At 49.6% G+C, this 57,671-nt stretch carries 47 protein-coding genes and 1 riboswitch; of the genes, 30 read left to right on the forward strand and 17 right to left on the reverse strand.

The window, feature by feature from the left end:
* The 4 genes from VEI96_04145 to VEI96_04160 form a co-directional block, all read left to right on the forward strand.
* A partial coding sequence (locus VEI96_04145; protein HXX57167.1) for a hypothetical protein occupies positions 1–371 on the forward strand: 371 nt, incomplete at its 5' end.
* Positions 372–411: 40 nt separating this feature from the next.
* Positions 412–1,182, forward strand: coding sequence for a sulfotransferase domain-containing protein (locus VEI96_04150; protein HXX57168.1), 771 nt, complete (start codon positions 412–414; stop codon positions 1,180–1,182).
* Positions 1,183–1,249: 67 nt separating this feature from the next.
* The gene (locus VEI96_04155; GenBank protein ID HXX57169.1) at positions 1,250–2,302 is read left to right on the forward strand and encodes an SPASM domain-containing protein; all 1,053 of its coding nucleotides are present in this window, start codon (positions 1,250–1,252) and stop codon (positions 2,300–2,302) included.
* Between the two features lie 49 nt (positions 2,303–2,351).
* Positions 2,352–3,206, forward strand: coding sequence for a sulfatase-like hydrolase/transferase (locus VEI96_04160; protein HXX57170.1), 855 nt, complete (start codon positions 2,352–2,354; stop codon positions 3,204–3,206).
* An 85-nt stretch (positions 3,207–3,291) separates the two neighbouring features.
* Here the strand turns inward: VEI96_04160 and VEI96_04165 are convergent, their stop codons facing one another.
* The 4 genes from VEI96_04165 to VEI96_04180 all read right to left on the reverse strand — a co-directional run bounded on the left by VEI96_04165 (position 3,292) and on the right by VEI96_04180 (position 7,402).
* Positions 3,292–4,248, reverse strand: a complete 957-nt coding sequence (locus VEI96_04165; GenBank protein HXX57171.1) for a hypothetical protein — start codon at positions 4,246–4,248, stop codon at positions 3,292–3,294.
* Positions 4,249–4,375: 127 nt separating this feature from the next.
* Complete coding sequence (locus VEI96_04170; protein ID HXX57172.1) at positions 4,376–4,816, reverse strand: hypothetical protein; 441 nt, start codon at positions 4,814–4,816, stop codon at positions 4,376–4,378.
* Between the two features lie 259 nt (positions 4,817–5,075).
* The gene (locus tag VEI96_04175; protein ID HXX57173.1) at positions 5,076–6,812 is read right to left on the reverse strand and encodes a hypothetical protein; all 1,737 of its coding nucleotides are present in this window, start codon (positions 6,810–6,812) and stop codon (positions 5,076–5,078) included.
* Complete coding sequence (locus tag VEI96_04180; GenBank protein ID HXX57174.1) at positions 6,809–7,402, reverse strand: SCO family protein; 594 nt, start codon at positions 7,400–7,402, stop codon at positions 6,809–6,811. Before VEI96_04180 ends, VEI96_04175 begins: the two co-directional genes overlap by 4 nt.
* A 340-nt stretch (positions 7,403–7,742) precedes the next feature.
* Here VEI96_04180 and VEI96_04185 point away from each other — a divergent pair, with 340 nt between their 5' ends.
* From VEI96_04185 to VEI96_04210, 6 genes are all read left to right on the forward strand, one after another.
* Complete coding sequence (locus tag VEI96_04185; protein ID HXX57175.1) at positions 7,743–8,528, forward strand: tail fiber domain-containing protein; 786 nt, start codon at positions 7,743–7,745, stop codon at positions 8,526–8,528.
* Positions 8,529–8,710: 182 nt separating this feature from the next.
* Positions 8,711–11,194: a glycosyltransferase gene (locus VEI96_04190; protein HXX57176.1), complete on the forward strand. Its 2,484-nt coding sequence runs from the start codon at positions 8,711–8,713 to the stop codon at positions 11,192–11,194.
* A gap of 111 nt (positions 11,195–11,305) precedes the next feature.
* Entirely contained in the window at positions 11,306–12,019 is a 714-nt protein-coding gene (locus tag VEI96_04195) for a hypothetical protein (GenBank protein HXX57177.1), read from the forward strand.
* Between the two features lie 63 nt (positions 12,020–12,082).
* Entirely contained in the window at positions 12,083–16,177 is a 4,095-nt protein-coding gene (locus VEI96_04200) for a glycosyltransferase family 4 protein (protein HXX57178.1), read from the forward strand.
* A complete protein-coding gene (locus VEI96_04205; protein HXX57179.1) occupies positions 16,170–16,985 on the forward strand; it encodes a class I SAM-dependent methyltransferase in 816 nt (271 codons plus the stop codon). The genes VEI96_04200 and VEI96_04205 overlap by 8 nt, the downstream gene beginning before the upstream one ends.
* An 876-nt stretch (positions 16,986–17,861) precedes the next feature.
* The gene (locus VEI96_04210; protein ID HXX57180.1) at positions 17,862–19,436 is read left to right on the forward strand and encodes a LamG-like jellyroll fold domain-containing protein; all 1,575 of its coding nucleotides are present in this window, start codon (positions 17,862–17,864) and stop codon (positions 19,434–19,436) included.
* A 208-nt stretch (positions 19,437–19,644) separates the two neighbouring features.
* Here VEI96_04210 and VEI96_04215 read toward each other — a convergent pair whose 3' ends face one another.
* On the reverse strand, positions 19,645–21,228 hold the full coding sequence (locus VEI96_04215; protein HXX57181.1) for a fibronectin type III domain-containing protein: 1,584 nt from the start codon (positions 21,226–21,228) through the stop codon (positions 19,645–19,647).
* A gap of 488 nt (positions 21,229–21,716) precedes the next feature.
* Here VEI96_04215 and gmd point away from each other — a divergent pair, with 488 nt between their 5' ends.
* From gmd to VEI96_04275, 12 genes are all read left to right on the forward strand, one after another.
* Positions 21,717–22,748 carry a GDP-mannose 4,6-dehydratase gene (gene gmd / locus VEI96_04220; protein HXX57182.1) on the forward strand — a complete coding sequence of 344 codons (1,032 nt, stop codon included), beginning with the start codon at positions 21,717–21,719 and terminating at the stop codon, positions 22,746–22,748.
* A 22-nt stretch (positions 22,749–22,770) separates the two neighbouring features.
* Positions 22,771–23,895, forward strand: coding sequence for a glycosyltransferase family 1 protein (locus tag VEI96_04225; GenBank protein ID HXX57183.1), 1,125 nt, complete (start codon positions 22,771–22,773; stop codon positions 23,893–23,895).
* Positions 23,896–23,992: 97 nt separating this feature from the next.
* Complete coding sequence (locus tag VEI96_04230) at positions 23,993–25,108, forward strand: glycosyltransferase family 4 protein (GenBank protein HXX57184.1); 1,116 nt, start codon at positions 23,993–23,995, stop codon at positions 25,106–25,108.
* Positions 25,109–25,285: 177 nt separating this feature from the next.
* On the forward strand, positions 25,286–26,668 hold the full coding sequence (locus tag VEI96_04235; GenBank protein HXX57185.1) for a mannose-1-phosphate guanylyltransferase/mannose-6-phosphate isomerase: 1,383 nt from the start codon (positions 25,286–25,288) through the stop codon (positions 26,666–26,668).
* A 194-nt stretch (positions 26,669–26,862) separates the two neighbouring features.
* Positions 26,863–27,405, forward strand: a complete 543-nt coding sequence (locus VEI96_04240; GenBank protein HXX57186.1) for a molecular chaperone TorD family protein — start codon at positions 26,863–26,865, stop codon at positions 27,403–27,405.
* Positions 27,406–27,645: an AtpZ/AtpI family protein gene (locus tag VEI96_04245; GenBank protein HXX57187.1), complete on the forward strand. Its 240-nt coding sequence runs from the start codon at positions 27,406–27,408 to the stop codon at positions 27,643–27,645.
* Entirely contained in the window at positions 27,620–28,012 is a 393-nt protein-coding gene (locus VEI96_04250; GenBank protein HXX57188.1) for a hypothetical protein, read from the forward strand. The genes VEI96_04245 and VEI96_04250 overlap by 26 nt, the downstream gene beginning before the upstream one ends.
* Positions 28,013–28,103: 91 nt before the next feature.
* Positions 28,104–32,276 carry a PEP/pyruvate-binding domain-containing protein gene (locus VEI96_04255; GenBank protein ID HXX57189.1) on the forward strand — a complete coding sequence of 1,391 codons (4,173 nt, stop codon included), beginning with the start codon at positions 28,104–28,106 and terminating at the stop codon, positions 32,274–32,276.
* A 35-nt stretch (positions 32,277–32,311) separates the two neighbouring features.
* The gene (locus tag VEI96_04260) at positions 32,312–33,577 is read left to right on the forward strand and encodes a glyceraldehyde 3-phosphate dehydrogenase NAD-binding domain-containing protein (protein HXX57190.1); all 1,266 of its coding nucleotides are present in this window, start codon (positions 32,312–32,314) and stop codon (positions 33,575–33,577) included.
* A 206-nt stretch (positions 33,578–33,783) separates the two neighbouring features.
* Positions 33,784–34,212, forward strand: coding sequence for an SRPBCC domain-containing protein (locus VEI96_04265; protein ID HXX57191.1), 429 nt, complete (start codon positions 33,784–33,786; stop codon positions 34,210–34,212).
* Positions 34,213–34,879: 667 nt separating this feature from the next.
* On the forward strand, positions 34,880–36,217 hold the full coding sequence (locus VEI96_04270; protein HXX57192.1) for an FAD-dependent oxidoreductase: 1,338 nt from the start codon (positions 34,880–34,882) through the stop codon (positions 36,215–36,217).
* Between the two features lie 214 nt (positions 36,218–36,431).
* Positions 36,432–37,946: a glycosyltransferase family 39 protein gene (locus VEI96_04275; GenBank protein ID HXX57193.1), complete on the forward strand. Its 1,515-nt coding sequence runs from the start codon at positions 36,432–36,434 to the stop codon at positions 37,944–37,946.
* Positions 37,947–38,353: 407 nt separating this feature from the next.
* Here the strand turns inward: VEI96_04275 and VEI96_04280 are convergent, their stop codons facing one another.
* The 5 genes from VEI96_04280 to VEI96_04300 form a co-directional block, all read right to left on the reverse strand.
* Positions 38,354–39,571, reverse strand: a complete 1,218-nt coding sequence (locus tag VEI96_04280; GenBank protein ID HXX57194.1) for a hypothetical protein — start codon at positions 39,569–39,571, stop codon at positions 38,354–38,356.
* 402 nt (positions 39,572–39,973) lie between these two features.
* Complete coding sequence (locus tag VEI96_04285; protein HXX57195.1) at positions 39,974–41,047, reverse strand: tRNA-dihydrouridine synthase family protein; 1,074 nt, start codon at positions 41,045–41,047, stop codon at positions 39,974–39,976.
* Positions 41,048–41,175: 128 nt separating this feature from the next.
* On the reverse strand, positions 41,176–41,463 hold the full coding sequence (locus tag VEI96_04290) for an SWIB/MDM2 domain-containing protein (protein ID HXX57196.1): 288 nt from the start codon (positions 41,461–41,463) through the stop codon (positions 41,176–41,178).
* Between the two features lie 199 nt (positions 41,464–41,662).
* Positions 41,663–41,944, reverse strand: a complete 282-nt coding sequence (locus tag VEI96_04295) for a BrnA antitoxin family protein (protein ID HXX57197.1) — start codon at positions 41,942–41,944, stop codon at positions 41,663–41,665.
* A gap of 821 nt (positions 41,945–42,765) precedes the next feature.
* A complete protein-coding gene (locus tag VEI96_04300; protein HXX57198.1) occupies positions 42,766–43,317 on the reverse strand; it encodes a DUF1566 domain-containing protein in 552 nt (183 codons plus the stop codon).
* 712 nt (positions 43,318–44,029) lie between these two features.
* Here VEI96_04300 and VEI96_04305 point away from each other — a divergent pair.
* Positions 44,030–44,275 carry a GlsB/YeaQ/YmgE family stress response membrane protein gene (locus tag VEI96_04305; protein HXX57199.1) on the forward strand — a complete coding sequence of 82 codons (246 nt, stop codon included), beginning with the start codon at positions 44,030–44,032 and terminating at the stop codon, positions 44,273–44,275.
* Between the two features lie 246 nt (positions 44,276–44,521).
* Here VEI96_04305 and VEI96_04310 read toward each other — a convergent pair whose 3' ends face one another.
* From VEI96_04310 to VEI96_04325, 4 genes are all read right to left on the reverse strand, one after another.
* Positions 44,522–44,926 carry a PilZ domain-containing protein gene (locus VEI96_04310; protein HXX57200.1) on the reverse strand — a complete coding sequence of 135 codons (405 nt, stop codon included), beginning with the start codon at positions 44,924–44,926 and terminating at the stop codon, positions 44,522–44,524.
* Between the two features lie 82 nt (positions 44,927–45,008).
* Complete coding sequence (locus VEI96_04315; GenBank protein HXX57201.1) at positions 45,009–45,347, reverse strand: PilZ domain-containing protein; 339 nt, start codon at positions 45,345–45,347, stop codon at positions 45,009–45,011.
* A gap of 7 nt (positions 45,348–45,354) precedes the next feature.
* The gene (locus VEI96_04320; protein ID HXX57202.1) at positions 45,355–45,714 is read right to left on the reverse strand and encodes a PilZ domain-containing protein; all 360 of its coding nucleotides are present in this window, start codon (positions 45,712–45,714) and stop codon (positions 45,355–45,357) included.
* A 54-nt stretch (positions 45,715–45,768) separates the two neighbouring features.
* Positions 45,769–46,197, reverse strand: coding sequence for a PilZ domain-containing protein (locus VEI96_04325; GenBank protein ID HXX57203.1), 429 nt, complete (start codon positions 46,195–46,197; stop codon positions 45,769–45,771).
* Positions 46,198–46,954: 757 nt separating this feature from the next.
* Positions 46,955–47,031, forward strand: a riboswitch (cyclic di-GMP riboswitch).
* 87 nt (positions 47,032–47,118) lie between these two features.
* On the opposite strand from VEI96_04325, the gene VEI96_04330 reads away from it, so the two are divergent.
* Entirely contained in the window at positions 47,119–49,428 is a 2,310-nt protein-coding gene (locus tag VEI96_04330; GenBank protein ID HXX57204.1) for a PPC domain-containing protein, read from the forward strand.
* Between the two features lie 233 nt (positions 49,429–49,661).
* The gene (locus VEI96_04335; protein HXX57205.1) at positions 49,662–50,024 is read left to right on the forward strand and encodes a hypothetical protein; all 363 of its coding nucleotides are present in this window, start codon (positions 49,662–49,664) and stop codon (positions 50,022–50,024) included.
* A gap of 257 nt (positions 50,025–50,281) precedes the next feature.
* Here VEI96_04335 and VEI96_04340 read toward each other — a convergent pair whose 3' ends face one another.
* Complete coding sequence (locus VEI96_04340; protein HXX57206.1) at positions 50,282–51,229, reverse strand: hypothetical protein; 948 nt, start codon at positions 51,227–51,229, stop codon at positions 50,282–50,284.
* A gap of 321 nt (positions 51,230–51,550) precedes the next feature.
* On the opposite strand from VEI96_04340, the gene VEI96_04345 reads away from it, so the two are divergent.
* From VEI96_04345 to VEI96_04360, 4 genes are read left to right on the forward strand one after another with little or no spacing between them, the layout of a single operon-like run.
* A complete protein-coding gene (locus tag VEI96_04345) occupies positions 51,551–51,844 on the forward strand; it encodes a hypothetical protein (GenBank protein ID HXX57207.1) in 294 nt (97 codons plus the stop codon).
* Positions 51,831–51,962, forward strand: coding sequence for a hypothetical protein (locus tag VEI96_04350; GenBank protein ID HXX57208.1), 132 nt, complete (start codon positions 51,831–51,833; stop codon positions 51,960–51,962). The genes VEI96_04345 and VEI96_04350 overlap by 14 nt, the downstream gene beginning before the upstream one ends.
* Positions 51,963–52,019: 57 nt before the next feature.
* Positions 52,020–52,481 carry a PilZ domain-containing protein gene (locus VEI96_04355; protein HXX57209.1) on the forward strand — a complete coding sequence of 154 codons (462 nt, stop codon included), beginning with the start codon at positions 52,020–52,022 and terminating at the stop codon, positions 52,479–52,481.
* A gap of 12 nt (positions 52,482–52,493) precedes the next feature.
* Entirely contained in the window at positions 52,494–52,910 is a 417-nt protein-coding gene (locus VEI96_04360; GenBank protein ID HXX57210.1) for a hypothetical protein, read from the forward strand.
* Between the two features lie 326 nt (positions 52,911–53,236).
* Here VEI96_04360 and VEI96_04365 read toward each other — a convergent pair whose 3' ends face one another.
* Both VEI96_04365 and VEI96_04370 read right to left on the reverse strand, forming a co-directional pair.
* On the reverse strand, positions 53,237–53,485 hold the full coding sequence (locus tag VEI96_04365) for a hypothetical protein (protein HXX57211.1): 249 nt from the start codon (positions 53,483–53,485) through the stop codon (positions 53,237–53,239).
* 25 nt (positions 53,486–53,510) lie between these two features.
* Entirely contained in the window at positions 53,511–54,368 is an 858-nt protein-coding gene (locus tag VEI96_04370) for a PhnD/SsuA/transferrin family substrate-binding protein (protein ID HXX57212.1), read from the reverse strand.
* 2,138 nt (positions 54,369–56,506) lie between these two features.
* Here VEI96_04370 and VEI96_04375 point away from each other — a divergent pair.
* Positions 56,507–57,475 carry a DUF2950 domain-containing protein gene (locus tag VEI96_04375; GenBank protein ID HXX57213.1) on the forward strand — a complete coding sequence of 323 codons (969 nt, stop codon included), beginning with the start codon at positions 56,507–56,509 and terminating at the stop codon, positions 57,473–57,475.
* Positions 57,476–57,671: the final 196 nt, after the last annotated feature.

A 57,671-nucleotide genomic window follows, 5' to 3' on the forward strand; every position in this document is an offset into this window, starting at 1 on the left:
CTCTGGGATCGCCGGTCCCGAATAACACCTACGGGTATGGTCGAATCGATGTCGCTGCAGCGTATCAATATGCCTTTCTCAATTTCGTCAATGGGGGCAACGATCCTGTTGTGCTGGTCCATGACGCCGCTATTGTTGCGACGTATCCTGACATCCAGACTGCCCTTGATAATTGCAGTAACCTTGACATCATAAAAGTGCAGGCAGCGACTCCTCTTGCCGCCCCGGACATTGACCTGCTGGGCATCGCCGTAAGTCTTCTTGGCGGCTATGACTCGGCCTTCTTATCTCAGACTGGTTCTACGACTCTCCAGGGAACGCTCACAATCACTGCGGGAACCGTTATCATCGCGAATGTGATAGTAGCCTAACATAATAGCCTCGCTGTTATGTATTCGGATATAATATCGTATGAAAGTTTTTCCGTCCGCCCGGGAAAGAAGGAAAATCGATTTTGTTATTTGCGGCACGCAAAAAGGGGGCACCTCGGCCCTGGATGCATATTTGAGGGATCACCCTCTGATATGCATGGCAAATCAGAAGGAAGTCCATTTCTTTGACGAAGAGAAACATTTCCGCGGCAGCAAGCCCGACTACCCGGCGTATCATGCATGCTTCAGTCCCGGCCCTTCCCACAGGCTCCTCGGAGAGGCCACGCCTGCGTATATGTACTGGTATGACGCGCCCAGGCGGATGTGGCAGTATAATCCGGGAATGAAACTCCTCGTGGTATTGAGGAACCCCATCGACCGGGCGTACTCCCACTGGAATATGCAGCGGAAACGGGGCATCGATAATCTTTCGTTTTGGGATGCCCTCCATAGCGAAAAAGAGCGATGCCGCGCAGCCCTGCCTTATCAGCATAAGCAATTCTCCTATGTCGACAGAGGGTTCTACCTGGAACAGCTGCGAAGGCTTTCGACCTACTTTGCCCGGGATCAGGCCCTCATTATGCGACACGAAGACCTGAGATCCAGGCCGAAGGAGACAATGGATGCGATATGTGATTTCCTCGGCGTTGACCCTGTTCAAGACCTACAGGTCAGGGAAGTGCATTCCCACGAGTATGACTCCCCGATGAGTAAAAGCGAGTGGGAGCATCTGCGCTTCGTCTTTGAGTATGAGATAAGGGGCCTTGAACGACTGTTGGGCTGGGACTGCAGCGATTGGCTGGCCGGCTGATGGAGAGTGCAGTGCCGGCCCGCACGATGGACACCGGCCTGATGGCCGGGTATCATAATACTGAAAAATGATGGGACCTTCTGCCAGCAATCCCGCGCCCTATCTGGGAATCCGGTATCAGATAAAGTATCATAAATGCAATCTCAATTGTCCCTACTGCATCATACACTGGAAAGAACAGGACAATCTCTTCGACCTCGAAAAATTCAGGCGGATTATCGGCAAGATAAAGGAATTGCCGTTTACGGTCTGCCTCAGGATCGGCGTTGGCGGCGAGATATTCACCTCGCCCGAGATACTCGGCGTGATCAGGGATATCTGTAATGAAGAGAACAACATAACCGGCATAAGCTTTTCTTCCAACCTCCAGGCAGACTGGGACACCGTCATCGGGCCGTTTGTCCGGTCGACCAACACCGGCAAGCTCGGCATAGGTTGTACGCTCCACGACACGGTAATAAAGGATGTCAACCCTTTCTTCGAGAAGGTGAAACGTCTGAAAGAGAGCGGTGTCCAGCTTTATGTGGGATGTGTGGCCATTCCCCAGAGGATACGGTTCATAAGACAATACCGGCAAAGATGCAGGGAGCTCGGCGTGCCCCTTATCCTGAACGCGGCGATCGGCACATTGAAAGGCGTCGAGGCCGCCGACCCTGAACTCGTCTACCCCCGCGATTATACGCCCGGTGAGATAAGAAAACTCAAAAAGCTCTGGCATACGCCTCATAGCTATAAAATGCTGCTGGAGGCATGCAGCCCTCACGGCATGAGATGTTCCGCCGGGAAGAATTATATTTATATCGATCACGACGGCAATGTCTACCCGTGCCAGTCGATAAAGTCGACCATGGGGAATATAGCGAAAGAGGGGATAACGTTTCAGGATGAGGATACGGTCTGTCCGGCTGACACCTGCTGGTGTGGGAATGAAAACCAGGCGCTCAGAATCGTCGACAGAAATTATGACAGGACGAGGACGTTAAGGATCTTTTATCCCAGGGAAGGCATCCCTGAAGAAGCCTTGTACGAAGGATACAATCCACCGATATACAGGAGAAAGGCCTTTGATGTCAGGAAACAGTTCAAGCGACTCAGATCCGCTCTTCCTTGCAGGAAATGACGCGGCGAGAATCTGCAGAAGCGAGATTCGGTGAGAGGCTGTCGTAATCATGCCGATACCGTTCATCTCTTCATTGCTTAAGAAAAGAGGGATCTTCCGCTTCGAGAAGGAGAAGTCCGTGCTGTTTATCACCCTGGACTCCTGCCGTTACGATACCTTCGAGAATGCAAAGATACCGAACCTGAGGGCTGTGGGAAAATTGTACCGTGCGATGGCGCCGGGGAATTTCACCTACGGTTCCCATGCTTCCATGTTTGTGGGCTTCACTCCGGGAATAGCGGGACAGAGGGAAGCCTTTGTTAATCCGAAATACGGAAAGATATTCAAGCTCGTCGGCGCCGGATATCCGGGCAAGGGGACCGAACATCTTGTGCTGGAAGGTCGAACTATCATCGATGGGTTTAAGAACAAGGGATATCTTACCATCGGCTCTGGCGCCGTGGGCTGGTTCAATCCCCAGAGCAGGACCGGCCAACTCCTGACCGAAGACTTCGACAAATTCTACTTCCCCGGCAACACGCATTCGCTCGCGAGACAGCTGGACTGGCTCGGGCATGAGCTGGTCGATCCGTCCAGGCCGGTGTTTGTATTCCTCAATATCGGTGAGACCCATGTCCCCTACTACTATGAAGGAGCACCGTGGAATTGTGAAGTTAATCCGTGCGTACCCTTTTCCGAGAGCAATGATGCTGCAGAATGCCGCAGCCGTCAGAAAGCGTGTCTGGAATATGTCGACGCTCTCCTGAAACCGCTCCTTGAGGCGTTCCGCGCTGCCACTACGGTAGTCTGCTCTGATCACGGCGACTGCTGGGGCGAAGACGGTCTGTGGGAGCACGGGATCCATCATGAGAAGGTACTGGAGGTCCCTTTGCTCTTCAGGCTCAACGGGGGTCAGCAGAGATAGACTCGCACTAGTGCGGTATCCTTAGTCGGGAGACATGGATGATTCTGCCGGTTTATCTCCTGCAGAATCATCCATGTTGAGGTGGTTACGGATTGTGGTAGTTTGTTACCGAAGGATCAGCCGGAGTCCCGCCTGTGAAAGGATTGGTGACGCCGACAGCAAAATTATTTTTGTAGATACCTGACGAGCCAGAAAAACTGAGCCCATACGTCATGTTGAAGACCGTATTATCTCTTGCAATCGCATTTGAACCGTTGACCGAAAGTCCAGTTGAGGTCCCCGGCCCGAGCGCAGGGTTTGTCATGATGTTGTTATCGACCATGTTATCGGCCGATAACGCATCAAGATAAATGGCATAGGACGTTTCACCTGCTTCTTCCCTGGTGGCGGAGACCGCGTTGGCGCCGATGACCGATGTTGCGCCGCTCGAGTAGATACCGAAGACCGCAGCGCCGGAGCTGCCATTAGTGCTGCCCACGATATTCTCTCTGATCACCGCCGCCCGGCCTGAGGAATAAATGCCGTAAACATCAGGCGTGCCGACAGTGGTGCCGCCGGTGTTTATCACCTGGTTGTAACGGATGCGGTTCCCGAAGCCGACAACCATGATACCGCGGGCTGTATTGGAATCGGCACGGATGCCTTCCACGACATTGCCCAGAGACGTGTTGCCCGAGGTATCGTCCAGCTGTATGCCGCAATAGAAGCCGCGCACGACACCGTTCCTGACGATGACATTCTTCCGCTGGTTAGCGTAAATGCCGACGGCCTGAGTCGCGAGTCCCGCGCCCTGCCCCCCGATCCTGTGGTCGTTGAGATCGAGCACGACATTGCTCGCGTTGATCGTAATAACATTGCCTGTCGGGGAAGAGGAGGTAAGGTCACTCGTAAGGCAATAATTACCAGGCACACTGATCGTGTAGGGCACTAACATCTGATTGATTGGCGTGCAGAGAGTTAATTCTGCTTGCGTCACGGTTGCGATCGCAAAAACAAACATACTGGTCAGGACAAAGAATACTGCACATCTTCCGATCTTCATTGCAGATCCTCCTTCATTTATTCTTTAAGAAGTCAAAAGGGTTTATGAATCCTTTCTGTGTAGTGAGAGAAAACGGCAACATAAATCCCTCAACGCAAAAAAAAATGTTTCTTATGAAAAGGGTTTGTTACGTGGAAGGGGGAGAAAGGCCTGAATGAAGAGGACAGAAACCTTTTTGAAATAGGGGCTTCTTTTCCTCAATTACGCCTGTGAGAGCTGGTGTTCTCGCCAAGACGAGTTCGTCGGCGATGAGTAGAGAAGACCTCGCAGGGGGCTTCAATCGTGAATGAACGGTTTCCTGTACTTCAGCTGCCTTTACTTTGAGGACCGTGCCCTGTGACGGGTCAGGGCCCGTGTCATTTCTCTCCTCCCCTGTCACGATCGAGAGCAGTAATTCGGCGATGAACAATTTCATGTCGAGTGGGGAGCGTGTTATTTGAACAACAGAGGCGTGTAACTCATTGTGGACCTCTGTGTGCAGATACACCAGAAAGGGAGATGTTGCGTATATGCAAAAATATATCAGGAAGAAAACCGTTACAGGATGAATCTTGAGTTTAGATGCCATGAGATCCTTCTTCCAGCCTACCGCCTCACCTCTCATTTGGGATACAGATTCAAAATGAATCAGGGTCGCCTTCATGAAAAGCAATTTCCATACCATAATTTCAGGTTCGTAAATTGATATAAAACTAGGACATTGCTCGGTCCAACCGATCAATCTTGGGTAAAGAACTACATAGCATGGGAAACAAATGACACAAAGAGCGACGACCGTAGGCGAAGAGGCGTGAAAATTGTTCCGGATTAGAGGAAGACCGAATCGCTCAGTGGATGACCCACTCGCTCCGTTTTACCAGTTCCGGATGGGGACCTTCGGTCAACTGAACAATGTAACATCCCTTCGATGCATAGCGCTGTCCGGGGCCAAAACTCAACCGCGGATAGAGGACAACGTCATAGGACTGATCGGGCATCATATCGATCAGCTCAAGAAGACGGTCTCTGTAGTAATACCCCTTCAGCATACCGAGTTGCTCCGAGAGCATCCGAACAATATCATACATCTTGTACCCTATATCGATATTGGAAACGGGAAGTTTGTTGTTCCTGATCCAGGCCTTGACCCCGTCTTTCAGCCCTTTCCCTTCCTGGGGGAGTCTGTAAGGATACGTCACATACACAAAACTTCTCACCTTCTCCGGCAGGGAATACAGATCTTGCCCCAGAATGCCCGATGAGACGAAGACCATGCCCGGTCGGTCTTGGACATCCACAAGCCCACCGATGGCAGAGAGGTCTTTCGGGCTCAGCCACAAAACGAGAATCGAATTTTTGTGCCGGCCGACCAGCTGCTTCCAGAAGTCTCCATTCACGATTTCTCCATTAGAAAGCATGACATCTATGGGAAGGGGCTGGCCGAGGTTCTCCCGCGTCTCCCGAAAGGCTCTTGCAAGGGTGACGCCGGACCGGTCATTGCGAAAGACCTGGACGACCGACAGATCGGGAGCAAGATTCTCCTCGATAGAGTGAAGATATCTTGCAACAGCCTCCCCTTCCTGATACAAGCCCTTGGAGAAATAAAGTGTATACCACTCCGTGTCAGAGATCAGAGGGAAATCGGTAACGGGAAAGAAATTGGGGATCCGGTGCTCCTCACTAAATTCGTGGATAGGTGCCCAGTCGCCCGTGGTAATTCCGCCCACAAGCGCAAAGACGGGCTTCTTTTGGTAATATTCTTCCAGCTGTTTTCGCCAGCCCTCCCGTGGTCCCTTCAACTCCCAGACATCGAGCGTCAGCCCTCGAAAGCCCTTGTCCATGACTTCCTCGGTAAATGGCCCTGTTTTGGCCCTCCTTGCCGCGTGCCGTGATTTCCCCCATGTTCTGGCATAAAACTGAAGAGGTGCCACCATCGACTCACGGTCTTCTTTCTTCACTTCTTCCGTAACCACAGTGGCAAGGTGTATCGTCGTGTCGGTAACTCCGGGTGGCATCTCTGCGGTCAGGTTCTTGAGATAAAAGATCATAATCTCCATATCATGATCATCAAGAAAGTATCTCGGCATGACGCCGTTGAGTTTCCTACCGTTCGGATCTTCTCCTGCCCTCAGCGCAACCGCCAGCGTCTCGTCAGTGTATGCGGGGCGGAAGTCGCCGCTGAGAAGCATCTTGGGCAGTTTTTCCCGGGCTGACTTGCTCAGGTCTCCCATCATCGACATCGGTTTATAAAGTCTTGGACCGTCTATAGGAAAGGTATAGACCGTGCCTTCCAGCGATCCCATCCCGCTCCTTTGATGACAGCTCACACAGCTGAACATCCTGCCGTCTACAGGGATTTCCCCCTCAAGAACAGCCTGCAGGGGCTCTCCTGATGGCAGTATCCCGTCACGATACATCCGCTCCCCCTGCCGCAATGCCTCTTCCCGTGATACTCCTGCAATCGTGAGAGACTGTTTATCCTCGGCTGTAATTGTCCCTGACCAGAGAACGACGAGAAGCAGGGAAAGAATTCCCCATGCCAGGAACACCGCGACATCTTTCACCGACTGAAAAACCTTCCTCACTTGAGCACCTTCTGGTATTCTCTTATGAGATCTCGCGTCCCGATAATGCCGTAAATCCTGACCCAGCGGGTCTCGGCCGGACCGTGGAGCAAAATGAGGGGAAGGTGACGCATCTTATCGGAAGTGTACGCGTCAAGGGCCTTCAACACCTTTTCGATGTCCTCCCTGCGGCCGGTCAGGAAGTCCCATCCCGGCTTTGCGTCGTACCTTTGGAGATAGGCCTTCATCGCTTTTGGCGTATCGTTATCCGGATCGATCGAGATGGAGACGAGGTTGACGCCGGCGGATTCCGGTCCGAGCTTCCTTTGAAAATCGCAAAAGCCGATCGACAGCACGGGACAGATCGTGGTGCAGGTGGTGAATATGAAATCCACGAGGACTGGCTTGTCCGAATTCAGCAAGGTCCTGAGTCGGACCTTCTTGCCATTCTGATTTACCAGGGTCACATCCGGAACCGCGTAGTTTTCGACAGTCCTCTTAAACTTTTCGTTCGTCTCGGCCCTTACCCCATCAGAGGTGACGACAAGCGAAGATAGAAGAAAAAAGAGTATGAAAGAGCATACCCTGCATTTCACCAGAGGCGTTGCCATATGGGAAACCTCCATCTGAATATCAGCTGTGCCAACATATTATCACAAAAAGTCGTTGCCGTCTAATCAAACCAATCCGGGCGACATTCTGAAGAGTCGCTCACCATATCTCTTATGCACTTGACTCACAGGCTTTAATATGTAATATTATGCATTAAAGGGGGTAATCCGAAGCCCCGGAGGACTTTTGAGGGTCACTTTAACAAAGTAGAGCAAGTCGTCGCACAAGAAACTGGTCTAGGCCGGACAGAGGACATCATAAGCGGCGATTTCACTGGCAATGACGGGAGGGGCGAATAATTTCATTCATGATTGAACAGTCCTTAAAAGGAGGAGAGGTATGAAAAAAATATCGGTAGTGATGATGGCAGTGATGGCTATTTCAGTTTTGCTGGCGGTTCCGGCGTTCAGCGCGCCAAAGCTTATTGTGAAGGCCGCGAACGGGACTGATGATGTTTTCCACGTGGAGGATACGGGGAATGTCGGAATCTTCTCTGGAATTACAAACCCGGCTGCGCCGACAGCACCGTTGAACATCGTCTCGGCAGGTTCGGGAAATCTCTTCACGATAACAACCACATCCCCGGCAGGAGGTGCAGGGTTTGAATTTAAAGTGCCGGGCGGCGGTGATTGGCTCTTCAGGGCAACTCAGGATAATGGGTTCAAGATAAGGGATGGGGCAAATGCGAAGGATGCGGTCTACGTTCAATTTAATACCGGCCATGTCGGGATCGGCACACTTACTCCGGCCCATCCTCTCGTAATTTGTGCATTTCCGGGCTCGGCGACGTGCGTTTCTAATGACGGTACCACAACATGGACAGCTTCGAGCCGTGAATACAAGGAGAATATTCAGTCTTTACCCGCTGACAAGGCGATTGACGCCCTGAAGGACCTCAATCCTGTTACCTTCAGATATAGAGACATCCCCGACCAGCCGCACGTCGGATTTATCGCAGAGGATGTTCCTGATTTGGTTGCGTCGAAAGACAGAAAGGCACTGAGTCCGATGGACATCGTGGCTGTCCTGACGCGAGTGGTTCAGGAGCAGAACAAGACTATCGAGGCGCTCTCGGCGAAGATCGACAGGCTCGAGAAAGCTTCAATGGACGGAAGAAAGTTTTAAGGCACACAACAGTTTTACGGCAGACAACCGAAGGAGCTGTTTCCATGAAATCTGCTGCCTGATACAACGGGCAGCAGATTTTTTATGCCCCTCATGAAATCTCGCTTCTGATGACAATTTGCCGCTGATCGGTTATTATATTGTGCGTTGAGAAGCCCAGACGCAGAGGAAATGTTGCGTTCATGGAAAACGGCAAGAGACAAAGGGCCATAGGCATCCTCGGTATGCACCGGAGCGGCACATCGGCGATTGCGCGGGCCGTAAATTTACTGGGACCGTACATAGGGCATGCGGATCATTTAATGAAGCCGATCGAAGGCGATAATCCGCATGGATTTTGGGAGCACTGGGCGGTCTTTTCCCTCCACGAGAGGCTCCTCACATTTCTTGCGAGATCCTGGGATGGCCTTCTTCCCCCCCCTGAGGGCTGGTGGAAACAGCCGGAAATAACTCCCTTTCACGAGGAACTGCGAAACCTCATAACCACCGAATTTGCAGGGCAAGACATTTGGCTCTGGAAAGACCCCCGAACTTCCTTGGTTCTGCCGCTCTGGAAGGAGGTCCTCCGCGAGCTCAATATCGACGCGCACTATCTGCTTTGCGTAAGAAATCCCGTGGACGTCGCTTCCTCGTTGTTGCGGCGGAACCATTTCCCTAAGGCAAAGTCGCTCTCCTTATGGCTGCTCTATACTGTGTCTTCTCTTTACTGGACGAACGGCGCTAAACGTATCGTATTTCGTTTCGACGATCTCATTGAAAACTGGGAAGATTCTCTCAGAGAGGTTTCGACCTCGTTGGGCATCCCGTGGCCTCAGGATGACCGTGGGCTCCGGAGATCCATGGCTGAGTTCCTCCGTCCGGAAGACCGTCACAGCAGTTCAGATGCTGAATTACTCTTCCATGACACGGAGATCGCTGAGCCCGTGAAAAGAATGTACCGACTGCTTCAACGATCGGTGGAGAAAAACGGTTTTACTGATTCCGACGAGTTCTCGAAAGAAATAGAAGAAATCTACCGTGACTACTGTACCTATGCAGAAATCTTTACCCCTTTGCGCAATGAAGATAGGGCAACGCACAACCAAAATGCCGGGGGAAACCGCGATGCAATGATTCAGAGCTTGGGCCCTGTAGCTGAATTCAGGAAAGCAGAGGAAGTCAACCGGCTTGTGTTTCCCTCGTTCTCCCGTTACCGGGTGTCGATAGTTATCCCCGTTTGGAACCATTGGGAACACACCTACCGGTGTTTGCGGTCAGTAATGGCGAACACCGATGAGGTCGCGTACGAGGTTATCGTTATTGACAACGGATCTTCGGACGGCACCCAAGAAATGCTTGCGAAGGCAGAAAATATCAGGGTCTTGAGAAATCAAACAAACACCGGTTATGTCCTCGCATGCAATCAGGGTGCGGGAATAGCCCGGGGCGAGTACCTTCTGCTCCTCAATAACGACGCGGAACCGCTGGAGGGGTGGCTCAGGGAACTTGTGGATGTCATCGATGGCGACGAGACAGTTGCGGCGGTCGGTGCAAAACTCGTATACGCCGACGGTGTGTTGCAGGAGGCAGGGGGGATGATGTTTCACGACGGACGCGGGTGGAATTTTGGGAAGGGAGACGACCCGAATGAGGATCTCTACAATATCCCCTGCGAAGTTGATTACTGCTCCGGCGCATGCCTGCTGGTGCGGATGGATCTTTTTAACCGCCTCGGCGGTTTCGATGTTCGCTATGCCCCTGCCTATTATGAAGACGCTGATCTCTGCTTCGCCCTGCGAAAAATGGGATACAGGGTCGTCTTCAACCCAAACGCAGCAGTCGTCCATCACGAATCGGTGACGGCGGGAGCAGACGAATCGTCCGGGTACAAAAAATATTTGGAAATTAACAGGAAGAAATTCGTTGAGAAGTGGCGTAATGAACTGGAACTCCAGGAACCACACCCTTCCGAGACGGGGAGGAGTCCGGTGACTTCCTGTCGCGAAAGGCTTGCAGGAAGTTCTCTATCGCCCGAAGACGTTCTTCGTCTTTCACGAGGCGGGCAAGTGCTCCATGGACGTAATCTGGGTTCTCAGTTGCCTGACAGGCCCTTTCTCTATAAATCTCTCGCGGACAAGGAACATCAGTCAATTGAAGTCATCAAGAAGGCTGCCGGCTTTTATGGAGATGGACAGGTAGGCGTGGTCTGGACCGGCGATAAGGACTCGACCGCTATCCTTCAGATGATAAGACAGGCATATAACGGCCGTGTACCGTTTACGACAATCAGTCTCGAAGCGAATCCCGCATCTCCTCAGATGCGCGAGTTCATGGAAAGGCTTCAGCATGAGTGGGCATTTCATTTGGAGAGATTCGATGAGACAGGGTCGTCCCTGCAATCGGCTTCCCGTGATAGAGGTGCGGAACGTCGCGAATCCGATGCAGGAGAGGTACTCGACAGGGTGGTTGAAGTTTTGGGACTCAAGGCACTCATCATCGCGAAGAGATGGGATGAAGGAATAGCGGCGTCTCCTTACAAGTATTTCACCCGTAGGGAAGATCCTCCCTACGTATGGGTTTACCCACTCCTTCACTTTAAGGAAGTGGATGTATGGCATTATATAAAAAAATATAGCGTACCTTTTTGCGACGTCAACGGGTTAAGAAACCGGCAACTATGCGCATAGTCTTGCATGTAGCCGGGTCGATGAACATGTCGCCATGAAGCAATTTGACGGAATGAGAACACTTGTCCTGCGACAAATCAATCGGAATCCGGGCATGCAAAAGAGGTTGACATGAGCAACCTGAAAGGGCCGGAAATCAGCGTCAACGAAATAATGCAAACAATAAAGGAAAGGCTCGAAAAGAGGAGGACATCTTCTCACCTCGAAAGATCGGATGATGAAAGAGAGCGGAGCATGGGCAATTCGGAGGGGGACCTGTTCCTCGATCAGGGTGACTTTCATAAGCCGTGTGACAAAGGAGTTATGGGTAATCTTCTCTGGAAATATGGCACAAAGTATGCCTTTTTCTTCAAGAGAGTTCCGATAATAAAGAATATCGCTGAAAAGTGGTACTGGAAATTGGCACGGGGACAAAACTCACCGGATGAGGTCGCTGCCGTTTCCTCCCGCCTCACCAACTCCGGATCCGATATCCTGGAAGCCAATCTGAATTATGACGGATTTCTGGAACAGCTGAGGAAGGAAGGGCTGAAGGGCAGAATCAAACTCGCGATATTTACTGTTATAGGTTTTTTCGCATGGTGGCAGGGACAGGTCAACAGAGCATTCTACGCGGCTTTGGCCAAACAGGAGGCGCAAATCGCTGAGAGGGATAGAACCATTAGAGATCTAGAATATAGACTTTCGGTGTTGAGTCACACAGAAGATGCTCTCTATGAAGAATTGACAAGCCAAAGGGCCGAGATCGCGAGACAGGGCAGAGAACTCTTGAAACATCGAAATGATCAACCGTTCGATTCGAAAGACGGCTCCAGGACTGAGTGAAGAGATCCTGAGTCGAACCTTCGATGACATTTTTCTGCCGGCACTGATACGTAAAAGACGGGAATGAAAAAAATTCTCTCTTTGAATTTCTTCCCTGCCTTTACGCCGCCCGCGAGCGGCGGTGAACTACGCTACTTTCATATGTATTCCAGACTGAGCGAAAACTTTGATGTGACGCTCCTTTCCCCGACGCATGTCGATCATGAATTCGAAATCGTAACGCATTCCGATACATTCAGAGAATACAGAATACCAAAGGAAGAATCCATTCACAACATACTACATCACAGGCTTGCCGAAGAAGGGGTGTGCTCTGAAGTCTCTGCTCTGGCCTGCGCCCTGAGTTCGGCATATCCCAATGCGTACCATAGACGTTATTTGGAGCTCTGCGAAGGGGCCGATGTCATCGTGCATGAATCTCCCTATATGCTCGGATATGACCTGCTATGGAGATTTGATAATAAGCCGAGGATCTACAACAGCTACAATGTTGAATACCGGCTGATGAAGCAGCTCTACAGGGGGAAATGGGCTGGACAATATTTACAATATATTTTCAGTCTCGAAAAGAAAGCCGCTCTCGAATCGGACATTTTGTTTGCCACGTCCGACGAAGAAAAAAAGGCATTTCTTGAATTATATGGTGTGCCGGCGGAAAAGATTAAATTAGCCCCTAACGGAATTGATCCCGATAGTGTGATTGTCACTGCGAAAAGAAGAGAAAACTCCGTCCTTTTTCTCGGGAGTCATCATCCTCCGAACGTTGAAGCAGCCGAATTTCTTGTTAACAAAGTCGCGCGCAGATGTCCGGGAATCGATTTTCTTATTGCCGGAAGTTGCGGTGATACTCTTAAGAGGAATTCACTTGGGAAAAATGTGCACCTGCTCGGCAGGGTTGACGAGAAGACAAAGAAAGAACTCCTTTCGACGAGTCAGGTTGCCGTTAACCCGATGTTCTCCGGCGCAGGCACAAACCTGAAGACCCTGGAATTTCTGTCTGCGGGACTGCCGTTACTTTCAAGCGATACGGGGGTTCGAGGACTTTCACTGCGGGACGGAGAACATTACCTGAAGGCCGATAAGGACAATTTTGCAAAAAAACTGATAAACCTGATCGGGGATGATGCCCTGAGAGAGAGGATATCCCGTTTAGGCCGTCTTCACGTCAATGAGAAGTATTCGTGGAGAGGAATTGCAGAATCGGTGCGGCATGAGATCAACGCACTGCCCGGCGACAGAAAGGGCGGCAGGAAGCTCATTCTTGTGCTGAATGATTTCAGTGCGTCCAAACCGTCGGGCGGCGGGGAAATGAGAATCAACAGGTTGTACGGCGCATTATCCCGTTATCATGACGTGGCATCCCTCTGCTTAAACGATTCTTCACGACTGATACGGTCTGCTATCACCCGGACATTCACGGAAATATCCTTTCCTAAGACGCAGGAACATGTAGCTGAGGAAAGCCGCGTTGCGAAACTATCTTGGATCGGTGCGTCCGACATAGTCAGCTCGTATATGTGCGTAAGGAATCAGTTTTTCCTGAGTGCCCTGAAGGCCTTTTATAGAATTGCGGATCTGGTTGTGTTGTCTCACCCATACATGTCCCTCGCATTGGAGAGTTTACGAGGGAAGCCTCTGATTTACGAGGCTCTCAATTTTGAATTCGGACTAAAGAATAGGATCTTAAGAGATCACCCGTTATTCGAGACCTTGGTTGACCAAGTAAGGTACGTTGAGAAAACCGCCTGTAAACGGAGTTCCCTATTCATTGGCGTCTCCGGGGAGGATGTCGCGAGCCTGGCACAATTTGCTGGGCTTGACGGTAAGCCTTCATACGTTGTAGAAAACGGCGTCGATCTGAAAGGCGAAGAATTCTTTTTAGACACATTTGCAGATGTGAGGAAGGTTCTGGGCGGCCGCAAGTCCGTCCTCTTCATCGGAAGTGGACATTCTCCGAACGTCGCAGCAGTAAACTTCATTGCAAACGAACTCGCCCCGGCATTGCCTCATCACATTTTCTTGATCGTCGGAACGGTCGGTAATGCCTTTAGACAGCGTGAGGTACCGAAGAACGTCCTCCTCTTCGGAAGAATCGATGAGGAGTACAAAAAAGTATTATTGAGGATCGCCGACGTGGCAATCAACCCTATGATCGAAGGCTCAGGCTCCAACTTGAAGCTTCCTGAATATCTTGCATATCGATTACCGACAGTGACAACGAAAGTGGGGGCGAGAGGCTATGATGTGGAAGACGGAAAAGAAGTCATAATTTGCGAGCTGCGAGAATTTGCGGACAAGATAGATTATCTGTTGGGGCATGATGAATTCAAGCAGATGTTGTCCGGGCAAGGGTATGCATATGCCCTTCGCAAGCTGGACTGGAATGTTCTTGCCGAGAACTATTTGTCTATTCTGGAACACACGTTTTTTAAAGAAGAGAAGAAAAAACTATTGGTTCTCACCTACCGGTTCACTACCCCTCCCCTCGGCGGTGCGGAGGTCTATCTTCTTAGCCTCTTACGGGAAATTGACAGACTGGCCGACTTTTCCGTGACCGTCGCAACTCTTGATATTCGTGACATACTAAATAAGTACCATTTCTCTGCCGCATATACATTCGATGACGCACCCCTCGCGCTGCCGGACATGCAGCACACTTCAGTCTATAAATTCAGATGCAAAGGAATATCTGATGATGTGAAACTGAAAGGTGCGAGGAGACTTTTCAGACGCTGGATGGAAGAATTCGTTCTCTCTTCCCTGCGGCATATCGATGCGTATACGGCCCCGTTGCTGATGGGCGGGTGGAATTTTCCGGAGAGAGCCGACGGGCGCTGCGAAATTTGGTCAAGCGAGGTTTCGTACATCTACGTAGCCGGAACGGAAGAAATAGAGATGGAAGGGTATTGCCCCCACAACGGGGAACTATCGGTTTTATCCGAGGGCGAAAAAACATTATATGAAAAGAAACTGACGGGCAAGTTTCATGTTCGCTTTAAGACGGACGGCAGCAGATGGATAAAGCTACGAATCAACCCCTTTACGGCTCATGAAGATCCGAGGCCATTGGGTGTCAGAATATCCAGTATCAAATACTGGATGAACGGCCAATGGTACGACCTCGACCTCAATTATAATTACAGGGACTTTTTGAAGGAAAAGTATTTGGAAGAATATATCGAAGAACTGATCCGGACCGCCGGAGCGAGGCCGCGGGAATATGACGCTTTGTTTCAGCACGTCCGCGGGCCTCTTTCGCCCGAACTGGAAGGTTGGCTTGATAGAAACGTTGCGAAGTTTGACATCGTTCTGGGCCACAGCATTCCCTTCTCCACCTCCGTTCTCGCGGCCACTTTTGCAAGGAAATATGAAAAGCCGTTGATAATGCTTCCCCATTTTCACATGGATGACGAGTTTTATCACTGGAAATCATATTACGAAGCCCTCACGGCGGCAAATGCGGTTCTCGCATCCCCTTCGATATCGATTGATCTGTTCTTCAACAAAATAGGGGCTAAAGCAATGTATCTGCCCGGAGGCATTGATTCACGAGAACATGAAGACAGTGCCCCTTCAGCCTTCTCTCACCTCTATAACGGCAATCTTCCCTTCTTCCTGGTTCTCGGCAGAAAAGCGGGGAGTAAGAATTATAAGTGGGCGATGGATGCATTACAGGATATTAATCGAGATGGCAAATTGTGCAACCTTGTTCTCATAGGAAAGGACGAGGACGGCGAGAGAATTGATGCGGGCGATGCATTGTATCTGCATGAACAACCGAGGGATGTTGTTTTGGGTGCCTTGAAGGAATGTATGGGCCTAATCAATATGAGCGAAAGCGAGAGTTTCGGGCTCGTTCTCCTCGAGGCGTGGATGGAGAAGAAACCCGTTATCGTGTATGGGAACTGCGCTGCATTTGCCGAACTCGTTGACGATAGGGTAAACGGCCTACTGGCAAACAGGGAGAGCCTGGCGGATAAGATCAGATTCATTTTGGAAGAGCCCGCTCAGGCCGCGGAAATGGGGAGAAGGGGATTTCAGAAAGTCCAGGAACAGTATACCTGGGAAGCAATCGGGAAAGAGGTCAACAATCAGTTGCTGCTGCAGATGACGAGAAACGAGCAAACACCGAAGGTAGGGCCTGGAAGGGATGTATAACGAAAAAGATGATTTCCTCCATCATGAGAAGGAAATAGCCGATTTCCTTTTGTTCCTCAAGAGGGCTGAGGTAGGCACCCGTGATGGGATGACCGTCTTAGACATCGGTGCCGGTCAGGGAATGCATGCAGGCTTTCTTGCTGAGCATTTTCAGGATGTCTATTGTTCCGATATCATTGATTACACTTCTCTGTACGGCGGAGAATTTTTCAAACTCCTGCAAGAGAAGTATGCGAGGAATGGTTATCGCATCAATCTGTCGAAGGTTCACTTTATCAGAGCGGACGGCATGAACTTGATCTTCAGGGACACTTTTTTTGATATGATTGTTTCCTTTAATATGTTCGAACACGTTCCCGAGCCTGAAACTGTGCTGAAAGAAATGGTACGGTGTGCAAAAGATGGGGGCTATATCTATATCCAGTTTGATCCGATCTGGACCGCCGACACCGGAAGCCACTTTTTTCACCGAGTTCCGGAACCGTGGGCGCATCTTGTTTACAGCGATGACGAGTTTGTGTCGAAGATGAGGACAAGCGGCGCCCCGGAGAGTGAGACCGAAGAATATAGGAACGCCATGAACAGGAAAAGGGTGCTTTACTACCGGACGCTCATCGGAAACCTAGTAAAGAGAGGCGATATTCACCTGATCAGTCAAGAATTTTGGAGCGGCCTCTCCCATGAAAACCATAAAGACCACCCTTTCTTCAAAAGGTGTTTACAGAGAGGATTTCATGAGGAAGAACTGTTGTTACGGGGCGGGCGGGTCTTGCTCGGAAAAGGGAAGAGGCCACTGGACAAAAAATAGCACATCGCAGCGATGATAATTTGTGTTTTTCGGCAAGATAGATTTTATAGCAATCAATGAAATTGACATAACCACGTCTCAGGTCGACGTTAAAGAATGGAGCACTTTTCAAGCTGTATCATAGCTGTAAATTCGACGCGGAGTCACATGAAGGCTGAAATTCGAAAAACTGCCCTAACATTATTGTTTTCCGGGATCGCACTCTGTTTGGCCGCTTACTCTCTGCGGCCGGTGTTGTACTCCGGCTATTATTTCGATGACAGTCTTAATTCGCTTCTTAGAGCACATCTATCGGGAGAAGGGAAATCATTATGGAATCACCTTTATGAAACGGCGACGAGTTTCCCGCAGGGAAGATTTGGCCCTTTGAGCGCGGGCAGTCGCTTTCTGGTACATTACATATTTCATGAGGTGGAGTATTATAAGGTCGCCATTTTGACCGGAATCGTTGCAAACATCGCATTTTTTGGCTATTTTTTAAGGCGTTTCACAGGGTCCTTCAACTTGGCCATGGCTTCCATGCTTCTTATTCCAATCTTTTTTCAGATCAGAAATTATCATGACCCGATCACCTCATACAATCTGCTGCTGCAACAGATGTGCTTTCTGCTGTTTGCATCCCTCATTTTTTTCCACGCTTTTCTTGCTAAGAAGAAACTTTCCACCTTTTTGGCAAGTGCGATATGCTATCTGTCGGCACTGCTGACTTACGAGATTGGCTTTTCATTCCTCATATTTTTTTTTATTCTGGCCTGGCATCACCACAAAAATCTTATCGCTTCTCTGAAGACGACGGCTCCCCTCGTCTTCCTTACCATCGCAGTGCTTGCGGTGAACATGTACGCAAGGATGCAGTTTCCCGCCCATTATTCCGGGGTGAAGGCTAACCTGAAAGTCGAAGCGCTATTCACTGCCTTCTTCGAACAACTGTGCGGGGCGCTTCCCCTGAGTTATTATTCCCAGGTGAAGGGGCCTGTCCTTGCCTTCCTTGCTGCCTCGGACGTCGGGTATGCGCTGATCCTGTTCTCCCTGTGCTTGTATTTCCTGAAAAAAACGGGCGATGAGAAAATTGAGCCGACGTGCCTGATAATTTCTGGTTTTGCGCTGTGGGTCCTGCCGGCATGCGTAATCGCCCTGTCAGAAAAGTATCAGAATGAACTTACTTTTGGAACAGCATACCTTCCCGTGTACCTTCAATACTTTGGATTGCTTATGCTATTGATGGGCGTTTTCTCCGCCGTTTACGCTCATATTAATTCATTCCGGGTAAAGAACCTCATTGCCGTTCTGGTATCGTTTATGGCCGCGGCTATCGGGCTGATAACTATGGCACATAATAAGGCTATCGTAGAGGAGATGAATCTCTCGTGGAAATATCCACGGGAAGTGTTGGGGTTAGCCCTAAAGAAGGGCTTAGCCGCTGAAATTCCCACAGACTCAATAATCTGGGTGTCCGCTCAGGGTCCTCATCCCGCCTGGTACCTCTTTGCGAATAAGGACTTTTTTTACCAGTATTCGGGAAAGACTTTCACGGTTCTTCATGAAAGAGACGGTGTGATACTCAGAGGGAACGTAGTGAATGAAAAAAATGTTTTGGGGAGGAGTGAGTTGAATGCCTTGTCCGGAAGAATTGAGTATGTGATGAGTTATTCTTCGACCCGGAGAGATGCGGGAATAGTTCTCTTATCAAGAGTTAAAAACTCACTGTTGAGTCCTAATGCCTCCGGACACGAACATGGCCCGGGCGATGTGGAAGTAACGGTGGATAAGGTTTTCACCGTGAATGGGACAAAGCAGCGAATGCTGAACTATTCAGGAAACAATGCTCCTCCTGGAACGTCGTTGGAAAAAGGAACTGCCGGTGTCGCTCATTACCTTTTCATCGAGGGGTCGGGGTATGATGCCGCCCATGGAATAGTGGGGTATGCCAGCCGAAAAGGAGTTTCCGGGGAACATACACGGTGTATTGTTTTCGGCCCTGTCACTTTGCCCGACAGGTTTCATGTGGAAATAGTCTTAAGACCTCTTCAGGATCAAGTGCCCTATGCGAACATCATGGGTAATCGTGGCTCGGATAGTTCGTACGAGGGGTTTGCCATAGAACAGGACGGCGAGAATCAGAATACGTTCTCCCTTGTCGTCGGCGATGGAAGGGAGTGGCTCCCTTCCGCCACATTTCGAGTCGATCCCCAGGCATGGAATTATCTGGCTTTTTCAATAAACCGACATGTCGTTAAGAGCTATGTCAATGGCAAATTAACGGGGTCTGTTCGCCTAAAAGGCCCCCTCAGGAATAGCGCCATGCAGGTATACGTCGGAAACCGGGCAAATTTTGACCGCCCATTTCATGGACAGATCGGGGAGGTGATCATTGGGGAAGGCGATCTCCCGACAAAAGATACCTCGATGAAGTGGCTGCAAATGAACGATAATCTTCGAAGTTCCCGATAAAGAGTTTGTTTGCGGTTCTGATCTACTATGCGATCACATGAAGAGCAGGTGAACAGGCTCGTTGAACTAATAGAAGGGTTTTATCTCGCCGCGTCGCTTCTTAACGTCTGTTTTTTTCGGCGCTATCGGGGTCTTGCAGTTCCTGGAGCCTGAGAATCTATTGGCTTGATTCGAGATTCTATTATGCTAGCCCGGTTGCCATGGGATTCTACTGAGTTGCCGAACAATCCACGTATTGAGTCTTATCCGACGACTTGCATCTCCACGTCCATCCCGTTGTGGTGGCGGTTACCCCGCCCCCGCCCAGTATCCCCGCGCCGCAAAGGTTGCTCGTTGGCGCTGCCGGGAATCTCTGCCCATTGGCTGATCCGCATGCAACCAGGTTTGCCGAACAACTTACATACTTAGTCTTATCCGACGACTTGCATCTCCACGTCCATCCGGTTGCGGTGGCGGTTATCCCACTCCCACCCAGTATCCCCGCACTGCAAAAATTCGTCGCAGGCGCCGTCAGGAACGCCTCCGTATTTGCCGTTCCGCACGCAACCAGGTTTGCCGAACAACTTACATACTTAGTCTTATCCGACGACTTACATTTCCATGTCCATCCGTTTGCGGAGGCGGTTACCCCGCTCCCACCTAATATCCCCTTACTGCAAAGATTCGTCGCCGGCGCCGTCAGGAACGCCTCCGCGTTTGCCGTTCCGCAGACGGGATATATCGCAGCGGTTGCAGCAATCGTATGGCTGGCAGTCACGTTGCTGAAGGTGTATGTCGTGAGCGCACCGACTGATACCCCGTCGACTTTCACATCCGCGATGTAATATCCCGCATTCGGTGCTATCGTGAAAGACCGGTTCGCCCCCTGATTCACCGTTACCGCTCCAGATGGGGCGATGCTCCCCCCGCTGCCCGCTGATGCAGTAATCGTATAGGTGTTGACCGCAAAGGTCGCAGCTATTGTATGATTGGCTGTCACGTTGCTGAAGGTGTACTTGGCCACCGCACCTGCCGATACCCCATCCACTTTGACAGCCGAAATATGATATCCCGCATTCGGTGCTATCGTGAACGCCTGGCTCGCCCCCTGATTAACAGTTCTCGAACCCGACGGCGAGATGCTCCCTCCGCTGCCGGCTGTTGCCGTAATGGTATAGGTGTTGACCTGATTCACCGCAAAGGTGGCGGTGACCGTTGTGTTAGAAGTGACAGAAATTGCGCATGTCCCGTTACCCGTGCATCCACCGGACCAGCCCGAAAAAGTTGAACCGGTTGCAGGTGTGGCCGTCAGTGTAACGACCGTTCCTGAGTTGTACGTCCCGGTACAGCCTGTACCACAGTTAATGCCCGCAGGTGAACTTGTTACCGTCCCCGTTCCGGCACCGCCCTTGTTTATCGTAAGGTTATCTTGAACAGATGCCGTCGTCTTGCTCACTTCGTTTGAATAACCGCTTTCATTCCCCGTCGCATCATATGCGCTTACTGCAAAGTAGTAGGTAGTCCCGTCAGCAAGATTCGGGACCGTATAGGACGTCACGCTCTTCACATCCGCAACCTGCGGGTAATTCCTTGAAACAGTGCCGTAATACACTTTATAGCCTGCGAGATCAGTCAGTGAAGTCCCGTCATCATTTGTGGTCGGTGCAACCCACGACAATGTCACCTGAGCTGAATGAGCTGCCGGTACATGAAGAATCAAAGAAGCAAATGCTATGAGTACAAAAAAGAGGATTCCGGAAATACAGGGATGGGCGTCTGTGAATCCCCGAAATTTCCTATTCGTTCTAGCCATCTGCATTATCCGACCTCCGCATTTTTAACTCTCCAGCTATTCGATAAACCCAGTCAAGTCTACAATCGAATCATGAATATTCCATTAAAAACAGATTAAACTTATTTCATCTTCTCCGTATAAGAGCCTCATCCCGCGGGAACAGGGCTTCTGTCACACATCCCCTGACGGGGTCGTCTCTTCTTAATCACTATAGTGACTGAGGAACGGGGGCATGAATGTGATTCACATCACACATCGAACTCTCCATTCTTGCGGAAAATGAGAATAATGAAAAAAGAGATTCAGAATCGCGAGCATCCCCCGCGAAACCATGGGAGATGCGCTCTTTCCCTGTGGAATGATTCGGCGATCTGATGGAGAGGCCGGACTAAACCTCACCGATTTCAGGGAAACGAGTCGGGGGCTATTCATGCAAAGAGGCACCCTTTTGCGCTATAATGGAGCACCTTTCGAATTATCTTTTTGACGGTGATGGGAATACTCTCATGAAGACAGCGTTGATCACTGGCATCCGTGGACAGGACGGTGCATATCTTTCCAAGTTTCTCCTGGAGAAAGGGTATACCGTATATGGTGCCGACAGGAGAAGCGGAGGTTCGAGTCTCTGGAGGTTGAAAGAATTAGGGATAGAGAATGATATAACGATTCGTTATCTGGATCTCCTTGAATTGACAAATGTCATGCACGAGATCGAGAGAATAAAACCGGATGAGATCTACAACCTGGCGGCGCAGAGTTTTGTGCAGGCATCTTTTGAGCAGCCGATCCTGACGTCCGATACGGATGCTCTCGGGGTCTTGAGGCTCCTCGAGGCCTTGAGGATATTGAGTCCTGCTACGAAATTCTATCAGGCGTCTACGTCGGAGATGTTCGGAAGGGTCCTCTCGGTGCCTCAGGACGAGAGAACCCCGTTCTATCCGAGGAGTCCTTACGGCGTCGCAAAAGTCTTCGGACACTGGATAACGGTAAACTATCGGGAGTCCTACAAAATGTTTGCCTGTTCAGGGATACTCTTTAACCATGAATCGCCGTTACGGGGGTTTGAGTTTATTACCCGCAAATTGACTTACAGCATCGCCAGGATAAGACACGGACTTCAGGATAGGATTGTTGTGGGCAATCTCGACTCGAAGCGAGACTGGGGCTATGCACCGGAGTACGTCGCCGCCATGTGGACCATGCTGCAGCAGAGGGAGGCCGACGATTATGTCATAGCGACCCATGAGTCTCACTCGGTGAGAGAATTTGTTGAATTCGCCTTCAAGTATGCCGGGTATGAAGTGGTATGGGACGGCAAAGGTCTCGAAGAAAAAGGCATCGACGGAAAAACAGGCAAGACCCTCGTGGAAGTGTCAGGGGAATTCTTCAGGCCGGCTGAGGTAGATATTCTCGTAGGCGATTTTTCAAAAGCAAAGAAAAAGCTCGGGTGGCAGCCACGAGTCAAATTTGAGGAGCTTGCAAGAATAATGGTCGAGGCGGACATCAAGCGGGTCGGGATCGAAAGAGACCGCCGCTGACAGAAACCCGACCGTCTCCAACATGCGCGTCCTTCTCAACACAAAGCCGCTTGTTTTCTCGAAGAAAACGGGAATCGGGTATTATATCGATAACCTTTACCGGGCGCTCCGAGAATCCGGGGAAGACGTTATTCCGACCTTAAGATCGGAGTCATTAACGTTCATAGGCTATCTTGGAATGCTCTCTTCCCGATTACGGACACTCATCGGAAAGCGATACCCCGCCTTTATAGGAAAGATGGGAGATGCCCTCATCGAGCGTCTTAACAAGCACGAGAAGCATTTCGATATCTACCATGAGACAAGCCTTGACCTCATATCCGAAATTACGATAAAAAGTGTCTGTACTATTTATGATTTTTCGGTTGTCCGCTATCCTGAATATTTTGGGAAGGATTTTGCAAAAAGTGTAAGCCCGAATGTGGCGAAAAACGCGTCCATTGCTGAAAGAATTATCGTAACAACGCAATTCATAAAAAACGAGGCTGTGGACCTCATGAACGTGCCCGAGACTAAAATCGATGTCATCCCGCTCGCTCCTTCGGCGACCTATTATCCTGTCGAGAAATCGGCATCGCGACCTTCGGAAGTAAATAGATTTACCGAAAAAGACTATATCCTTTACGTCGGCACCATCGAGCCGAGAAAAAATCTCAAGACGCTCATGAGGGCCTTCAGGCAGACACGGTCGAGGAACGACATCGCTCTCATAATCGCGGGCGATTTTGGCTGGTTGTACGACGACATAATCCGCTATCCCGAGGAATTGGGCATTAGGGGAGATGTGATATTCACGGAATATGTCGATGAAAAAACCCTTCTCTATCTATACAATTACGCCCTGTTTCTTGTCTATCCGTCCCTCTATGAGGGTTTTGGCCTGCCCCCGCTCGAGGCGATGTCGTGCGGAGTACCGGTCATCATCTCGGATATCCCTCCTCTCACGGAAGTCTGTGGTGATGCGGCCCTGGCGTTTGATCCCTCTAATCACGAAGATCTTGCCGACAAGATGGAGAGACTCCTGTCAGAGGAGACTCTACGCTCTGCATTGCGCTTGAAAGGACTGCATCGGGCAAATAACTATTCATGGAAGAAAACGGCCCTATCCACTATCCAAACATACGAGAGGGCCATAGGGAGGAGGTAAAGGTCTCGTCATTTTTCGTGTGAAGGCCCCAAAGGCGGCAAGTCGTCTTCCGTAAAAAGGATTTTAGGTGCGGCGCGAAAATGGGTGCGACTGAGCGATGAAACTTCTCCATCTCCTCTATGAGAGCAAAGATGACGCATTCGGCATCGGCGGTGTCGGTATCAGGGCGTACGAGATTTATCATCGTTTAAAGGATCGTCATGACATAACCCTCTTATGCAAACGCTACCCGGGAGCCGTCGATGGATTCAGGGAGGGGCTGAAGCATATCTTTGTCGGCATCGAAAGCAGGAGCCTCATGAAAACGCTTCTCTCCTACGCCTTCCACGCCTCCCGGTTCATGAAACAGCGCGGCTCCGAATTTGATCTCATCGTCGAGGAATTCTCACCGGCCGTTCCGACCTTTCTCTCACGCTACGCTGAAAGGCCCGTCATACTGCAGGTCCAGGGGTACACCGGGAAAAAATACTTCGAGAAATACAACATCCTCTTTGCGACGGCGCTCTATTGTCGTGAGCGACGGGAACCTAAACAGTACAAAAATCTTATCTTTGTTTCGGACGTGTCGAGGAGGCGGTTCGACCTCTCCCCGTCCAGTGACGTAAGGGTCATATCCAACGGCATCTCGGCGGAGCTCCTCGATCTCGCGATAGGGGAGTCTGACTACATCCTGTACCTCGGTAGGATTGATATACACCACAAGGGACTCGATATCCTGATCAGGGCATTTCAAGAAGTGGCCTTTGAATTCTCGAAGATAAGACTCGTCGTTGCGGGAGACGGCCGTGACAGAAAGAAACTCTCGCAGCTCCTGACGACGCTGCCGGAGCGGACGAGGGAAAATATCGTCCTGCAGGGCTGGGTGGATGGCGACGAGAAGGAATCCCTTATCAGCAACGCGCTCTTCCTCGTCGTTCCCTCACGCTACGAAACTCAGGGCATTGTCGCCCTCGAGGCGATGGCCTGCGGCAAGGCGTTGATCACGAGCGACATCACGGAACTCGAGTATGTGAGATCGAGCGGAGCAGGCATTGCATTCAGGTCCGGAGACGCGGGCTCACTTGCGGCCGCAATGAGAAATCTCCTCTTGAGCAAGGACCGCGCCCTTATGGGTGAGAAGGGCAGGGAATCGGTACGAGAACTTACCTGGGAGAACATCGCTCTGCGCTACGAGGACTTTCTCCATGATGTCCTGAGAAAACATAGCGCGTGAACTATCGGCCCCGGATCTCAAATGAGACGGTTAGAGGCAAAATCATTTCAGGATGGACGGGTCTATACATGAGGTTTCGTTTCCAAAAAAGAGAGGGCTTCCCTTTACCTTCTCTTCTACAAATATGATATAGTACTGCGGGAGACCGATAGTGCTTCGAAACATCAACGGAAGACCGTGAAGACGATAATTCTTGCGGGCGGTAGTGGTACGCGCCTCTGGCCGCTGTCCCGGAGGAATTTTCCGAAGCAGTTCCTCAAACTCAAAGGCGAGAAATCCCTCCTCCAGCAGACCGCTGAGAGGCTTTTAAAGCTCGTCCGTCCGGAAGACATCATCATCATGACAAACAACGACTACAGGTTCCACGTCTCTGCCGATCTCGACGCCATCTCTCCCGCACTCTCGAAAGACATGATCCTTGAGCCGGCCAAGAGGAATACCGCCCCTGCAATCGCACTCGCGCTGAAATACTGTATAGAGAGGATGGGTTGTGATGCCGACGAGGTATTATTTGTCTCGCCTTCTGACCATGTCGTGAGTCCTGAGAGCAGGTTCATCGAGTATGTCAGGAGAGCGGAAGAGATCGCAAGAAAAGGTTATATCGTGACCTTCGGAATCAAGCCCCTCGGTCCTGAAACGGGATACGGGTATATCAAGACCGGCGAGCGGAGCGAAGACTTTTACCGAGTCGCGCGGTTTACGGAAAAACCCGACATCGAAACCGCCACCCGGTATCTGAACGACAGCAGCTATCTCTGGAACTCTGGGATGTTCGCCTTCAGTGTCGGCACACTCATGGAGGCCTTCAAGGAGCATTCACCCGACATATACGGAAAAATGGATTCATCCTTCGACAATCTCCTTGCACGTTTCGGGGAGATGCCCGATATCTCCATCGATTATGCCGTCCTCGAAAAGTCGGACCGGGTCGTGACGATCCCTCTTGACATTTTCTGGAATGACATCGGCTCCTGGGATTCCCTCTTCGAGGTGCTCGGCAAGGACCGCACCGGGAACGCGAAGGTAGGAGACGTTGTCGCCATCGACACGAGGGACTCGATGATCATGTCGGACAAAAGGTTGATAGCTGCCGTAGGACTCGAAAACCTCCTCGTGGTCGAGACAGACGATGCCATACTCATCACAAAGAGAGGAGACTCCCAGAAGGTGAAAGAGGTGGTTGTACTGCTTCAGGCCCAACGGAGGATAGAGGCGGTCGAGCATAGGACGACGTACAGGCCCTGGGGCGAATATACCGTCCTCGAAGAGGGGAACCGGTACAAAATAAAACGGATCGTGGTAAAACCGAAAGAGAAACTGAGCCTCCAGATGCATCACCACAGGAGCGAGCACTGGATTGTGGTTCAGGGCACCGCAAAAGTCACCATCGACGACCGCGAGATCTTTACGCACGAGAACGAGAGTATCTACGTCCCCAAATCAACCCCGCATAGACTCGAAAACCCGGGCAAGGTACCCCTTGAGTTAATCGAGGTTCAAAACGGCGAATATGTCGGTGAGGATGATATCCAGAGATTCGATGACATCTATGGAAGGTAGCGACCCATAACCGCCCGGGTTCAGGGTTTGACCTCCCGAGGGATCCTCGAAGAAATTCCGCAGCCCCTTTCTCGGAACAAATATCCTATGAAACGAATCTGCCGGCCTCTCAGTTCGCAATCAATGGCCATTTTTGATAAAATCTATGCAATTGAGCCAGAATGTTTGGTAGCCGAAGCGGAGGATGAAGGGAAATGGATGGCGACGACATCGATGAGCGGGCGTCTCTCTATAGGCTCTTTTCGTCCCTCTTCGTGAAAGAGCCCGATGAAGAACTCCTGGTCAGCATGAAATCGATGTTCAAGATGGCATTTGACGACACGGAGCGCGAAATCCGTGAGGATTTCGGTTATCTTTTCCTCGGGCATGCAGGTCATCTCCAGCCTTATGAATCCCTTTACAACTATGCCCTGGGGGACCGGCCGAGGCTCTGGGGGACCGCCACCGGAGAAGTTCAGGGGCTCTACCATTCAGCAGGCGTCATGATCGATGAAGAGATCGATCTCATCCCGGATCACGTGTCTGCGGAATTCCTCTTCATGAGCTATTTGATAGAGAACGGTCTCAGAGAGGAACAGAGACGGTTTCTCGACGACCATCTCTTCGCGTGGATACCCGCATACTGCGACGAGATGCAAAAGCATGCCCGAACGACCTTCTATCGCGAGGTTGCCGGGCTGCTCAAGGAATTTGTATCATCCGATTCGCAGGAACTCGACGACAGCGGAGGCGAGTAATTGCCCGAGAAACGGGGAGACAAACCGCTCTTCAAACAGCTCTTCGAGGCGAGCACCGTCGGGATCCAACTCGTCCTCTCGACATTCGTCGGGTTCGCCATCGGATACTTCCTCGATAAGGCATTCAAGACGTCTCCCTGGCTGACGGTAATCTTTCTCCTGCTCGGTATCGTCTCTGGATTCGTCGAACTCCTGAAGGTCGCAAGAAAACAGAATGGGACTCGCAAAGAGGATCGTTAAGCAGAGCGTAATCGTCACCATCATCCTGGCCCTGCTTTCCCTGCTTGTGGACTGGAGGGCCAAGGCGTTCCTGTTTTTGAAGCCTTCTGGGAATCCGGACTTTATACCCATAAGCATCGTTATCGGCGCTTTGATCGGTCTCGTCAACCTCCACGGCCTCATATGGAGTCTTGAAAGGCTTCTCGGTGGGCAGAGGGCGACCGGAAAGCTCGTCTTTGTGAGCATGTTCAGGCTCGTCATCCTCTTCGGCCTCATCATCATCCTCGTCGCGCTAAAACTCGTAAACCTCCTCGGCCTTGTGGCCGGCATGACCGTAGTTTTCGTTATTCTCGTAAAAGAAGGGCTGAAGATGGCGCGGCAGCAGTAAGTTCATGCCTTCGCGGACCTCTCCTATAAAATCAATCCATAATGATATATAATGAATCGAGAGGACCGATTTCATTCTATGCGTGGTCTGGATGGGTAGAGAAAGGGACTCAGATACTTCGGCATTCCTTCCCCCCAAATATGGAGTCTTGAGGGAAGTGGTCCGGGACTACCCTAGCCTCCTGGCGGGTACCGACCAATTACTCATCCGGTTGAATGCCCATAGGAACGGTCAGGAAGCGGTGCTCGAGGAACTCCGGGCATATGCCCTGAAACATTTCTCTATCCATGACCATCATGAGAGAGGGCCGGAAGCGGTCGGGGTTATTATCTCCGTTTTCATTGAGGCCATGGACTCTCCTCACAGTCACGTGCGGGCCGCCGCAGCGGACAGTCTCCTCTTTTACCTGGAGAAAATTCTTGAAGGGGCCGGCCCGGATATCGAGAAGTATGCGCATGTCCTTTCCGAATGTTTTTCCCGGCTCTCCCTGCTGTCGGGAGATGGTCTCCTGCTTCTCGCGGCGAACCCCCATCAGGTGAAGAAACTCGGTAGACAGATACTCGACAAGAAGTGCGGGAGTCTTGATATCGCCTGTTACGACGAATTACTTTCGCGGTGTCTCCTGACGACCTACGACTACTGGCTGAAGGAGGAAGATCTTTTGACGCACTGCCGAGACAGAATCGATTTCGCGCTCACGGAAAAGGAATGCGGCGCACTCGAGGATCTGTTTTATCCCGTATCTCATGCGAACCTGAAGGAGCTCATCATCCATGTGAAAGATCTGAAGACGACCAACGTGAAGGACCCCCGGGCATACCTGGAAGAGCTCTTGAAATTGCCCGGATATATGCAGGTGGCCGGTTATTACGAGGACCTCATCGGCCTTCTCCCCAAAACAGGGGATCGGGAGCGATACCACGTCTTAAAGATGATCCTGCTCTCGAGGTTTCTCGAAACGAGGGGGCTTGGGAGCATCCATGAAAATACGCTGAGGGAAATGAGCCGCACGCTCGTGGGGATCGTGAAGACCGAGAATCACCGTGTGAGGGAATTTCTGACAGAGTCCATCGGCGTCCTGAAAAAATGTTTCGTGACATACCCGGAGGCGACCCTCTACTGCATCCAAGCGGTCGGCAATGAGGTATTCGCGCAGGGTGACAGCAACCTCGTCGAATGGTTCATCCAGAACGTGATCTCTGTCGGTTTCCAGTATCCGGATGTGGCCGGCCTCACCGATGAGTGGCAAGTGAGGTCGAACAAGAACCATCTCAAGAATATCCGCGTCTGGCTCGAATTGATCGAGAATAACCCGAAGTGGTCGAAGTCCCTCATCTCGGCCCTGATCATTAATCTCAGACTCGGTGGTGTCCATATCAATGACACGGACCTCTTTCAGAAGGACGTCACGAGAGTCCTAGAGAGCGATATCGAGCCAGTCTACTGGTTTATCAAGCAACTGGCGCAGGTATTCCCTGTCTATTTCAATGAGATCAATGCCGAAGGATCTTTGCGGGACGTCTCGACGGCGCTCGATGTCGCAGCAAAAAACGCGGACCCTCTCGTCCATTTCCTGCGTAAATATTGCCATGTCGAGAGCAGTTCCCTCATCGTCGACCTCATCGAGGAAACGCTCACGTTCTTTCTGACAAAGGACAGGAGTCCCCTCGAACGGTTCTTGCCCGAGGATGTCTATCGTCAGGTCTCAGCCTCAGGCCCTTACATCGACGATATGAGCACGATCTTCGCCTCCCTTTTCAAGGAAAGGGGAATGCATCAGGTCGCCGAGCTCCTCGGCCTCGACGAGAGAGACATCCGCGCGCTCGTTCATGCGATACCGGGAGTCCCCCAGAGGGAGAAAGAGCGGGCGTGTCTCGCGATAAAGTTGTATCAGCTTCTCTACGAGAAGTACCGGCTGAGTCCGCAGAACATCGTTGAAGAGTTGAGGCGCTTCAGTACGATGGGACTGCCCAACAGCGATGCCCTCATCGCGGTCTTGCGGGAAGGCGATACCTCCCAGCGTCTCGATGAGATCCTGAAATACCTCCAGCTCCTGAAAGATATTATCCTTTCGCCGGAGCGGTATGAAGCCGTCGAAGACATATCCCGCAAAAGACATATCGCAGCCGGCATCCCCTCGATGTACGGAAAGTACAGCGAGAAGAAATTCAATGCCCTCTCTCTCACGTTCCGTCTCGAAAATCTCGCGAACATCCTCTTCGAGGAGCTGACAGAGACGTTTCATTACCGGTTCATCACCCGGGCCGCCCTCGTCAGGATCGACAAGTGCCTGCACCTCTTTTTCAGGGCCTTGCGGCTCGACGGAATATTCTCGAACAGGCTCGATAACATGTTGGAACTGCTCACCGGGGCATTGGAGGAGATGCGGTTTTCCTTCTCGCAGTATCTTGACATCTTCAGGGGATTTTCAGAGGGCGTGCAGGATATCCTGAACACGTACTACAGCGGTATTCACAAGACCAATCTGAAAAACCTGATCCTCCAATTGGGGCAGGAAAAGATACTGCCGAAATACCTCGACACCCATAACGGCAGGAATGAGTTCGAGTTCGTCAATACCGTGACAGAGCGGTTTCTCAGGGATATCGTATCCGGTTCCTTCGGGCTCCAGCAGCTGGACAATTTCATCAGCAGGATACTCAGGACCCTCTTCGAGCAGGCTGAGGGCCTCGACATCAGGAGTCTGCACCTCCTCCTGAATTACGACCCGAAGAAGGCCCTGTCCGCCGTGCATGTCGCAAATAAGAACACCGATGATCGCATCCATCTCGGAAACAAGGGATACAACCTCGTCAAACTCGCCTCACTCGGCATACCAGTCCCTCCCGGTTTCATCATCACGACCGAGGCCTTTCGTTGCATGCCGGCGATCTCGCAATTCAGGCCAGTCCGGGATCACCTCCATGAAGGAATCGGGGACCAGATGGGAGAGCTCGAAAAGCTGACAGGGAAGAAATTCGGAGACCCCGCCAATCCCCTTCTCGTATCAGTCAGAAGCGGTGCCGCGGTCTCGATGCCCGGCATGATGAATTCCTTCCTCAATGTGGGTCTCCACGAGGCTGCTGTCGAGGGGCTTATCGGGCAGACGGGCAGGCCATGGTTCGCATGGGACTGTTATCGGCGCTTTCTGCAGTGCTGGGGGATGTTTTTTGGCATAGACAGGGACATCTTCGACGCCATTATCGATTCGTTCAAGCGGAGGTACGACGTCGGCGTCAAGATTCAGTTCACGCCGGAGCAGATGAGAGAGGTTGCCTTCGCGTACCGGGATGCCATGAAAGAGCACGGGGTCTCTGTGAGTGACGACCCGAAGACCCAGCTTGAGACGGCGATCTCCCTCGTCTTTCGCTCATGGAATTCAGAGAAGGCCCACACCTACCGCGAGATCCTCGGAATCTCCGAAGACTGGGGAACCGCGGTTATCGTTCAGGCGATGGTATACGGAAATCTCGATTCCACTTCAGGTACGGGCGTCCTCTTTACCCGCAATCCGTGGGGTTCCGGCGACAGGGCGATGCTCTGGGGCGACTTCACGACGGGGGCGCAGGGGGAGGACGTTGTGTCGGGACTCGTGAAGACCCTCTGCATATCCAATGAGCAGAGACTCATCGAAGAACGGACGTCGGACGTCTCGCTCGAAGACCGATTCCCGGAGATATACGGCGTTCTCCTCAAGATCGTCAAGGATCTCATCTATCGGGAGAAGTGGGGGGCGCAGGAGATAGAGTTCACCTTTGAAGGCGAGAAGGAGGAGAATCTCTACATCCTGCAGGCCCGCGACATGGCTGTGACGAAGAAAGACAGTCTCACCGCTTTCGTCCCTTCGGCAGAGCTGACAGCATGCTATCTATCGAGCGGGATCGGGGTAGGCGGGAGCGCCCTCAGTGGAAGAGTCGTCTTTGATTTCTATGAAATGGAGAAATTCAGACAGGAGGACCCTGCCGTGCCGCTCATCTTGATCAGGGCGGATACCGTTCCTGACGACATCGGGTATATCTCGGCAGCGGACGGATTGCTCACCGCGCGCGGCGGCGCGACCTCTCACGCAGCCATCATCGCCAAGAAGCTTGGAAAGACCTGTATCGTCGGCTGCAGCAAGCTCGTCGTATGCGAAGAAGAAAAAAAATTCCGGTTGAACGACAGGGTGATCAGCGCAGGCGATTTTCTGAGCATCGACGGCAGGAACGGCTCGGTCTATCTCGGCAGTCACAGGGTGGAAGAGATACAGTTTCTGACGGCATAGGAAACGACAAAATCATTAAAGGAGGGCTTACTGCGATGACCGAAAGAGGTGCGAAGATGATCTCGGAAAAAAAACCGGTACTCGGCATAAACGGCTTGGGCAGAATCGGGAAGCTGTCCCTCTGGCATCATATAGGCAGAAAATTCTTTTCCGGCATCGTCGTGAACGTGGGCAGGAAGGCCGGGACCAGCCTCGAAGACATCGCCCTTTACATCGAAAAGGATTCCACCTACGGAGCCTTACACAACTATCTTTACGGGTACAGGTCGCAGAGACTCATAGGGGATCTGGACGAAGAGAAGGGGACGATGCGCATAGACGGCATCCCGGTTACCATTCTGAGGGAAAGCCGCAACCCCAAGGACATCGCCTGGAAATACCACGGGGCGAGAGTGGTCGTGGATGCCACCGGGAAATACGTAGACCCGGTCCCGCCGCCGGACGCGAAAGACGGCTCCGTGCGCGGTCATATCGAGGCGGGAGCAGAGAAGGTCATCGTTTCGGCGCCCTTCAAGATTAAGGAAAAGGGGCGTCATCTGCCTGAAGATACGAAGACCCTCATCATGGGCATTAACGACGAAGTCTACGACCACACGAAACATCATGTCCTGTCCGCCGCGTCGTGCACCACGACGTGCCTTGCCTATATGGTCAAACCCCTCCTCGACTACTTCGGCCCGAAGAAGATTCTAAGCCTGTCGATGGCGACGATCCATGCCGCCACGGGGTCGCAGGAGGTGCTCGACAAACTGCCGAAGGCCGGGGCAACGGATTTGCGCAAGACGAGAAGCGTCCTGAACAACATAATCCTCACGAGGACCGGCGCCGCGAAGACCCTTGAGCAGGTGATCCCCGAAATGGGCACCATCGGGTTCATCGCCGAATCGGTGAGGATACCGACTACCACAGGCTCTCTCATAATCCTCGTGATCGCCTTTCACGACGAAGAGGACAACCCGCTCATCAACAGGGCCCTCATCAACGGCATCTATCGCGATGCGGCAGTAAAAGAAAAGAGGGGGTATCTGAAATACACCGATGAACAGAATGTCTCGACCGACATAATCGGATATTTCGGCCCCGCCGCGATCATTGAAGGGAACGAGACGCATACGCGAACCGCTGTCGTTACCCTCGATGTGGCCAGACTCTGCGGAGAAGTCCGCGAAGGCGCAGGGGCCACCCTGAATATCCCCATCACTCAAGCGATAACGCACGGCTGGTACGACAACGAACTCGGGAGCTACTGCAACATGCTCGGGGACTTGACCGTGAAGGTCGCCTCCACGGTTTATCAGTAATCTTCGGGTCATCGAGATTACGGAGGGTCTCACGGGTGAAATACACGATCTCTCCTGCAGTCGCCGGTCCCACAGGATCTCCCTTCATGAGCTCATCTGCCGTTCCCTGTTTGCCCCCTTTCCTTGACACCGGCACTTTCGGTGCTATCTTTTAGATAGGAGAGAGAATATCCCTCGGAAGATAATTTAATAAGGAGGCTCAAATTATGCCGGATATTCTTCACAGAGTTGGAATTAAAGCAACATCCCAAAAGATTTTTAAAGCCCTGTCCACTACTGATGGGCTTTCTCACTGGTGGATTGTGGGTACAAAAGGAAATCCGAAACGAGGTGGAATTATTGATTTCGGGTTCGCCAATATGAGAGTTGTGGAGTCAAAGGCCAACAGAGTAGTGAAATGGAAATGCCTGAAGGGACCAAAAGAGTGGGTGGGTACGGACTTAACCTTTGAATTGAAAGCAAAGAAAGATCAGACTTTCGTCTTATTCACGCATGCCAACTGGAAGAAGCCCGATGAATTTATGCGGCATTGTAGCACCAAGTGGGCCATATTTCTTTTGAGTCTAAAAGATTGGCTGGAGAGGGAGGAAGGCCGTCCTGCACCTTATGATGCCAAAATCAGCGTTGGTGATTAGGCAGATTTCTACACAGAAGCCCCACTGAACAGCATTTGTCCACGTGAGTTGCAGTAGACTCACACTTTCATATAGAGGCCTTGTCCTGAGCGTTGAGATTGCGCGGTAAGTACACCGACAACTCGATACAACGAATATTTTCGCTGGAGCAAGATTTCCGATTATACCTCACACGGTTCTGTATTATCCCCATCTAGAGACTTCATGTGGTCGACGAAAATGTGACTTATGGGATTATAGTAGTACATCGTTGAAACGACAAACGCTTACGGATTAATAGTTGTTTTTGTATTTTTAGATAAGATCCTTTATGATATTTCATCAATTTTCTTGAGAATATTTGAGAAAGAGAGCTTCACTGAATCGAGGTTGAACAAAAGAAGTGCCGACCGTAGATCTTCTCGGTGCGAGTATTCTCTTTGCCTTCTCGAAAACTTACCCGGATTTACTCGTTATGGGGCCTACTGGCAGTGCTGGCTCCCCTTTCAGACAGGAACCATTATGAGCATGGGCAGGTACTTGATGGTCTTTTTCCCCCTGACGATCTATGCCCGTTGTTCATTGAAAAAACAAGCTACGCTGAGAGATGTCACGCTTATGACCTATTCATCACTTCTTGTCGTTTTCGGTGCGCTGTTTAGCAAGTTATATTTAATCGAATGAATGTATGAAAATGAAAGATAGACATATAACCATTTTAGGCGCAGGGCCTGCAGGTCTTGCCGCCGCTTACTATGCAAGAAAACAGGGACTACCCTTCACCATATATGAAGCGAGTAATCGGATTGGTGGTAACGCAATTACCGTGCGGCACGGTGATTTTCTATTTGACTCCGGAGCGCATCGCTTTCACGATAAGGATTGGGAAATAACGAGAGAACTAAGAAATCTGATGGGCCAAGACTTAAAAAGAATTGATGTTCCCAGCAAAATCTATTACAACCACAAGTTCATAGATTTTCCGCTTTCACCACTCGATCTGTTCAAGAAGTTGGGATTACGCACTTTTATGAGGGCGTGCCGAGAACTGGTAATCGCAAGGATGAAGAGCAGGAGGGAAGTAGAGAATTTTGAACAATTCGCTCTGCGCACCTACGGTAAGACGATAGCTGAAAATTTCTTGCTTAACTATTCGGAGAAGTTATGGGGGGAACCCTGCGCTAAGCTTTCGCCTCACATCTCGGGGAAGAGAATGACCGGGTTGAATGCAAAGACATTCCTGAAGGAAGCTCTTTGGGGAAACAGGGTGAAGACAGAACATCTGGATGGGTCATTTTATTACCCTGAAAAGGGCTTTGGAACGATTGTCGAGAAACTTGCTGGGTTCTGCATCGAAGAGAACGTTCGCAGGAATGCCAAGGTAACAAACATTTACCATGATCAGAAGAGGGTGGTCGCCATAGAAATTAACGGCGACGAACGAAGAGAGGTTCTTGATGTGGTGAGTACGTTACCGTTGCCTCACCTTGTAAAACTTATGGTCCCTTCACTACCGCAAGAGATTCTGTTTCTTGCAAATGATCTCCGGTTTCGCAATCTGATTGTGGTCACCGTCTTTCTGAATAAGGACTCGATCACGGGCGATGGATCTATATATTTTCCTGACCCGACATTCCCCTTTACCAGGGTATATGAACCGAAGAACAGGAGCACATACATGTCTCCAGCCGGAAAAACATCACTCTGCGCTGAAATTCCTTGCTTTGCAACAGATGAACTATGGACCATGGAAGATGATGACTTAATTGAATGTGTTTCTTCCTCTTTTGTGAAACTCGGATGGGTGAGGAGAGATGATATCTTAGACTCTAGAGTCATAAAGATACGGTTCGCCTATCCCCTCCTAGAGGTCGCCTCTGAAAGAAAGAGCCGGACAATTATTAAACATTTCGAAACTTTCAGTAATATAAAAATCTCAGGAAGAAATGGCAGGTTTCTTTACGCGCATTTTCATGAAATGATGAGATTCGGTAGAGATATTATTGAAGAATATGTCTCCTCATAAAAGGTAATGAAGAAAAAAGAGTGCTTCTGTGAGGAATAAACAATCCTCAATGCGCGGAGGAATCCCGTTACTTGTCTGGAGCGGTTCCATTTCCGGTATTCTGTTTGGTGGTCTCATAATGGTCCTCCGCGTCTTTAATGGTCAACTCGAAGTTTTGGCAGGTAAGCTTTCCTCGGCAGGAAAATGTGTCAGTTGTAGCCCGGCGACATTTGAAATGCTTAATATCTCTATCGGAATGGCGCTGATTTTTCTGTCGCTCTTTTTCGTCGCGAGTTACTTTCATAGAGAAGAGATCGGAACTTTTCTTAAAAAGACTTATTTGAAACTTATCGGCTCTGTCATAGCGATTCTTTCCCTACGCATTCTCTTCATTTCCCTCGGCAGGTTTTTCCTCCGAGATGAGCTGGAACACGTTCATGCGGCATGGTATATCATGAACAGCTTTGTCCCCTATACGGAGTTCTTCGAGCATCATCACCCTCTGCTATGGTTCGCCATCACACCCGTGCTTGGCACGATCGGATATTCAGCGGACGCACTTCTCTGGCTCAGGATCGCGATGTTTCTTGCGACGGCCGGAACAGCCTTTCTGACCTATGCCATTGCCAGGCATATAACTAGATCGCCGGAAGCGAGTCTTCTATCAGTCCTCTTCCTGCTCTCGACCGTAATGTTCGTGGACGCGGGCATAGAGATCAGGCCCGATGTGCCTCAGGTGCTTTTCGGATTGATCTCGGTCTATTTTCTCTTGCTTTTTCTCGATAGGGAGGAGACCAGATACATTTTTTTTGCAGGGCTTGCCGCTTCAGTCTCGTTCTTGTTCTTACAGAAGAGCGTTTTTTTGTTGATAGCCTATTGCATGATATTCCTCTTTAGATTGATAAGGGGAACCATGTCCGTCAGGTCTGTCATGTATTTCATTCTTTCGTTCTCTTTGCCGCTCTTCTTTTTTTTCGTATATCTGATCCTGTCCGGGGCATTCAGGGATTATTTCTTGATGAATTGGCTTTTCAACATCCATCGGGCAACAAGAATCCCGGCGCTTCTCACTTTCAAAGTCTCTTTCCTTCAAAATACTCTTCTTTGGTTGCTTTCACTATTTTCGGTGATTTTTCTCTTAGGAAAAAGGGAAGTCAACGGAGGGCTGAAGACTGTCGGCTTTATCGGTGCAGTGCTTCTTGTTGTTTTCGGTTTCGCTAAGAATGCCGCTAAGCAATATTGTCTCTTTCCTATTCCTCCTCTCTGTGTCTGTTCTGGGTATACCATAAAATGGGCCTTTGAGAGAATGAGATTGCGAGAACCCCATAAATTGGCAATCATCGCTCTCTTCCTGTCTGTACCGATGTCTATTCTTTTCATGACGATACTACCTTCAAACCAGAGGCAATTGGAAGTAATCGATTACGTCATTAAGAATTCCCAGGAGACTGATTTAATCTATGACGGCGATGTTAAATTTAATCTGTTTAGAAGGGATATACATTACTTCTGGTTCTATGCAAATGCAAGCGAGGACACGATAAATATGTATAACAAAATAACTCAGAACAGCTACCTCGAATATGACGTCTGTGCACTGGTCAAGACCAGGAGACCAGTATTTATCTCTGACTTCGGACTCGATATGAAGAGGTGTCGATTACTTGATCTCTATGAAGAGACGAGATTCGGCGGCCTCTACAAGAAGCGATGGGGAGGCTTTGCAGTAAGTGGTCCAAGAGCAGAATGAAATCCGAGATTTCACTTTGCTCTGTTCGGTGTTCTATAGTCTATCGGCATAAAAATCGAATTTACGAAAGATATAAGAATATGAACCGACAGAGATTTTGGAGATACCGCATAATAGGGCTCATCGGTGGCATCGGGAGAAAGCCTCAATAGGTATTTCTTTCCGGAAGAAACCTAGCATTTGTAACAGAACCGCATGAGCGTTGACTACAGGAGGAAGAAACCCTGATTTCTTGATCGGTCTCATCGAACAATTATTAATAGCGATAATCGTGACCGAATGAGTTGACACCAAGTTAGAAAAGGCGTTTACAACAGCTGTCAAGAGAACTGCTGTCTAGTGCATGTGAGTATGTCTGTTTAGACGCTTCCCTCTATCAGCTATTCCTCTAGCAACGTGTATCGTCTTTATCGTTGGCTATCTCTTATCGCCATCACTCCGGCTTTGTCACGACTCGATTCCCCTTGCATGGGTTCGGAACCCGCCTCACCGAAATCCACAAGATCAAAGGTAATGGGACTCGAAAAGATTAGACCGAGTCTCACCCAATACTTTGCATTGTTGAAACTCACACACGGGACATTAATGGCAGATGTCTGTGCGTCATAGGCGGCACACATTCCGTCATCCACCGCCTGTGAGATTCCATACGTCTTTAAGATGAATCCGTTCTTCATCTTGAGTATTGAGTCTTTGATCTGATCCTTCAACGGAATGTTATCATCGGGTTTGCAATACTCTCCGCAGTTTAGCGATGTATATTCATGCCAATACGGCGTGCTCGCAACTTCTGCGTCCGAGCGAACTGTGAGCGGGGTATTCTGGATGTTTATGTTCTCGGCTACGGGAAGATAAGAGTTCAGAGGACCTGAGATGAAATCGCCCAATGCCCAATAATTCACGGCCCCCCTGGCATCGGGCATGCAGCCATCACAACCTCCCGCGGTCAATTCCGTGGACAACCAGAAATTGGTAAAGGTTGTTATGTAAGCGTATACATTATTCGAATTCAAAGGGTAAAAAGGCATTGTCGTCGGCAATACCGGAACATTTACCGTACCAATCGGCGAGCTGAGGGTAATGTCAAGATCAGCAACTATCGGCGACGGCCCCTTTGATTCAAGCGCCAAAGCCAAATACGTGAGAACCGTACCCCAACTATGGGAAATGACGACAAATCTCCCATTCTCACTCAGTGCCCTTTCGTAAGATTGTCTCAACATCACGCGGAGATCCGCCACGGTTTCAGATGTCTTGTTCGCATCTCCCGACCATTGATAGGGAAGAATCGTTATGCCATCGCCCTGACCCAAATCCATCGGGGAAGATGTCAACGCAGAAAATAGGTACAGATCGTCAGCTTGCGCGCTGCCCGAAGATAGCGTGTTCGCAAAACTGAGTCCATCAACAGCGACGACATAAACATTGCCGGGCAATGCGAGATCAAGCCAATAACGTGAATCTCCGAAACTTAAACAAGGGATATTTAGCGTGGCGGAATCGATGTTCACACTCGCGCATTGATCGGCCTTTGCAAAGGAGGGAGACAAGAGCATTGTCAGTACGGTTAATGCGAGAAACAATTTTGAGATACCGTTTGATCTAAAGTAATCACATCTATTCATGGAGCACCTCCTCCGTCTCCTTATCGCTCCTTCATCCGTTCCATGATAGAGTCTCTCTGCAGCATGAGGCATTCTACAAGCATCTGACTCCTGGAAGGAGCACGCTGACAGCTTTGCGATCAGCTACAAAACTTATAGCAGGAAAGAGTTCTCAGTGTCAATCGGCTAATGATCGCATAGCCTATGAAACTCCATTTCACAGTGAAATCCCGGAGGACCTTCATGGAAAGAGCCGTCAAGACGGTTGTCTGATGTCGGTATCAACTACACCGACCATACAACACAGTTCAAGAAGATGCAACTGTGAAGATATGTGAGAATAACACGCATAATGAAGCAGATCAACGGTGCGCATTAAGACCAAAGTCCAAAACCGAAGTCTTTTACCTGCGCTTATCGCGGTTACCCAATGTTTTCATTATCGCCGACTCCGGTCCTTGTCGCGGCCATGCGCTCCTTGCTGTTGTTCGCAAAGAACGTCCAGGCCCTTTCCCTTGCTTCACCCATACTACTGCTTGACTGAACCTTGGACGCCAGAGAGTGTCCGAATTTATAATTCCGGGCAAAGTAGTGGGTAAATTCCTTCAGTCTCCCCAGGCAGTATATGGGGCGATAATACGCGTCCAGAGCTTCGAGAAAGGCGGCGTACACATCCGGCAGCGAAACCGCCGGCTCCGTGATATCACCGTGGAATACAGTCCTCGCAACTTCAGCGAAGAGCCAGGGTTTTATCACCGCGCCCCGCCCGAGCATCAACCCATCGGCACCTGATACTTTCAGGCATTGTTCCGCGTCCTCTATTGAGAAGACTCCGCCATTGGCGATAACAGGTATTTTAATGCATTCCTTTATTTCGGCTATATGTGCCCAGCGCGGTTTTCTTGCAAAGGATTCATATGTGAACCTGGCGTGCACTGAAAGCATATCAATTCCCTCACCTTCGAGCATGGAGCAGAACGTCTTCACTTTACCACTGTCAGAGTCGTTGCCGAGGCGGATCTTCGCGCTCAAGGGCAGGATAGTGCGCTTTCTGGCCTCGGCCACGATGCGGCGGGCATCCTCCGGCTGTTCCATCAGCATGCTACCTGCGCCGAATTTGCTGACCGCAGGTGATGGGCAGCCCATGTTCAAATCAACCGCGTCAGCCTTCAATGCGTGAAGCGCGTCAATGGCCCGGCCTATCTCTTTGTCGGTGGCAGTGAGGAGCTGATAAGAGAGCGGGCTTTCCCTTTCGGTTCTGATCAGATACGGGGAGATGCGGGGATTTTCCGTGGGCAGTCTTTTTGCCGAGAGCATTTCAGTAGACAACAGGCCGACCCCGCCAAAGCCGATCATGATCCGCCGGAGGGCGCTGTGGGTAAGACCTGCCATCGGCGCAAGGAAAAGCGGCGGATCGATCAGCAGATTGCGAATCTGCATCGCTTGCGGCGGTGTTCGCACATTCGTTTCAGCTTTCATCGACAGTAAGGGACACATTCCCTATTTCCTTCACTCTTTCCTCAGCCTTTCCGGCAAAGCACAAAAAAAGAAGCACATTTCCCAAACGATGTGTCTTTCAGCGCTGATTCATTCCGTGGCTGCTTTGTACTGGATACATCAGATGACTATTCGCTGAGATGCTTATTGACTAATTTGGTCATCTCGAACATTGAGACCTGGTTCTTCCCGTCGAATACCGCCAAGAGATTCTCATCTGCATTGATATTTCTCTTATTCTTTGCGTCCTGGAGATTATGTTGCTTTATATACTCCCATAGCTTCTTGGTTATCTCTGTCCTTGGAAGCGGTTCATTCCCCACTATCTTAGCCAGCGCCTCGCTGGGTTTCATGGCCTTCATAAATGCCGGATTAGAGGGTCTCTTCTTTGCACCTTTCTTCTCAGTCTCTGACATCATTCTTCTCCTTATGGTTGCGGTTTTAGAGTCTCAGTTCCTCTTTTTCAGAACTCAGGCATCTAAAAGTATACACTAATCGCACAATTCGGCTCTTATCCAACGCTATTGATAGTTCTGCAGATTTCCGGTTGAACTATAAACAACCAGACTCGAGACGAAAGGCATTGAGTTCAGGAAGGAGCACAAATATGGCTTCTTATTTCGCCGCGCCGTGCAATTCCTCTTCAACCCTTTCAGACAGGAATATCTTTAAGAGCGATTGATAAGGAACATCCCGTTTATTAGCAAGTACCTTAAGATGCTCAATGAGCGATTCGGGCAGACGAATCGAGATCGTTTTGGTTGATGGTTTTAAGTGTGGAAATACTACTCGTTTTGCGGTCGAGTAGTCGACGTACTCCGTGGAATCGTGAGTAGCCCAAAACTCGGCTTCTTCTGCTTCACTCTTAAATTTGGGTATCTTCTTGAGTCTGTTCATATACTCTTCTCTCCTTCCGATTCATGTCACGTGCCGAAATTATCCTTATCCTGGCACGCCTCAAAGCGAAAACGACAAAAAGCAATCTCTCCGTGTCTGTCTTCCCCAGCGCGAAGCATCGATCCTCAGTTGTTGAGTGCGGCATATCTTTTCTAACAATTATCGGATCGTTAAAGAATATCTCTTCGCATTCGATATGGGAGACTCTATGTCTCTCCCAATTCTTCTTTATATTTCCCTCGTCCCATTCGAAACCTTCAACCGAAGCCCAAATGTCAGTCCAATCTTTCATATGCGTATATTACCAATATATACAAAAGAATGTATCCTGTCAATTCTTGGTGACCAATTTGCGTCCATTTACGAGCGTAACCCGCACCAGCTACCAAAGTTTAGATATCAGGACTACAGGACTTTTTCCTCTGGATTTTACGGACTGAACCAGATGCGGTGTAGATTCTTTGTTGGAGACAAGGTTACTGCAGAGCCCAACAGGCGACACTCATATTTCACAGGCTCTCGTCATAATGGACACTGGAACCGCCGGATAACGAAACCGAATTTCCGACCACAGATCCATAGAGGCTGCTCCCTCCTGACAAAGAAATACTGGCCCTTGGGGCAGAAATCGCACCATAGAGGGCACTGCTCCCTGAATAATTTGCCGAGGTGCAGAATTCGGGGCGTAAACGAGATTGACCCACGCGTAAGCGCCTGCCAAGTATCTCCCTTACAAGGCCTACCCCTCACGCGGGGAAGAAGAATTTCCAAATGTTCTAGTGTCCGCTCCTCACGCACCGAAAGTAGTACTGATTTGTCTTTTAGATGGTGACCACGCCATAGCCTCCACTGAAGTATGCAAGCCACGCGCGAGTTGAATCACTGGTGCTAGTTGTAGATGACCAGTAGATACCGCCTAAAACAGCAGAATCATCGGTAAAAAGATGCCCCGCAGGAAGGTAAGGCGCACTCCCGGCATTTGGATCTATAAGCGTAGCAAGTTCCTCTATTGACGGGAGCCGCCATCCAAAACGCCCTCCCACTGATAGTATTGTGCACGATGCGATGGCATCGTCTTCCACTTTGGTTATGCCACTTGTCTGCCGTTGCCAGACCAAGCCTGTTTCTCTGTCAAGCACTGCTGCGTCGTCGAGGACCGTCAGCCATCGAGCAGCACCAAGAATCTTCTGGCTCCAAGTCGGCATTGATGCTGCAGTTTGAATTGTACCATCCGAAAAAGCGACACCACCGTTCTGCAGTAACAAGTCGCCGCCGACTTCGACCCCAGATGAAGCGTAGACCACAGCGCCATAACTCACCAATGCAATCATAAATATAACTGCATTGCAAAATACAATATTTTTTAGGATCATGATTTTCCCCCCGTTTCCGTTCATAGGCTGGATGTAATTCCGCTTTGAAAGCCGCTCCTGGCAACATAATAGCATACCCAATGCACCATGTGAAGCGAAAAGAATTTTGCCGAGAGCCTCTCTTTAGTCAGCAAATACCTCGCGTCATAGCAGAGTCCAGAGAGTCTGTGGAAGCGACAAATAAATCTGCTTCCTGTTATTCACACTGTAAAGAGAGTCCTCTGCGATGGACGGGAACTCAAGGGCGAGCCAGAAGACTTCGATCGTTTTCTTTACGGCAAATTCGCGGCCGAGACGGTTGAGAGGTACATAAGAGAACGAGGTATTCCCCAGCCACAGTTTGCATATGTTCTTCACGAGCCAGTCCTTGACCCGAAAAGGTACGGCGAAACCGTCGCAGCAAAATGGGGCATATGGGTTAAAGTCTTTGACAGTCTCGAAGATGCTCTCGAATGGCTTAGATAGCCTCTAGGCAACTCACCGCGCCATTGACAAACTCATTCATTGCGATTTCTTAGGTATCTGATATACTTGATTCAGGAAGAGTTTGGTTGATCGGTCGGTAGGAGATATAGGCATTTCGCAAGCCTTGGCAGCAGAGTCGTAATAATCCTTTCGACGGTCACGGCGAATAACGAAGGAGGTCTCACGAAATTCGCCTGCTGCTACCGGGCAGTGTCAGTCGTGGTTATCGTGAAGGAGGGAGGGTAAAATGAGTTTTCTGTGGTTTCTCATCGTGGGTCTCGTGGCCGGTTGGTTGGCGGGGATGCTGGTCAAGGGCAGTGGCTTCGGTATTATCGGCGATCTCGTCGTCGGTGTGATCGGTGCCTTCCTTGGCGGTTGGCTTTTTAGCACCTTTGGTGCTTCAATCGGCGGCGGACTTCTAGGCAGCATCATTGTGGCGACAATCGGCGCGGTCGTGCTCCTCTTCATCGTACGTCTCGTCAAACGCGCGTAGTATCGTCACAAGTCGGACAAGTGGACGCAGGGTAACCCGCGGCAACGCCAAAGAGGGGTCCGCTCATGCCTCGCTACTGGTGTTTGCTGCACCTGACTCCTCGCGTCGTTACTGTCTGCTTTTCTTGTAAATCCTCAACGATTTCAAGTTCTGATAACTACGCAGTTGTCGGTGTACTGTTTGCGCAGGACCGGAATGCGATTCATTAATTCCGTTTACATCATCTATAAACGCAATTACTGACCATTACGATCCCATTTCGTCAAGGTGTTTACAGAACTTCAGGTAGGCGGAATCCTTTGCTGCTATCTTTACACCTATTAGACCATTCTTAATAGTCCTAATGACTTTCCCTTTCAGGTTTGATGTCTGCTTACCAGCTAGTTCGATATTAATGTCGAGTATTGTGTCAGGGTCAAATTGATGTTCTGTTTTTATGGACAAGCCGTTCATCGAAATATCTTGGCTTATACCCTCATACGTTATGCCGTTTGCCGTGAACCGTATACCACAACTCACCTCATACCTTCTATAAAGTCTGTCGTCCTTTCTTCTCTCTGCCGAGCGAAGCAGGAAAAGTACAACGCTTGCACAAATTAAGGCGGTTGCCACACCTAAAGAAATCAGACTTGTCAGTGTTGCTTTAAACATATTCCTTCCTTGGTCGCTTGTATTTTATTGTCATATTCTATGAAACAGTTTCTCGTTCACATTTTTAGAAACGCAAATCAATTTAAGCGCCCATTTGTTTTTCGTATGATTTTGCGATGCTCTCAATGAATCCCCTGATTCTTGCCCTCTGATCGTTATGCAGGTCAATAAACACAAGGCCTGCGCCAATGCCAGGCTGACAATTCTTTACCTGCCCTTTGACTGTTATCTTCTCTTCTCCTATCGGAAGGGTAATCTCGACAACGTCATCCTCGTCAAAATAGCGCGCCCCCGAAACATAAATACCGGCTTCACTTATATCATAACTTGTACAGCAATGTATGCCGTCTAGCAAAATTTCCTCTCGAAAAGGAAATCTCCGGCAGTTTCTGCGTTCTGTTTTTTCTTCGTCGTCCTTCATAAATTTCTCACTGATTATGAAAATGTCTGAGAGAAGAGGTTAACTGCTCATAGAGCAACGGTTGTTTCGTTGAATCTATTTCCTCCTTGAATTGAATCCCCACATAATAAATATCCCTAATCTTTCTGCTATATGTGCTGATGCCGTCCACAGAAGCACTCTTCATCGATCCGTCGACCGCTATGAAATAAACATCGATTGATAGATCTTTGCCCTCCCTCAGTGGCTGGTCAGAATAAACACCGATTCCCGCCAAAGACATGTCGGCAACCATTGCCTGAATTGAATAGGCGTCGCGCCCGCCAGCAATATTGAGTGTCGCGGTTGCCGGCAATGCAATTCTTTTATGACTGCGTATCCTATACATATGATGATTGCCGTTTATTCTCAATATGCTTTCCGGAACGCATGTTCGACAATTCTATCCCGTCCTCTTACTCATGTCCTTCACCTCGACTGGAGTGAAATCATCATTCATGCCTATTGAAGACGACAAACTCTGCTCAAGTGAAGCGCGGTTAAGCAGATACCTGATAAAATGAACATAATTAGAATCCCTCTCAATGAGCTCGACTCCCATCCCAATTTTTTCTTTCTTCCCTGTCCTAAGCGCGGTCCCGGCGGGGCTTGCACAGGCTCTTTTGACCTTAACGCTAACCTTTGAAATCGCGCCATACGGTAGATAAAGTGCCATGTCGAGAATAGTATCCGGCGCCTGCGGATGGTCAGTTCTGATGAACATTCCGTGTAGCGAAAAATTGCTCGAAGTCCCAGTATAAATCATCCCGTTTGACACGAACTCAGTGTCACAGTACTTAATAAAGCGCTTATGCCTTCTTCTGTTAACCACGGTTCGTAAACACGCCTAGTGTTGTCTCGTCATTGGGTTTATCCCTCTATCTCTCTGCGAATATGCCTCACTTGCATTCTTCTCGTTTGAGGAGCGAAGCAGGAAAAGAACAAAGGCCCCACAAGACAAAATAGATAGCACACCCAGGCAAAGCACATTTATTATTGTCGGTTCAAACATATTGTTCCTCCTTCTTAGAGGTATAGTAGCAAGAGTTATTCCACGATTAATTATTTCCGCAATGCCCGAAAAAAAACCTAAATAACAAGATGTTACTATTAATTGTTATCGAGAGGATGACTCCTCTTTGACCGAAAATCATACGGGGTGACAAAAAAACGTACAGATTCCAATTAACTGAATTCAGAAAGACGTTTCTGAAGGATAAGAGGTTAAAATGAAGACCATGAGTAGAACTTATGAGCCTCTTTGAGCCCATCCGCTGGCCCCGGGTGACAGACACCAAGGGGGCCGGGTGATTGAGAGTTCGTCTCGCAACCAGTTGCCAAGACTTCTTCTGCTACAAGTTCCACTTTTCAGAGTCTCGGCTTTTCATATTTCTGTTTCTTCTGTTCAGGGTGTTCTCTCTTTATCCTTGTTCACCTTAACCGAAAGATTAAGAAAACGCATGGCTGCGATAGCTTCAGTGATCGAATAATCGAGAACCAGACGTCGTGGGGCCCAATTTACAAGCAGATATGTATATAAAATTGACACTTGGCTAGAGAGGTGCTATAAGGGAATTGAGGGGAGAGATTCCCGATAAAGCTAAACCCTCCGTGAGAAGGGGACGGAAAGCGTGCGGGTCTTAGAGAAGATGGCCGAGCTGCCGAAGGATTCTTTACAGACTGGTAGATGAGGTCACTTTAATAAGGGGCAAGCAAGACTAAGGCGTCCCCTTCCTATAAAGAGGAGGGCAATATGCGATATGTTTGCGGACTCCCGGTTATTGTTATATTCGGTTTTTTATTAGTTCTCCCTTTTCCCCAAAATGCTCAAGCCTCGCTCCAAAACGGTGTTCCTTTCGATACATATCTGGATTCAATGACTTATGCCAACATCGACATCTACGTACCTGCAGGTGCCACAAAACTCACTGTCACTATCAGTAATGGAAGCGGCAATCTGGATCTCTATTTGAAATACGGCAGTCCCGCTCAAGGCAACACTGTGGGGCAATTGAATGCTAACGCCGATGTCGTGTCGGCAGGTCCGACAGCGGATGAAACGATTGTGCTGACGCCTGAGACCACCCCTCCGCTGCACGAGGGGGTATGGTATGTTGCGACCTTGAACCTTAACAACACGAGAACTTATTTTGCATTAACCGCCACTGTGGAAGTTCCGATGGGCCAAGCGATTCCAATTCCAACAGAACAGGAAATGTGGGGTTACTCGCCTGTCGAAAAATGCATCGCAAATTATGATGCTGCAAGTTCCAAGCCGATATGCATTCAAACCTCCGTCCCGGGTGGTAAGACAATTACGGTCAAAGTTGAGGCCCAGCGATTTGCGGCACCGGTTGATATTTACTTCGGAATCTGTGCCAATCCGATCGACTCACGAAATATCTACCTCCTGTCATCAGATAACCATCTGCGACCGCTTGCCGAGGGTTATGTCCCTTGGCGCACAAACGTGGCGGGGCCTTTGAATGAAAATGTTTTGGGGGACATTCCCCTTTCGAGCCTTCCGCCAGGGAGGTATGACCTATATCTGGGGATAGCACTTTTGGGTCGAACAGACGTTTATTATATCTGGGCCACTTCTTATGTTATAAAGCCCGGGCCTGAGTATGTTGCAGATGGTGATGCCGCTTTTTTCGACGGCACGGTAGTCGTCCCAAAATCGAAAATTCAATTTCAGGGTCAGCTTTACGATGAAACGGCTGAAGTACCCGCTAATACTTTAGTTGGTGTCATCAAGTCGGACAAGATCTACCTTTATCATACGGCACTTGGTACCGTCACTCTTTCCGATGAGACGACGCGTAAGGCCATCGGACAATTTGTGATGGATTACTTTGAGAACACCTCATCGACAGCCACTGCGGGACTCAACACCATTGCGAGTGGCGACCAACTCCTGACCTACGCAAATCCCGCGGATCTCAAGACCGGCGTCAAACTCACGCGACTCGCCGAAAAAGAGGTTGAAGTTTTGAACGAGTTCCACAGGTGGGCTGCGATAGAGGGGACAGAGGGGAGCGGACCATATTTCCTACCGCCACCGGCTCGTTATCTCGATAACAACCTAATTCGTCTCTTTGGCAATTATCTGAAGTTATCGGAGTCCTGGTTCAATGCGAGCAACGAAAACAAGGAAACCGTGTATTTCACTTCAGATTCTCTGACGATTGAGACGTTCGGGGCAACATGGAGACCACTGCCCTATTTCCTTGCGGGTGCTACCGACATTGCCAATATGGTTGTTTCGTTGCTCTCTGGGCGATCGAATCCCGTAACGAACATCCCCATTGATGGCGAGGCCATGGCTATCCAGAAAGACCAAAAGCTTGTCGAAGCCCTTTGGAATATTGATCTTGCCGCCATGCTGTTCGAAGGGATAAAACTCTTCGCCGCCACATTCGATGTGAGCGAGACGCTTGAACCTGTAGTGAATCTGTGTTGCAACACGGCTATGGCGATTACTCATGCCTGGATCAATGGTCAGGCGGGAACGCCGCAAGCCAAAGCCAGCGTTAAGAAGGCCATTGAAGATCTGGCCAACGACATTCCGACGGCATTGATTAATGTTGGTACCGCGGGAGGAGGCACGCCCTTCTTTACCTTGGTAGACGGCATTGCAACCCTGGATTACATGGTTGAGGATGTTGTTATCCACGACCTTGAGGTTACTGGGGGGTCAGCCTACGATGAGGTCTCTATGAAACCGGAAACTTCAAACAACGTTGACCTATTCTCTTTCCCTTGGAGGGTATTTTGGGGCTGTGACGAGACATCCACCTCGTGCGATCCCGTGCCGAATTATCTCAAGTTTTATACAAATTATGTGTATGATCTCTTTGCCTCTCCCGATATGGCAAAGCCGGACTGGCACGGCAGTTGGTCTCGGGCTGGCTCAACCCTTACGCTCACGCCAACAGACGGCAAAGATTGCGTTTCATCCTATGTCGGAACACTGATATATCCCCATACAATCAAGGGATACTACACCCTCGGACCGAAATGCGCAAACCCGGGAGAGAAACATTACTGGATGGCACAGTAACGATACTGCAGGGATAAGAGAAAGGAGATGACTCATATTACAGTAATTTCATTTACAAGAGCTGCAATACGATGTTGACTGATGCAGATTAGGGGCATGATCGAGGCGATAGGCAATGGACCGGCTTTTCGGGCCTCGCAAGGCTGATAATGCAACACATCACTTCCAAAACTTGATACTGAATAGTTTCCATGTTATAGTTTGCAATAATTACTGTTACGGGGAGGGGAGCAATGAAAAAGATTCTATTGGGCATTCTTCTGATGTTGGCTATCCCATGTATGTCCTTTAGCGCCGATTACAGGGTTTTTGGGTGGGATAGTAGTGTTCAGGAAGTTGACTGCTTAACCTTGGCTGGTTGCATGCTGGCATCCAAACCAGTGAGTTTCAATAACGATACCGGCTTCATTTTGTCACTGGATGGTAACCACTGGGAACTGAAAGACAGCAGTGGAGTGGTAATGCAAGGGGATGCCAATCTCTACTACGATCTGCTTGTTCTTTCATCGAGTGATCAGTCGGGGGATTTGGCAGTCATCAGCTCTGACGGTATCGGAAGGGCAACCACAGGCTTTTTCTTCCAGTTGAGAGATTAAAGAGACTCCATAGGTTCGAATTCAGGAAACAGCTCTGATTTGACATCTGTCTCATCGAAGCATGGGGTAGTAAGGGTAATCGTGACTGTATGAGCTGATGCCTGGTTATGAAAAACGTTTAGTGTCCGCGAACGGAACTATTGTCCCGCAATATATCTCTATTCAGGCTCGAATGTTTGAGTCCGCTCATAGTGCCTCATCGCAGAGGCATATCAACGGAAATAAATGTCGAGAAAAAAGCGGATTAGATGCGAGCATCATTCTTTTCCGTCAAACAGTAACCCTTCGGCAGGTCTTACTTCGTCGTTCAAATCACCCTGGAGCCTTTGCTGATTTCTCTGGTCTTGTCTCTTGTAAATGAGATATTCTTCCTTCTCCATTCCGAGGAGTTGTTTCTTATAGAGGGCTGCCGAATCATACCATTCACCGATCCGTTTCTCAAATCGTTGCTCCACAGGAATCTCTAATGTATCCAGATACGCGAGAACCGCGAGATAGAAGCGTGTAACGTTACGTTCCACCGAGCCCCTCAGACCGCTGATGTAAACGGGATTGCCGTAGCTGTCCAGACCGGTAACCGTGAATCCGACCTTACCGCTGCCGAATACTTTCATGAGGAAAGCCCCCCAGGAACTGTAACCATAAGAATAGCTCAAATGAATAAATGTCGAGCCTGTGGTTACCGGCACCGCCTCAAATTCGAAGTGGTGATCCTGTGTAGAAAAAGGGCCCACATCCGCCGTGAACGCGATGTCGAAATAGAAGTCTTTCAGCGTACTTGCCGGGAATACAAATTTCATGTGGTACGCATCCCCAAGAGGCTGAGAGAATTTCTTGACGTTATAGATATTGATCAGCCATCTATGACGCAGTTTCTGATACGTACATGCCCTTATGTCAGGATGAAGCAAAACAATCTCGCACCAATTGGCAGGCACGAGAAGCCCATTTCGTATCGTGTCGAAGGGATAATGAAGGATGCCGTAAATATCGCCGTGAGAGACATTATTATTTTCGGTCGATTCCAGATAAAAGGGAATCGGGGAAGTGCTTTCCTTCAGTTCTCTTTCAATCTCATGATATTTATCGATAAGCGCCTCCTGTCCGGGAGGCGATGCTTCCTTACCGTATGAACTCTCATGCCACGGGGAACATACGAGAGATGAAAGCGCAAGGAACATACAGAAAACACGAATCGCTCGCATATCGTATCCTCCTCGAATTATTTTATCATTCCCCCTTCGTCGCCACAATGCCGGGAGTACCCCTGTCATCACCGGCAGAAATGGCAAGAAAACAGGTTCATGAAGTTGTAGGCCGGCTTCGGTTTCAGCAAGAATCGGGAACATACCGCACTGGGTGAAGCGTCCTACTTTCATACAGGCCGAAGCTTTTTCGGTCAAGCACGAGTTTTCTTCATAGGGAAACCTACAACAAATCTATTGATTTTGCGTGTTTTTTGTTTCGTTTCTTGAAAGTCCTGATTATGGAACGAGTCTTGCAGGTATCTCAGTGAGGAAGGAGATATGAGTACTCTGTCTGATACCACAAGGCTGATTATGGATGTTTTCTTGCAATACGGGATAGAGAAGCATCATCATCTGTCCCTGTTCAATCTGTTTTATGCGAAGACTCAATGGGAGAAGTGTCATCAGGATAATTTCACCAAGGCGGTCCATGAGCTTGTGAATAGGGGATTCATGGAATGGGGTGAAGCGTATGCATTGGTTCTCACGGAAGAAGGATACCATGCCTTGTCTCACCCAAATGAGGTTGAAAAAAATCGTGAAGGGGCATTGGAGGGTTATGAACTACGGTGATTTTGTTTGGTATGCTGCAGCCGCTGCGGTGATCCTCTGCATTCTCGGACCACTGATACTCCTCAGACATGCCGAGAAGAGTGCGGGGAAGCCGGGGTCCGCTACCAGAGAGCGTTAGATGGGAAAGATTCTGTCGTGCTCAAGGTCCGGACAAGAGAACGTGCGGGTGGGAGCTATGGTTAATAGGAGAAGACATAAGCGCTTTATTAAACACTGCGATGTCGAATTTTTCTCAGGAGGGATGGGACATGCCGGAACTTCGAGTAATTTTTCATTGCAGGGAATGTTCATAAGAACAGATCATCCTCAGGCGCCGGGCACGGTTCTCGACATTTTGCTCTATCTTCCCTATGGCGAGATTTCAAAATTGCGGGGTAAGGTGAAGAGGGCATGGACAAACCCCGCTGGGGCGGGGGTGAGAAGACCCAAGAATGGGAAAATCGGGATGGGGGTTGAGGTCATAGAGAAAGATGCCAGTTATCTTCACTTCATCAGGTATTTGCTTAACTGGTCTCACCTCTCCGGAATATTCGTCGCGCGACAAGAGAAACGTGGAGAAATCTACGCGACAGCTGATCGGACATACCGCGAATGCGGCCTTGAGGAAACCGTTGAAAAAGTTCCGGATGACTCATAGGATGAGCGGAAGATGGAACCGGTAAAAGTGGTCATCAGATATGCCCATGGTGGGCTGATAAAAGGCTTCACGAATGATTTTTTTCCCAACAAGCCTTTCTTTCACGTTCGCCCGATTGAGTCTGGATCTATCGATAAAGGTGTCGAGATTCACATGAAGGAACTTAAGGCAGTATTTTTCGTAAAGGATTTTAAGGGTAACCGCGAATACCATGAAAGGAAACACTTTGCCGACGGCCAGCAGGCTAACGGGCGGCGGGTTGAAGTGACATTTTTGGATGGTGAGGTGATGGTGGGATCAACATTGGGTTATGATCCCAGTCGTCCTGGATTCTTCGTTACTCCCGCCGATACGGATGTCAATAATATACGGGTGTTTGTGGTCTCGACAGCCGTGAGCAAGTTTCGGTTTGTTCAAACCACTTGTTGAAAAATTGACTGGCTTGACATGCAATAGTCAGCATTTGCGTTGACACCTCGTGTAACGGAATTACGGCTCGTATTTTCAACTGGAAATCTTTGCCTATTGCTCTCGGGTTGCTTTAACGAGTTCACCGACAGCCCTCAGATATAGAAAAACTAAACTATGAGAGATTGACTCCAGAAACAAACAGAATCAGCACCTGAAGTGTACCTGATAAATAAGGGTTTAGTATCCGGCGTTGAATTGCTCCATGTCTGCCCACGCATGAATGTTGATGCCGGCAAAAGCACCGATGGTGCAGGCTCCGACTCGTATAAGGAACTTGTTGGAGATCAGATGTATAGTCTCCAATTTTGGCTTAATAGCTTTGATGAACTTCTGCTATGCCTCTCTGGCACTACTATCGAATCGGTCATGCGGGTGCACTCCCAGACCATCACGAGTTTGTCGGGCATCGACTCAATCATGGATGTGATTTTCCTGACTGCATTTTTGGCGTCCTCTTTGAAGAAGTGACCGTCAAAATGCAGAACCAGACAACGGCGGGATTTAATGTCGCACCAATCAATCTTTGGATTCATGATGTACCCTCCTCAGTAAAACAAATCATTTAAAGGCAAAGTTAAATGACTGATCCACTCCGCCTTTTTTCAATATTTCAAAAGTGTCCTTGAAATCACCAGTCGTTGTTTTAATATAGCCCTGAATGTCCATTTGATCTCGGACCGACTGGGTCTGCGGAGAATTATCATCCTTTAAGGTGAGCAGAGCGCGAGCGAGCTTCGCAATTGTCTCTTTGTTCGTCTTCGAGGACACAATCAAAGTATTATCTGGATATTCTCCTTTGCCTTCGCCGACCGCTTCGAGGTGTGGATACTTATCTTTCATTTTGTCCCAGACACGGTTCTTCACGATCGCTATCTGGCCGCCACCATGTGCGAGTGCCTCGATGCCATATCCATGTGATGGAACTGGCAGTTTGATTGCATTAACAGATGCGATATTAGGAATGGAATAAAAGTAAAACTCCCCCGCAGAGGCCAAGGAAGTAAAGATGACATTCTTGCCTGTGAAGTAGTCGGCTGAACCGGTAAATTTGGGCGAACCTTTAGGAGCGAGTATAATAGCAGAATAAGTACTAATACCCTCCTTACTCAGGGGCCGGACCAATGGATTGGCTACTCCCTTGATCATCATTGTGCCCGCAATCCCGGAACCGCTGAACATGGCATCAATTTTCCCCGATGCAAATGTCTTTGCCGCGATAGGATAAGTTGGAACCTCAATGAGGCTAACTTGGATCCCTTTATTATTTAAGTATTCTATGAGCGGCGCATATTTCTTAACGGCACCGCGCATGTCCTCCATGATGGCGAGATTTAGCTGATCTGCTTGTGCAATGCGACCGTTAATGCCTAACAGCAGGAACGTGACGATAACACATACGATTCTTGATAACTTCATAATCTCCTCCTCTCAGAATGTTACGTTATGTTTAACGGCATAAGGCCTAATCGCAAGGTTTATGCCAAGATGGAGGTTCCTTATAATCGATACGTCCAAAGGGAATAAATATCATTAATTTACAATTAGTTAAACTATAGCGTCATTACATTGGTACGCGAAGCGCTCACAAGAGCTCTCCGCTGAGAAAGTGTCCGGAAATAAGACAAGGTGATCAGAAAGCCTTCAAAGCAAACGGAATTATCAATGCCAGCCCCTTGCGAATAAGATATCCACGAATGTGCTGGTGAAATCTGAAATTCACCCTCGTCTGCATCAACGTGTCATCCCCTATTGACACATTTTGAGCGCCAATTGGAGGCAGTAATCAGCACCTTTCCCTTATGGCTAAGACATGTTGATTTATGAAGTACCTCTCAGGCTTTCTGGCGGATTCTGAGGATATCCAGGGCGACGCTATGCCGGCATATTGAGAAGGGCCTGTTAAGGCGGCTGAAGCGGGGGGAGAAGGCTCTTTGTTGAAAGCAGCGTGAAAAGCTTGTAGAACTGCTCAAAAGGGCAAGGGATAAACAGGAGAGGTGGCTAAGTCAATGCCTAACTGATCGCTTCAGGTGTTCAGGAAACTGGTTCGCTGTCGTGACAGCGTGTCATAACATCAGTAATTTCACAGGCGAAAAAAAACCGCGAAAGAAGGATAGACAACAGGTGAATTCTGTACTAAGATTTTATTAAAGGTGGCCCTTACTGGTTTGACTCAGATAAGACAGAAGCAGCCATGAGTCACGCTTCTTAATCCAAAAGACTTTATGAGAGAAGGAGTGAGCTTATGAACGGGGGCAAAATAAAGAGTTTTCTGGCGACACTCCTGGCAGCTCTTTCTCTATCAATTGTTATAGGCACGGCGAGGGATTTGTCAGCGGCATATGTATTAACAGACCAGGAGCTTGATGACCTCCTCGCTCCTATCGCTCTCTACCCGGACCCGTTGCTAGCCCAGATGTTGCCAGCCTCGACATACCCGTCGGACGTTGTTGATGCGGCAGGTTGGCTGAGAAGCGGTGGCGACCCATCATTTGTTGATGAGCAAAATTGGGATGAGAACGTCGGGGCCATTGCCCACTACCCACAGGTTCTCTATATGATGGCTGATAATATCGATTGGACTGCTAGCGTTGGTGATGCTTTTCTGAACCAGCCGGAAGATGTGACCAATTCGATTCAGCGTCTGAGGTGGCAAGCGCAGACCCTCGGGAATCTTGTGAGTAACGATCAACAGGCTGTTACTACGGAGGGAGGCGATATTCAGATCATTCCAGCCCAACCTCAATATATTTATGTGCCTCAGTATGATCCATCAATCGTGTACGTTCAAGCACGGATCCCCGTCCTGCCTCCTTACGTTACATTTCCCCTGGTGTTTACGATCGGAAGCTGGCTGGACCTTGACTTTGACTGGGGTCACCACCACGTCTTCTACCATGGGTGGAATCGCCCTGGGTGGGTCAATCATGCAAGGCCCTATGTGCACATAACGAATGTTTACGTTCAAAGGAGCAGACCTTACATCAATCAGACATGGAGGCACAATCCATCGCACGGCGATCCAGACAGGTATTGGACGTCGAGACCGGGTGGAGCTCCAAGCGGCAGCTATCCGCACGGCTCTGAAGTCAGGGGAAGGAGTTCGACACCCACGGGACCTGCGGCTGGCCCGTTCGTCCCCAACGCCAATACCAGGCAATTTAGCGATAGGGGAAAAGAAAGCCTCGGCACTGCCGTTCCACGTCCGACACCTCAAGCTCCTGCTGCCGTTCCACGTCCAGCACCTCAAGCTCCTGCTGCCGTTCCACGTCCGGCGCCGCAAGCTCCCGCTGCCGTACCACATCCGGCGCCGCAAGCTCCTGCTGTCTTCGGAGGCTACAGGGGACTCAATGAAGTCAAAACGCAGAGTATGCGTGGCCAAGCGAGCCGCCAGAGCAATGTGGGAGGATCCACCGCGCCAGCTTCGGTGAACAAGGTCGGCGCTCCTTCGAGCCGCGGCGAACCCGGTAGCGGCGGACACCGGTAACAGGATCGGATTAGTTAAACAACTTCTGACTGCTAAGGGCACGATTGAGTACGAAGAAAGGAAGGACGTCATGAAGACAGTTTCAGCAGACTCCACATCTCATTCATCGCAGAAGATTGCTTTAGTAACATCCATTTTGGCTTTAGCGATGGCGGTCTTATGGAATGTGACGGGGACCGGTGCAGCGTCCCAACGATATTTTGCCACACCAGAAGACGCTGTCAAAGCACTCGCAGAGGCCGTGAAGTCAAACGACACGGCCGCGCTGGATCAGATTTTCGGGCCTGCCAGAAAAGAGGTTCTCTCTAATGACGAGGTGCAGCACGCTGCTGCCCTTGAGGCATTTACGAAACACCTGCAAGAAAAAACTAATCTTGTGAAAGAGAATGATTCGACGGTGATGCTTCACGTCGGTAATGAAGACTGGCCCTTTCCCATTCCGATTGTGAAAAGGGATAACCAGTGGTTCTTTGATACTGAGGCAGGCAAGGAAGAGATCCTAAACCGTCGTATCGGAGAAAACGAACTTACCGCCATGCTCGTTTGTCGCACGTACGTGAAGGCTCAGCGAGAGTATGCCCTGAAGGATTGGGAGGGCACCGGTGTACTGGCATATGCACAGAAGCTGCGAAGTGACCCTGGTAGGAAGAACGGTCTTTTTTGGAGAACGAAGGAGGGAGAAGAGGTGAGTCCCTTCGGGGAACTCGTCGCTCAGGCGTGGAAGGAAGGATATAAGAAGAAAAAGGCCGCTTTCAGGGAAGAGGCAACACCATTTCACGGATATTATTTTAGAATCTTGACTGAACAAGGTAAAAATGCCCCGGGGGGAAAATACAATTACGTTATCAATGGCAACATGGTTGCAGGTTTTGCCCTGATCGCATTTCCCTCGGACTGGAAGAAATCGGGTGTTATGACATTCGTTGTCAATCAGCAAGGGAAAGTCTATCAGAAGAACCTTGGACCAGAGACCACCAAGATTGCTCAACAGATGAAATCATATAATCCTGATGGAAACTGGACCCTTGTTAAGGAATAATAGCCTTGTACTAACGGTATTCTTCATCGCCGTTCATTTGACACATGAAAAAAGTTACTTCCGAATAATCACACATTTGTTTCTACGGCTTGGTGTCTGATAGGATGGGCAGTCAGCAGTTATAACGAGTTGCAACGCGCGTTGCTTACAGGAAGAAGGTCCGGTAGTACATCTGCTGCCCTCAACAGAAAATATA

Source organism: Thermodesulfovibrionales bacterium, assembly GCA_035622735.1.
GTDB lineage: Bacteria > Nitrospirota > Thermodesulfovibrionia > Thermodesulfovibrionales > UBA9159 > DASPUT01.

Bases quoted from the DNA above. Each gene is read 5' to 3' on its own strand.
- VEI96_04215 (HXX57181.1), bottom strand. From the start codon at position 21,228: ATGGCTAGAACGAATAGGAAATTTCGGGGATTCACAGACGCCCATCCC.
- VEI96_04260 (HXX57190.1), top strand. From the start codon at position 32,312: ATGACCGAAAGAGGTGCGAAGATGATCTCGGAAAAAAAACCGGTACTC.
- VEI96_04365 (HXX57211.1), bottom strand. From the start codon at position 53,485: ATGAATCCAAAGATTGATTGGTGCGACATTAAATCCCGCCGTTGTCTG.
- VEI96_04270 (HXX57192.1), top strand. From the start codon at position 34,880: ATGAAAATGAAAGATAGACATATAACCATTTTAGGCGCAGGGCCTGCA.
- VEI96_04285 (HXX57195.1), bottom strand. From the start codon at position 41,047: ATGTGTCCCTTACTGTCGATGAAAGCTGAAACGAATGTGCGAACACCG.
- VEI96_04370 (HXX57212.1), bottom strand. From the start codon at position 54,368: ATGAAGTTATCAAGAATCGTATGTGTTATCGTCACGTTCCTGCTGTTA.
- VEI96_04190 (HXX57176.1), top strand. From the start codon at position 8,711: ATGGAAAACGGCAAGAGACAAAGGGCCATAGGCATCCTCGGTATGCAC.
- VEI96_04150 (HXX57168.1), top strand. From the start codon at position 412: ATGAAAGTTTTTCCGTCCGCCCGGGAAAGAAGGAAAATCGATTTTGTT.
- VEI96_04205 (HXX57179.1), top strand. From the start codon at position 16,170: ATGTATAACGAAAAAGATGATTTCCTCCATCATGAGAAGGAAATAGCC.
- VEI96_04195 (HXX57177.1), top strand. From the start codon at position 11,306: ATGAGCAACCTGAAAGGGCCGGAAATCAGCGTCAACGAAATAATGCAA.
- VEI96_04360 (HXX57210.1), top strand. From the start codon at position 52,494: ATGGAACCGGTAAAAGTGGTCATCAGATATGCCCATGGTGGGCTGATA.
- VEI96_04330 (HXX57204.1), top strand. From the start codon at position 47,119: ATGCGATATGTTTGCGGACTCCCGGTTATTGTTATATTCGGTTTTTTA.
- VEI96_04275 (HXX57193.1), top strand. From the start codon at position 36,432: ATGCTTAATATCTCTATCGGAATGGCGCTGATTTTTCTGTCGCTCTTT.
- VEI96_04335 (HXX57205.1), top strand. From the start codon at position 49,662: ATGAAAAAGATTCTATTGGGCATTCTTCTGATGTTGGCTATCCCATGT.
- VEI96_04155 (HXX57169.1), top strand. From the start codon at position 1,250: ATGATGGGACCTTCTGCCAGCAATCCCGCGCCCTATCTGGGAATCCGG.
- VEI96_04230 (HXX57184.1), top strand. From the start codon at position 23,993: ATGAAACTTCTCCATCTCCTCTATGAGAGCAAAGATGACGCATTCGGC.
- VEI96_04185 (HXX57175.1), top strand. From the start codon at position 7,743: ATGAAAAAAATATCGGTAGTGATGATGGCAGTGATGGCTATTTCAGTT.
- VEI96_04180 (HXX57174.1), bottom strand. From the start codon at position 7,402: ATGGCAACGCCTCTGGTGAAATGCAGGGTATGCTCTTTCATACTCTTT.
- VEI96_04170 (HXX57172.1), bottom strand. From the start codon at position 4,816: ATGGCATCTAAACTCAAGATTCATCCTGTAACGGTTTTCTTCCTGATA.
- gmd (HXX57182.1), top strand. From the start codon at position 21,717: ATGAAGACAGCGTTGATCACTGGCATCCGTGGACAGGACGGTGCATAT.
- VEI96_04350 (HXX57208.1), top strand. From the start codon at position 51,831: ATGAACTACGGTGATTTTGTTTGGTATGCTGCAGCCGCTGCGGTGATC.
- VEI96_04265 (HXX57191.1), top strand. From the start codon at position 33,784: ATGCCGGATATTCTTCACAGAGTTGGAATTAAAGCAACATCCCAAAAG.
- VEI96_04320 (HXX57202.1), bottom strand. From the start codon at position 45,714: ATGTATAGGATACGCAGTCATAAAAGAATTGCATTGCCGGCAACCGCG.
- VEI96_04160 (HXX57170.1), top strand. From the start codon at position 2,352: ATGCCGATACCGTTCATCTCTTCATTGCTTAAGAAAAGAGGGATCTTC.
- VEI96_04300 (HXX57198.1), bottom strand. From the start codon at position 43,317: ATGATCCTAAAAAATATTGTATTTTGCAATGCAGTTATATTTATGATT.
- VEI96_04165 (HXX57171.1), bottom strand. From the start codon at position 4,248: ATGAAGATCGGAAGATGTGCAGTATTCTTTGTCCTGACCAGTATGTTT.
- VEI96_04340 (HXX57206.1), bottom strand. From the start codon at position 51,229: ATGCGAGCGATTCGTGTTTTCTGTATGTTCCTTGCGCTTTCATCTCTC.
- VEI96_04345 (HXX57207.1), top strand. From the start codon at position 51,551: ATGAGTACTCTGTCTGATACCACAAGGCTGATTATGGATGTTTTCTTG.
- VEI96_04200 (HXX57178.1), top strand. From the start codon at position 12,083: ATGAAAAAAATTCTCTCTTTGAATTTCTTCCCTGCCTTTACGCCGCCC.
- VEI96_04290 (HXX57196.1), bottom strand. From the start codon at position 41,463: ATGTCAGAGACTGAGAAGAAAGGTGCAAAGAAGAGACCCTCTAATCCG.
- VEI96_04305 (HXX57199.1), top strand. From the start codon at position 44,030: ATGAGTTTTCTGTGGTTTCTCATCGTGGGTCTCGTGGCCGGTTGGTTG.
- VEI96_04240 (HXX57186.1), top strand. From the start codon at position 26,863: ATGGATGGCGACGACATCGATGAGCGGGCGTCTCTCTATAGGCTCTTT.
- VEI96_04375 (HXX57213.1), top strand. From the start codon at position 56,507: ATGAAGACAGTTTCAGCAGACTCCACATCTCATTCATCGCAGAAGATT.
- VEI96_04295 (HXX57197.1), bottom strand. From the start codon at position 41,944: ATGAACAGACTCAAGAAGATACCCAAATTTAAGAGTGAAGCAGAAGAA.
- VEI96_04250 (HXX57188.1), top strand. From the start codon at position 27,620: ATGGGACTCGCAAAGAGGATCGTTAAGCAGAGCGTAATCGTCACCATC.
- VEI96_04225 (HXX57183.1), top strand. From the start codon at position 22,771: ATGCGCGTCCTTCTCAACACAAAGCCGCTTGTTTTCTCGAAGAAAACG.
- VEI96_04280 (HXX57194.1), bottom strand. From the start codon at position 39,571: ATGAATAGATGTGATTACTTTAGATCAAACGGTATCTCAAAATTGTTT.
- VEI96_04315 (HXX57201.1), bottom strand. From the start codon at position 45,347: ATGAAGGACGACGAAGAAAAAACAGAACGCAGAAACTGCCGGAGATTT.
- VEI96_04255 (HXX57189.1), top strand. From the start codon at position 28,104: ATGGGTAGAGAAAGGGACTCAGATACTTCGGCATTCCTTCCCCCCAAA.
- VEI96_04355 (HXX57209.1), top strand. From the start codon at position 52,020: ATGGTTAATAGGAGAAGACATAAGCGCTTTATTAAACACTGCGATGTC.
- VEI96_04310 (HXX57200.1), bottom strand. From the start codon at position 44,926: ATGTTTAAAGCAACACTGACAAGTCTGATTTCTTTAGGTGTGGCAACC.